Source organism: Nocardioides albidus, from assembly GCF_006335005.1.
In the GTDB taxonomy this organism is placed as follows: domain Bacteria; phylum Actinomycetota; class Actinomycetes; order Propionibacteriales; family Nocardioidaceae; genus Nocardioides; species Nocardioides albidus.
In genome coordinates, this window is the sequence record NZ_VDMP01000013.1 from 1 (window position 1) to 44,013 (window position 44,013).

Below are 44,013 nucleotides of genomic sequence, written 5' to 3' on the forward strand. Positions count from 1 at the left end.
CCCGACCTGCTCACCGAGGTCTTCGAGTCCCGCCCCGAGGTGCTGGCCCACAACGTCGAGACCGTGCCGCGGATCTTCAAACGCATCCGCCCCGCGTTCCGCTACGACCGCTCACTCGACGTCCTGACCCAGGCCCGGACCTTCGGCCTGGTCCCCAAGTCCAACCTCATCCTCGGCATGGGCGAGACCCGCGACGAGGTCTCCCAAGCCCTGCGCGACCTCCACGACGCCGGCTGCGAGCTCATCACCATCACCCAGTACCTCCGCCCCTCACCACGCCACCACCCCGTCGAGCGCTGGGTCAAGCCCGAGGAGTTCGTCGACCTCGCCACCGAGGCCGAGGAGATCGGCTTCGCAGGCGTCATGTCCGGCCCACTCGTACGCTCCTCCTATCGGGCCGGACGGCTGTACCGTCAAGCTATGGAACTCAGGAGTCGGTGATCCCATGGCGCTGAGCGTCTTCGACCTCTACTCGATCGGCATCGGGCCGTCGTCATCGCACACGGTCGGGCCGATGCGCGCGGCCCGCACCTTCGCCGACGGCCTCGCGGCCGACGGCGAGCTGCCCCGCGTCGCCCGGATCCGCGCCGAGCTGTTCGGCTCGCTCGGCGCGACCGGGCACGGCCACGGCTCGGTCAAGGCCGTCATCCTCGGACTCGAGGGTGACGACCCCGCGACGACCGACACCTCGACGTACGACGAGCGGGTGGCCTCGATCCTCGAGCGTCAGGAGCTGCGCCTGGCCGGGCAGCAGCCGATCCGCTTCGAGGCCGACGACGTCGTGATGCATCGCCGCCAGTCGCTGCCGGCCCACCCCAACGGCATGGTGTTCACCGCCTACGACGCCGACGACGCCGAGCTGCGGGCACGCACCTACTACTCGGTGGGCGGCGGCTTCGTCCTCGACGACACCCAGGTCGGCGCCGACCGGGTCGTGGTCGACGAGACCCCGCTCCCCCACCCGTTCAGCACGGGTGACGAGCTGCTCGCCGCCTGTGAGCGGGAGGGCATGAGCATCTCCGATCTCATGCTCGCCAACGAGCTCACCTGGCGCAGCGAGGCCGAGATCCGCGCGGGCCTGCTCGAGATCTGGCGGGTGATGGTCGAGTGCGTCGAGGAGGGCTGCCACCGGGAGGGCACCCTGCCCGGCGGGCTCAAGGTCCCGCGGCGCGCCCCCGAGCTCTACGCGAAGCTGAGCCGGGCCGGCAGCCTCGACCCGCTCGACGTGATCGACTGGGTCAACCTGTACGCGCTGGCCGTCAACGAGCAGAACGCCTCGGGCGGGCGGATCGTCACCGCACCCACGAACGGCGCCGCCGGGATCGTTCCCGCCGTGCTGCACTACTGGGTGCGCTTCGTCGCGACGGACCGCCCGGCAGAGGAGGTCGACGACGGCATCGTCCGCTTCCTCCTCACCGGCGCGGCCATCGGGATGCTGGCCAAGATGAACGCCTCCATCTCGGGGGCCGAGGTGGGCTGTCAGGGTGAGGTCGGCTCGGCCTGCGCCATGGCGGCCGGGGCGCTGTGCGAGGTCATCGGAGGCTCCCCCGAGCAGGTCGAGAACGCCGCCGAGATCGGCATCGAGCACAACCTCGGACTGACCTGCGACCCGGTCGGCGGGCTGGTGCAGATCCCGTGCATCGAGCGCAACGCGATCGCCTCGGTCAAGGCGATCAACGCCGCCCGACTCGCCCTGCACGGCACCGGCTCGCACAAGGTCAGCCTCGACAAGGCGCTCAAGACCATGCGCGAGACCGGCCGCGACATGAAGACGAAGTACAAGGAGACCTCACGTGGCGGCCTGGCCGTCAACGTGATCGAGTGCTGAGCCGCCGGGGGGCCGGGCCGGGCCGGGGGGCGGGCCGGCGTCAGTCGCGTGAGATGGCGCGGGCGACCATGTCCAGCGAGCCGGCCGGGACGCCGGGGCTGTAGAGGTAGCCCTGCACCTCGTCGCAGCCGCGCTCGCGGAGGTAGCGCTCCTGCGCCTCGGTCTCCACGCCCTCGGCCACCACGGTCATCCCGAGCGCGTGCGCCATCACGATGATGGCGTCCACGATGGCGGCGTTCTCCGCGACGCTGATCTCCTGCACGAACGAGCGGTCGATCTTGAGCTTGTCGATCGGGAAGCGGGTCAGGTAGGCGAGGCTGCTGTAGCCGCGGCCGAAGTCGTCGACCACGATCGAGACGCCGAGCGAGCGCAGGGACTCCAGCATCGCGACGACGTCGCCGTGGTCCTCGATCAACAGGCCCTCGGTGATCTCGACCTCGAGCTGCGAGGGCTCGATGCCCGCGGTCTCGATCGCACTCGCGATCTCCTCGAGCCAGGCCCGCCCGCGGAGCTGGCGGGGCGAGACGTTGACGGCGAGCCGCAGCGGCCGGCCGAGCTGCTCCTGCATCCGGGCGAGCGCCGTGCACGCCGTGGTCAGCACCCAGCCGCCGAGCTGCGTGATCATGCCGCCGTCCTCGGCGACCGGGATGAACCGGTCGGGTGGCACCGCTCCGAGCGTGGGGCTGATCCAGCGGGCGAGGGCCTCGACGCCGACCACCTCGCCGGACGCGAGGTCGACCTGGGGCTGGTAGACCAGCGAGAGCTCGTCGAGCTCGAGGGCCTGGCGCAGCGCGGCGGACAGCGAGAGGCGGTCGTTGTTGTCGACGAGCATCTGCGGCTCGAACCAGCAGATCCCGTTGCGGCCGGCTGCCTTGGCCTGATACATCGCGATGTCGACGTACTTGAGCAGGGTGGCGGCGTCGCGGCCGTCGGCCGGGAAGCATGCTCCGCCGAGACTGCCGGTGACGGCCAGCTCGTAGCCGTGCACGACCACGGGCGCGAGGACGTCGGTCATCAGCTCCTCGAGCCGACGCTCGAGGTCGGTGCCGGGCACCAGGTCCTCGAGGACGATCACGAACTCGTCGCCGCCCAACCGGGCGACCATGTCGTCGGCGCGGGTCCAGGCGAGGAGGCGCTCGGCGACGACGATGAGCAGCTCGTCGCCGATGTGGTGGCCCAACGAGTCGTTGATCCGCTTGAACTGGTCGAGGTCGATGAGCACCAGCGCGAGCTCGACGCCGTCGCGCTCGGCCCTCTCCAAGGCGTGGTCGAGATGGCGTACGAGCAGCGAGCGGTTGGGCAGGTTGGTCAGGCTGTCGTGGGTGACGATGTGCTCGATGCGCTCGCGGGCCTCGATGCGCTGGGTGATGTCGTAGGCCACGACGAGGAATCCGCCGGGTCCGCCGTCCTCGGGCGCGAGGGGAACGATCCACTCGTGCACCGGCACCAGGCTCCCGTCCTTGCGCCGGTAGGTCCATTCCGCCTCGTCCCCGGCGGCGTGCGCGAGGACCGGGGTCCCGTCGGGATAGCGCTGGCGCTGGGCGCCGTCGATCTCGACGAGCGAGCAGCCGATCAGCTCGGCCTGGGACCGGTCGACGAGCTCGGCCGCCGCGGGGTTCGCGGTCCGGATCAGCCCGGCGGCGTCGGTGGAGATGATGGCGAAGGGCATCGTGTCGAGGATGGAGCGCCACAGCGCGTCCTCACGGGCGAGCGCCACCGCCTCCTGGTCGCGCAGACGCTCGGTGATGTCGATGATCGAGGCGAGCACGAAGCGCTCCTCGCCCAACGTGATCGGGTTGAGCCCGATCTCGATCGGCATCTCGGTCCCGTCGCGGCGCAGGCCGAACAGCTCGCGGCCCACGCCCATGGCCCGGCGGTCGGGCTTCGCGGTGTACGCCGCCCGCTCGCGGCCGTGACGGGCGCGGAAGCGCTCGGGCATGAGGTCCTCGACGCCCATCGTGAGCAGGTCCGCGCACGGGTAGCCGAAGGAGCGCTCCGCCTCGGAGTTGACCAGCACGATGCGACCCGAGGCGTCGACGAGCACCATCGCACTCGGCACCGCCTCGATGATGAGCCGGAGCCGCTCGTCGTCGATCGCGTCGCGGAGCATGATTCTCCCTTCGGCCCGGGACCGCGGCATCGGAGCGGATTGGGACGATGGTCCCGGGTCGACCGCCCACGGTCGGGACCGAGCCGTCCGCCGACCTGGTGCTGGGCGCGTGGCACGTACTCTACGGCACCGGGGCCGCGACGGTCCTGGCTCTGGCCGAGGACGCGAACAGCCAGCCGTAGAAGGCGAGCAGGACCAGCCAGGAGGCGATGACCACGCCGTACATCGTGGTCCACAGCCACACCGGAACGTCCGGCTTGCGCTCGCGCTGGAGCATGAACGGCTCGTGCACGAACGCGACCTCGGTGCCGTCGTCGACCTGGACGAGACCGGCACTCGGCCCGGTGATCGCGGTGTCGGCCGGCATGTGCACGGGGATCGAGACCAGGGTGCGCAGCGGGAGGTGCAGCCGGACCAGGACCTTCCAGTCGCCGTAGAGCGGGAGCGGCTCTGCACTGCGGTACTCGCCGGCCCGGCCGGTCGACTCCATCGCGACGCTGAGCACGCCGTCGCCGAGCTCCTGGGACTCCTCCTCCCGCTTGCCCTGGTAGGCCAGCGCGGAGAACCAGATCGCGTCGTCGACCTCGTCGGGGTCGGCACGCACGGTGACCACAGCGGTGCAGCCCTGGCTGCCGATGCAGTCGTCGCTGTAGGAGACGTGACCCATGATCACGCCGGTCCCCTCGATCGGCTGGTACGTCGTGCGGCACTCGTCGCCGACGCACTGCTTGACCACATCAACCTCGCCGGCGCCGGCGGGGGCGGCGAGGAGCGCCATCAGCGCGATGAAGGTGACGGTGCCCGCCGTACCGACCCAGCGGCCGCGGGCCGAACCGGCGACACTGCCCGGCTCGGGGCTCGGGCCGAAGTCCCCGATCCGCTCCACGTGCCGCGCGAACGACCACCCGAGCAGACCGCCGCCGGCACCGGCGACACCCCCGACGGCCAGCATGAGCGGCATCTGCGACGTCTCGGGCGGCAGCGGGTAGGGCAGGAACAGATCCATCCACCACCACTCCGTCGCCAGTCCGACGGTCCCGGCCAGCAGTCCTGCGGCGCCGGCGAAGATCGGACCCCGCTCGCGCCACGCCAGGGCGAGCAGCTCGATGCAGACGGCGGCGCCGAGGAAGAGCAGCCAGTGGGCGCGGTGGATGTCGGGGATCGGCAGCGTGATCAGGAAGATCCCGACCCGGATGCCGGTGTAGGTCGCCCACGCGAGCAGAGCGCCCCCACGGCCGAGGAAGATCCTCCCGGCGGTGAAGATCCAGCCGGTCAGGAAGCCGGAGATGACGAAGAGGGTGGTGGCCGGGAACTGCGGCACGCCGAGGTCGAACTCCATGAGGAAGGCCATCGGGATGATGCACAGGCCCATCACGACGGTCATCACGACCCGCGTCGAGCGGCCGTGCGCCGGCGGACGGCCGACCTGCGCCGCCTCGGCGTAGAGCAGCGGCAGCGCGAGCACGCAGGTCACCGCGCCGCCGATCATCATCACGTGGGTCGGTCCCCACTCGGTGACGTCCTGACCGAACAGCCGGTGCCACACGTCGTCGGCAGGGAAGCCGGCGGCCGCGATCAGGCCGGCCCCGAGCAGCACCAGGGTGCCCATCGGGACCCGCCACCGCGGCGTGAGCCGGACGGTACGACGCGGCAGCGGGTCCTTCGCGAGGCCGGCCGAGACGACGCCGGCGGCGAGGAAGCCGAAGATGCCGAACATGATCGGGAAGTGCGAGGGGTTGGCCAGCGGGCCCTCGTCGCGGCCGTTCTGCATGTGGATCGGGACGTCCCAGTACACCCCGAAGGCGCAGGCGATCAGCGAGATCAGGGCGAGATAGCCGGGCAGTCCGGCCCACCGGGGCAGCCCGTCCACCGCCGCGACGCGGTCGGCCAACCGGCCGAGCGTCGTCGCCTTCCCGTCCCGCTCGCGCAGCAGGAAGATCGCCAGCGGGACGTAGATCGCGGCGAAGGCGCCGGCGGCGATGAGCACCTGGTCGAGAGCGGCCCCGCCGGCGGGCGGCGGGGTGGGTTCAACAGCGAGGAGCATGGCGTACCTCCGGGGGTCCTGTTCGGATGACGTTACTCGTCGTCACAGGTACCCGCATGGTGATCTGCGCAACGCCGGCGGGCCCCCTCCGCTCCGCCCCGCGGCAAAATGTGGACGCGTGTCAGGTCAACCTCACCCAACTCGCCCCAACAGATCATCGATGTGTCTATGATGTTGGCGTCGGGCCGCGACCGACCCCCCCAGAGGTCGCGGCCCGATGCCCGTTCCGTGGCCTCTTCCCCTCAGCCGCGCCGGTCTCACTCCCAGAAGACGCGGTCGACGACCGCGTGGGCGTGGCGGGTGATCCGCAGGTAGTCGTCGAGGAGCCGGTCGGTCTCGGTGGGCTGGTAGCCGAGGATGCTGGCGACCGCGCGGCGCTCGAGGACCGCGCGCGGGAACTCGTCGCCCGCCCGGCCGCGGGCGAGCAGGACGGCGTTGCGCACGCGGGTGGCGAGCCGCCAGGAGGCGGCGAGCGTCGCCGCGTCGTCGGAGGTCATCAGCCCGGCGTCCGCCGCCGCGCTCAGCGCGGCCAGCGTCTGCGTGGTGCGCAGGCCGGCGACCTCGGCGCCGTGGCGCAGCTGCAGCAGCTGGACGGTCCACTCGATGTCGGCCAGTCCGCCGCGGCCGAGCTTGAGGTGCAGGGCGGGGTCCGCACCGCGCGGGAGGCGCTCCTTGTCGACGCGGCCCTTGATCCGGCGGACCTCGATCACGTCGTCGGTCGTCAGTCCGCCGGCCGGATAGCGCAGCGGGTCGATCAGCGCGGTGAACCGGTCGCGCAGGCCCGCGTCGCCGACGACGGCGTCGGCTCGAAGGAGGGCCTGGGCCTCCCAGACGTGCGACCACTTGGCGTAGTAGGCGGCGTACGCGTCGAGCGTGCGCACCAGCGGTCCCTGCCGGCCCTCCGGGCGCAGGTCGGCGTCGACGACGAGCGCCGGGTCGGGGCCTGGGACGGCGAGCACACGACGCACCTCCTCGGCGACGAGCCGCGCGAAGGTGGCGGCCTCGTGGGCGTCGGCGCCCTCGGCCGGCTCGTGGACGAAGAGCACGTCGGCGTCGCTGCCGTAGGAGAGCTCGAAGCCGCCGTAGCGGCCCATGGCGACGATCGCCATCCGGGTGGGCGCGGCGTCGAGACCCCGGGCGCGGGCGGTGGACTCGACGGCGCCCTGCAGGGTGGCCTCGAGGGTCGCGTCGGTGAGCCGGGCGAGGGCGAACCCGACGTCGTCGACGTCGATGAGCCCCAGCACGTCGCCGGCCGCGATCCGCAGCAGCTCGCGGCGGCGTACGGCGCGCACGGCGCGCACGCCCTTCTCGAAGCCCTCCTGGCGACCGCCCGTGGCGAGCATCTCGTCGGTGAGCGCCGCCGAGCCGAGCGGATGGAGATCGCCGCCGAGCAGGCGGACACCGGCCGGCTCGCGCTCGAGCAGGTCGGTGCAGTAGCGGGAGGTCCCGAGCAGGTGGGCCAGCCGCTCGGCGGCCTCGCCCTCGTCGCGCAGCGTGGAGAGGTACCACGGGGTGCGGCCGAGCGCCTCGCTGATCCGGCGGAAGCCGAAGAGCCCGCCGTCGGGGTCCGGGCACTCGGCGAACCACTGCAGCATCGCGGGAAGGAGGGTGCGCTGGATCGCCGCCGTGCGACTCACCCCGGAGGTGAGCGCCTCCAGGTTGCGCAGGGCCGCCTGCGGGTCGGCGTACCCCAGGGCGGCGAGACGGGCCCCCGCGGCCTCCGAGGAGAGCCGCACCTCGTCGGCGCCGATCCGCGCCACGGCCGAGAGCAGCGGGCGGTAGAAGATCTTCTGGTGCAGCCGGCTGACCTCGCGCCGGTGGTCCTCCCAGGTCTCCTCGAGCCTGCGCTCGGACTCCTTGAAGAAGCCGAGGCTGCGCCCCAGGCGGCGCAAGGACGGCTCGTCCGCGGGCACGACGTGGGTCCGCTGCAGGCGGTGCAGCTGGATGCGGTGCTCGAGCTGGCGCAGGAAGGAGTACGCGCGATGGAGCGCCTCGCCGTCCTCGCGCCCGACGTAGCCGCCCTCGGTCAGGCGGGAGAGCGCGCTGAGCGTGGTCGGCGGGCGGATCGACTCGTCGGCGCGCCCGTGGACGAGCTGGAGCAGCTGGACGGCGAACTCCACGTCGCGCAGACCGCCGGCGCCGAGCTTGAGCTGGCGGCCGGCCTCGCGGGCCGGGATGTGCTCGAGGACGCGACGGCGCATCGCCCGGGCGGCGTCGACGAAGCCCTCGCGGTCCGCTGCCGACCACACCATCGGCGCCACCATCGCGACGAACTCGCCGCCGAGGGCGAGATCGCCCGCGACCGGGCGTGCCTTGAGCAGGGCCTGGAACTCCCAGGCCTCGGCCCAGCGCTCGTAGTAGCCCTGATGGCTGGCCAGGGTCCGGCTCAGCGGGCCCGCCTTGCCCTCGGGCCGCAGGGCCGCGTCGACCGGCCAGATCGTCCCCTCGGCCGTGTGGTCACCGCAGACCTGCATCATCTGGGCGGCCAGGCGCGCGGCGGCCCGCTCGTCGCCCTCGTGCACGAAGAGGACGTCGACGTCGGAGACGTAGTTGAGCTCGTGACCGCCGCACTTGCCCATCGCGACCACCGCGAGCCGTACGCCGTCCGCGGCCTCCCCCACCCGGAGCCGGGCGATCGCCAGGGCGGCGTCCAGGGTGCCGGCGGCCAGGTCGGACAGCTCGGCCGCGGCGTCGTCGACGCCGAGGTGGTGGGTGAGATCGCGCGCGGCGAGTCGCAGCAGGAGACGGCGGTACTCCACGCGCAGGGCGTCGAGCGCCTCGTGGTCGGGCCGGTCCGCGACCGCGGCGAGCAGCGAGGCCCGGATCGCCCAGGCCGCCGGCCGGGTCGAGCCGAGCGCGGGATCCGCCAGCTCACGCCAGTGCGCCGGGTGACGGGCCAGGTGGTCGGCCAGCGCGGCGCTCGCGCCGAGGACGCCGAGCAGGCGCATCGCCGTACCCTCGTCGTCGAGGACGGCGGCGAGGAGCGCGTCCCGCTCACCGATCTGCTCCGCGGCGTCCGCCAGGCGGCACAGTGCGCGCAGGGCGGCGTCCGGGTCGGCGGTGCGGCCCAGCAGCGCGAGCAGGTCGCCGGACCGGGGACCGAGCCGGTCGAGGTCCTCCACCGCGCCGTCCAGGTCGACGAAGCCGAGCCGGAGCAGCTCGGTGCGCTGCGACGCCCGGTTCATCTCACAGCACGGGCAGCATGCGGTCGCGCTCGAAGGCCGAGACCTGGCCGCGGTACTCGTCCCACTCGGCCCGCTTGTTGCGCAGGAAGTAGTCGAAGACCTGCTCCCCCAGGGTCTCGGCGAGCAGCTCGGAGTGCTCGGCGATCGCGATCGCGTCGTGCAGGCTCTTCGGCAGCGGCTCGATGCCGAGGCTGCGGCGCTCGCGCTCGGTGAGCGCCCACACGTCGTCCTCGGCCTCGCGGGGCAGCTCGTAGTCGTTCTCGATGCCCTTCAGCCCGGCGGCCAGCACCGCGGCGTACGCGAGATAGGGGTTGCAGGCTGAGTCGATGGTGCGCAGCTCCACGCGGGTGGACTGGCCCTTCATCGGCTTGTACATCGGCACCCGCACCATCGCGGAGCGGTTGTTGTGGCCCCAGCAGATGTACGACGGCGCCTCGCCGCCGAACATCATCCGCTTGTAGGAGTTGACCCACTGGTTGGTCACGACGCTGATCTCGCTGGCGTGGCGCAGGATGCCGGCGATGAACTGACGGCCGGTGCGGGAGAGCTGGTATTCGGCGCCCGCCTCGTAGAAGGCGTTCTGGTCGCCCTCGAAGAGCGAGAGGTGGGTGTGCATGCCCGAGCCGGGATGCGTGGTGAAGGGCTTGGGCATGAAGGTCGCCCAGATCCCCTGGCTCAGCGCGACCTCCCGGATCACGGTGCGGAAGGTCATGATGTTGTCGGCGGTGGTCAGCGCGTCGGCGTAGCGCAGGTCGATCTCCTGCTGGCCGGGGCCGCCCTCGTGGTGGCTGAACTCGACGGAGATGCCCATCGCCTCGAGCATGGTGATCGCCTCGCGGCGGAAGTCCGAGCCGTGCGAGTGCGCGGCGTGGTCGAAGTAGCCGCTGCGGTCGATCGGGACCGGCTCGTCACCCGAGCGGGGCTCGTCCTTGAACAGGTAGAACTCGATCTCGGGGTGGGTGTAGAAGGTGAACCCCTGCTCGGCCGCCTTGCCGAGGGTCCGCTTGAGCACGTTGCGCGGGTCGGCGTACGACGCGGAGCCGTCCGGCATCACGATGTCGCAGAACATCCGGGCCGTCGCCGGGCCCTCGGCGCTGCGCCACGGCAGGATCTGGAAGGTCGTCGGATCGGGCAGGGCGAGCATGTCGGCCTCGTAGACGCGCGCGAAGCCCTCGATCGCCGAGCCGTCGAACCCGATGCCCTCGGAGAACGCTCCCTCCAGCTCGGCCGGCGCCACCGCGACGGACTTGAGGAAGCCCAGCACGTCGGTGAACCACAGCCGCACGAACCGGACGTCGCGCTCCTCGAGCGCACGAAGGACGAAGTCCTCTTGCTTACCCATGGGCGCAGCCTAGTGACGTGCCATGACGTGCGTGTTGCAGCAGCGACCTTTGGTGAAACATCTCCGATCTCTGCCGGGGGGTCCCGGGACCATGGTCCCGGCCGGGAGGACCCGACCCTCGCAGTGAGAAACAGTGGGAGAACGCATGTCTGTCTGGAAGAGCCGCACCGCCGCCGTCGCCGTCGGCGCCACCATCGCCGTGGGCCTGGGGGCGAGCGGCTCCGTCGCCGCCGACCTGATCACGTCGAAGGACATCAAGAACGAGACGATCAGGTCCAAGGACGTCAAGGACGGCACGCTCAAGGGCAAGGACGTCAAGGACGGCGCCCTCACCGGCGCGGACCTCACGGACGGCTCGATCGGCCTCGCCGACCTCGCGCCCGCCGCCCGCAGCGGAGCCGCGCCGGGCATCGGCATCAACGGCACCGAGGTCGCCACACTGGCCGACGACGTCGTCATCGCCAAGATCGGCGGGCCGATCAACGACAACAACACCGACCTCCACACGGCGCTGACCCTGCCGGCGGGCCAGTACCTCGTCACGGTGGACGGCGCCGTCGAGAGCTCCGCCGACGCTGTCGCGCCCATGATCGACGTCTTCCCGCAGCTCTCGCTGTGGCTCGACAAGAACGGCGACGGCGAGTTCCGGTGGCAGGACGGCGAGGGCGACATCAGCCCCAACACGCTGATGCCGGCGGTCAAGAACCGGCACCGCTCGATCAGCGGCACCACGGTGATCACCCTGACCGCGACGACCAAGGTGGGCCTGCTCGCGTTCGGCTACGCCAGCGACCAGAGCGCCGCCCGCAGCGGCGACCAGCCCGACGCCATCAAGGTCACCTCGGCCACCCTGACCGCGACCCCGCTGAGCTGACCACAGGGCCGGTCCGGGTCACCTGCAGCGCGAACCACAGGTCGAAGCGGGTCTCGACGTCCTCGAGATCCCGGCCGAGCAGCTGCGCGGCGCGGTTGATCCGCTGGCGCAGCGTGTGGCGGTGCAGGCCGAGCTCGTGCGCGGCGGGGTCGAAGTGGCCGTGGTGGTCGAGCCAGGTCTTCAGGGAGCCGCGCAGGTCGACCCCCGACTCCGCGGTGTAGGCGTCGAGCGGCGCGAGGAACTCCTCGGCGAAGGATCGCGCGGCGCGGGGGTCGGCCACGGAGAGCGCGCCCCGGGTCAGGTCGGCGTAGCGGACGACGCGCACACCGCGGCCCGCGGCGATGTCGCAGGCGCGCTCGGCGTCGTCGAAGGCGGCGCGCAGGTGGCGCGGCTCGACCGGCCGGGAGGCGCCGAGCGCGAGCGACTCGCGGCCGGCGAGGGCCGCCTCGATGTCGACGCCCGCGGCCACGAGCGCGTAGGCGAGGTCGCCGATGAGCCCGGCGAGCGCGCGCTCCTCCCCCAGGTCCTGCAGCTCCTCGCACCACGCGACGAGCTGCTCCCGCGGACCGCGGGCGGCGACGACGACCAGCGGTCCCGCCGCGAGCAGACCCTCGCTGAGGACCGCGAGCTCGTCGGGCGCGGGCGCCGCGCCGGTGCGGACCAGCCGGATGAGCGCCGCCTGCCGCAGGCGGCGCTGGGCGGTCGGGGACTCCTGGTCGAGCCCGAAGGACAAGATGGCCGCGGCCCCGGCCACGAGCTCGCGCTGCAGCGTGCTCATCGCGGCGTCGGTGCTGACGACGAGCACCCCGCGGGCCGCGCGCCCGTTGCCCAGCGCCTGCAGCGCGATGTGCCGGCCGTCCTCGACGATCGACGTGGCGGCCTGGTTCGCGGCGCGGATCCGACTGATCTCGGATCCGAGCGCGGGGAGCAGGTCGGTGGCCTCCTCGCTGCTCCACTCCCGCACCCGGCCGGTCCCGTCGACCAGGAGCACGTCGCCGGCGACCTGCGTCGCGAGCGTCTGCACCACGCCGCGCGGCCCGGTGACCCGCGCGGCACGGGAGAGGTCCTGGTGGGCGCGGTGCACATGGAGGTGCTCGGCGCGCTCCTCGGCGACGAGGATCTCGGCCAGCGCCCGGATGACGGCGACGAACGGGGTCGCCTCGGCGACCTCGAGCAGCGTCAGCCCCGCCCTCGCGGCCGCATCGACGAGCGGCTCGGGCGTGGAGTCGGCGACCACGCCGGCCCCGAAGCCGAGGGCCACGACGCCCGCGGCGACCAGCCGGTCGACGTACTCGTCGAGCGAGGCGAGGTCGCTGGGCAGCCACATGCCGGTGGTGAGGACGAGCTCGCCGCCCATGAGGTACTTCGTCGGGTCGACCAGCTCGCTGACCGCGACGGAGTGCACCGGACGCTCGGAGGCCTCGTCACCGGTGAGGACCTTGAGCTGGAGCCCGGGATGGCCGACGAGGGTTGCGAGGGCGACCACCATGTCCGGACCGTACAGCGGCCCACCGTCCAGCGGAAGTGATCCGCGGGCCATGGTGGCGCGAGCACCCCGACCACCCGCCACAGTGGCAGGCCGTCGCCGTCTCACCGTGCCGGTCTGGCGATAGCGCGCGGGGTGACCTGGCTCACAGAATGCTCGGACGGCTCCGAACGACCCGGGAGGGTGAAGATGAGTGAGCAGCCCGTCGGACCGATCGACGCCTCGCAGGTGCCCCGCTATTGCGGGCCGTCGACCTTCGCCCGCCTCCCCGAGATCCGCGACGTCGACCGCGCGGACGTCGCGGTGGTCGGCATCCCCTTCGACTCCGGAGTCTCGTACCGGCCGGGAGCCCGCTTCGGTCCCAGCCACATCAGGGCCTCGTCCAAGCTGCTGCGCCCGTTCCACCCGCCGCTGGGCGTCTCGCCGTTCGCGACCCTCCAGGTGGCCGACGCCGGCGACATCGCGGTCAACCCCTTCGACCTCGAGGATGCGATCGCCGGCATCGAGCGCGGCGCGGACGCGCTGAAGGAGCGGGCCGACCGGGTGCTGACCCTCGGCGGCGACCACACCATCGCGCTGCCCCTGCTGCGCTCGCTGCACCGCACCCACGGACCCATCTCGGTGCTGCACTTCGACGCGCATCTCGACACCTGGGACACCTACTTCGGCGCGCCGTACACCCACGGCACGCCGTTCCGCCGCGCCAGCGAGGAGGGACTGCTGGACCCGGAGGGCTGCCTGCACATGGGCATCCGCGGCCCGCTCTACGACGCCGCGGACCTCACCGACGACGCGGCCCTGGGCTTCGCCATCGTCCGCGCCGACGACTACGAGACCGACGGGCTGGCGACCGCGATCGAGCGGATGGTGGCCCGCCTGGGCGACCGTCCGGTCTACGTGTCCATCGACATCGACGTCCTCGACCCGGCGCACGCCCCGGGCACGGGCACCCCGGAGGCCGGCGGGCTCACCAGCCGCGAGCTGCTGCACACCCTGCGCGCCCTGGTCGGCCGCAACGTGGTCGGAGCCGACATCGTCGAGGTCGCGCCCGCCTACGACCATGCCGAGATCACCGGGATCGCGGCCAGCCACGTCGCCTACGAGCTGCTCTCCGTGGTGGCGCGCAACGCCGCGATCTGATCCCTCTCCCCCATCCGCAGGACCGACGCGAAAGGACGGCGTCATGGACAAGGCGATCGTCATCGTCTACATCATCAGCATGATCGGCTTCGGCTTCGTCGGGAAGGCGAAGGCGACGACCGAGTCAGACTTCCTGGTGGCCGGGCGTCGCCTCGGCCCGGCGCTGTACGGCGGGACGATGGCCGCGATCGTGCTCGGCGGCGCGTCGACGATCGGCGGCGTGGGTCTCGGCTACGAGTACGGCCTGTCGGGCATGTGGCTGGTGGTCAGCATCGGCATGGGCATCCTGCTGCTGAGCCTGCTCTTCGCCCACCGGATCCAGCGACTGCGCATCTACACCGTCAGCCAGATGCTGACCCTGCGCTACGGGCCGGGCTCGCACGTGCTGTCCGGGGTGGTGATGTGCGCCTACACCCTGATGTTGGCGACGACCTCGACGATCGCCTACGCGACGATCTTCTCGGTGCTCTTCGACATGGGCAAGGTGCCGGCCATCATGATCGGCGGCGGCACGGTCATCCTCTACTCCGCGCTGGGCGGCATGTGGTCGATCACGCTGACCGACTTCGTCCAGTTCTTCATCAAGACGATCGGCATCTTCTTCATCCTGGTCCCGGTCGCCCTCGTCAAGGCGGACGGCTGGGGCGGCGTCACCGAAGGCTTCGAGAAGGTCACCGGGCACTCCGGCACGGACCTCACCGCCATCGGCGGGCAGACGATCATCACCTACTTCGTCATCTACACCTTCGGGCTCCTCATCGGCCAGGACATCTGGCAGCGCGTCTTCACCGCCAAGACCCCCGGGGTGGCGCGCTGGGCCGGCACCGCGGCCGGCGTCTACTGCCTCGCCTACGCCTTCGCCGGCTCCGTGATCGGCATGTCCGCCCGCGTCCTGCTGCCGGCCGGGGACGCCGCGGTGAAGGACGACGCCTTCGCGGCCTTCGTCGAGTTCGCGCTGAACCCGGTGCTCGCCGGGCTCGTCCTGGCCGCGGCGCTGGCCGCGGTGATGTCGACCTCCAGCGGGGCCCTGATCGCAAGCGCGACGGTCGCCCGGCAGGACATCGTCCAGCTGATCCGCGGCGCCGCCGGCCACGAGGACACCGGCGACGAGCACGACCACGTGACCGGCAACCGGCTCTACCTGATCGCCTTCGGCATCGTGATGATCGCCCTCGCCTGCGTCCTGCAGGACGTCGTGGCCGCTCTGACCGTGGCCTACGACATCCTCGTCGGCGGCCTCCTCGTCGCGATCCTCGGCGGCCTGGTCTGGCGGCGTGGCAACAACCGGGGCGCCCTGGTCTCGATCGGGGTCGGCGTGGCGGTCACCCTCGCCACGATGCTGATCGTCGGCGACATCTACGCCAACGAGCCGATCTACTACGGCCTGGCCGCCTCGGCGCTCTCCTACATCGTCACCAGCCTCCTCACCCCGCCCACCGACCCGGTGGTCATGGCGGAGTGGGACGCTCGCAACGCCGGCACGAGCACCGAGGTGCCCGCCGCCGAGCCGGCCTGACGGATCCCGGTCACCGTTCGTCACCGTTCTCTCCCAACCGGCAAGAAGGAGTCCCCCATGAGCACCCCACCGTCTCGTCGTCCCGCCGCCAAGGCCACCGCGAAGAAGGCCACCGCGAAGAAGACGACCGCGAAGAAGACGTCGGCCAAGAAGGCACCTGCCCCGAGGACGACCAAGAAGGCGGCACCGGAGCCGGTGACCCCCGAGCCCGTCGAGGAGTACCACGAGCCGCCGGGCACCGAGCCGGTCCCGACCCTGGGCACCGACGCGGCGTTCGCTCCCGCGGCGCCGCCCGTCCCCCGTCGTCGTACCCTGCGCAACATGTCGGAGGTGCGGCACTTCTTCCGCACCAACGACGTTCCCGTCTACTTCATCGGCGCCACGCCGTTCAACCTGCTCGGCCTGGACCGGTGGGTGCGCAACTTCACCTATGTCACCTACTACGACGCGTGGGACGGCGCGCACCCGCGGGTGTTCACGCCCACCAACAAGCCCTACGTCGAGTTCGAGTCGGGCGAGGACATCAACAACTGGCTGCTGTGCAACGCCGAGGTGCGGGCGTTCATCGCGGCCCGCCAGGCGCAGACGGGCACGGGCGAGCGGCCGAAGATCGCGATGGTGTTCTTCGACGAGGAGACCGAGCGGATCTGCGACGAGCTCGGCTACGACCTGATCCTGCCCTCGGCCGAGCTCCGCACCCGGCTGGACTCCAAGCTGGTCACCACCCGCCTCGGCAACGAGGTCGGCGTGCCGAGCGTGCCCAACGTGATGGCGAGCGTCGACTCGTGGGACCAGCTCGTGGCGGCCGCCGAGGACGCCGGCCTGGGAACCGACCTCGTCGTGCAGACGGCGTACGGCGACTCGGGCAAGACGACCTTCTTCATCGCGTCCGAGGCCGACTGGACCGCCCACGCCGACGACATCGTCGGCGAGGAGGTCAAGGTGATGAAGCGCATCGACAACCGTCCGGTCGCCGTCGAGGCGGTGCTGACGTCGTGCGGCACGGTGGTCGGTCCGTTCATGTCCGAGCTGACCGGGCACCGCAAGCTGACCCCCTACCGCGGCGGCTGGTGCGGCAACGAGATGTACCCCGAGGTGCTGACCGGCGAGCTGCGGGCGCGCGCCGCCGACCTGGTCCGCCGCCTCGGCGACCGCCTCGGCCAGGAGGGCTACCGCGGCTTCTTCGAGGTCGACGTGCTCGTCGACGTCGACACCGACGAGGTCTACCTCGGCGAGCTGAACCCGCGGATCAGCGGCGCGTCGGCCATCACCAACGTCACCGCCGGCGCGTACGCCGACGTACCGCTCTTCCTCTTCCACCTGCTCGAATACCTCGACGTCGAGATCGACCTCGACGTCGACGAGATCAACGAGCGCTGGCAGGAGCTCGCCGCCGTCGACCTCTGGTCGCAGATGATCATCAAGGAGACCTCGCCGGTGGTCGAGCTGATCGGGACGGCGGCGCCGACCGGGCAGTACACGCTCGACGCGTCCGGCGCGCTCGTCTTCCGGCGGGCGGCGCTCGACTGGCACCAGCTGCAGAACGAGAGCGAGGCCTTCTTCCTGCGCATCTACGGGCCCGGGGACTACCGCTGGAAGGGTGCCGACCTCGGCGTCCTGGTCACGAAGGGACGGCTGCAGACCGGCCGTCCCGGCGAACCGGCGGGGCTGACCATCCGGGCCCGGCACCTCATCGACTCGATCCGCGCGCAGTACTCCGGGACGCCGATGATGCCGCCGGCGGGGTCGGCGGGTCCCGGCGAGACCGATCTCACCTCGGTCGGCTCCGTTGGCAAGGGGTAGTTCGGCGGAGCAGGCGACTAGCATCCATGAGGTGTTAGGCGAGCAGACGGACCGACCCGTCACGGACGGCGTGACCCTCGAGAACTGGCAGACCGCGGGCTTCCTCGACTGGTCCTTCCAGCACATCGAGGATCTCTTCCCCACGGCGCGCATCGAGCGCGGTGTGGGTCCGGTCGCCGATCTCGGCCTGCTCTCCGGCACGCCGACGGAGGCGCCGCCGGCCCTCTCGGCGGTCGAGGTCCTGCTCGCCGACGGCCGGGTGCTCACCGCCGGGCAGATCATGGACGCGACCGAGACCGACGGCTGGGTCGTCGCGCAGCACGGACGCGTGCTCACCGAGCACTACCCGCGCGCCATGGCGCCCGGCACTCGTCACCTGCTGATGTCGGTGAGCAAGTCGCTCGTCGGGGCCGTCGCCGGGGCACTGGCCGGGCAGGGCGTCCTCGACCCGGCGCAGCCGGTCACGGCGTACGTCCCGGCCCTCGATGCCAGCGGGTACTCCGGCGCGACGGTGCGCCACCTGCTCGACATGCGCTCCGGGATCCACTTCTCGGAGGACTACCTCGACCCGGCGGCCGAGGTCCGCGTCCTCGAGCAGGCGATCGGCTGGGCTCCGCGCACGCGCCCCGGCGTCCCGTCGACGATGTACGACTTCCTGGTCACCCTGCAGCAGAAGAGCCCCCACGGCGGGCCGTTCGAGTACCGCTCCGGCGAGACCGACGTCCTGGGATGGGTCTGCGAGGCCGCCGCGGGCCAGCGGATGCCGGAGCTGATGTCGGCCCTGCTGTGGTCGCGGATCGGCGCCGAGGAGGACGCCGTGATCGGCGTCGACTCGGTCGGGTCCGGCATGTTCGACGGCGGGATCTGCGCGACGCTGCGCGATCTCGTCCGGTTCGGCCACCTGCTCGGTCACGGCGGGGCGTCGCTGACCGGCGAGCAGGTGCTCCCGGCCTGGTGGGTCGAGGACACCTTGACCGGTGACGTCGACTCACGGGAGGCGTTCGCGAGCAGCCCGACCGCCACGCTCATGCCGGGCGGCATGTACCGCAACCAGGTCTGGCTGCCGTACGCCGGCTCCGACGTGCTGCTCTGCCTGGGCATCCACGGGCAGATGATCTACGTCAACCGTCCGGCCGGCGTCGTCGCTGCGAAGCTGTCGAGCTGGCCCGAGCCGCAGCACCCGTGGAAGCTGTTCAGCACCCTGGCCGCGTTCGACGCGATCACGGCCGCGCTGGCCTGATCCGCGCGCAGCAGCCCGGCCCCGGCGCGACCGGCTCCATGGTGGCGTCCGAGCGCCGGGCGAGGGCGGTGAGGAAGGTGCGGTTGACCCCGCAGATCAGGTCGCGGTGGTCCTGCGCGAGCCGGTCGAAGGGACAGTTGGCCAGGCAGATCGCACCCTCCTCGGTCCGCGGCTCGTAGCCGAGCGGGGCGAGCGTCTCCAGGACCGCTCGCTGCGCACCGGTCACCGCGTCGGCGGCGTCGTCCGCGGCGGCGGCGAGGGCGTCGGTCATCGGCGTGCCGGACAGGGTCCGCTCCACGGCGTCGGCGAGCACCTGTCCGGCCAGGTCGTAGCGCCGGCTCGGGACGCTGACGGTCAGCTCCCGTCGTGAGCGGCGGTAGAGCTTGGCGGGCCGACCGGCGCCCGGCCCGGTGCGCCCGGTCAGCCGGCGGAACTCGGTGACGAGCAGGCCCTCCTCGACCAGCCGCTCGAGGTGGAACTTGGCGGTGTGGCGCGGGACGTCGACCCCGCTCGCGGCCTGGTCACGGCTCACCGCGCCCGGCTGCTCGGCGACGAACCGGTAGAGCGCGCGTCGTACCGGATCGGCCAGGGCGCCCACGCGTGCCACCCGCTGCCCGAACGCCTCGTCCATGACCTGCTCCCTCCCCCGCGCCTCTACCGGACACGAGTCTTGTCGAAAGATCGTCGCAGGTCTACCGTCAATCGTGATGTCCCTTACAAACAAGGGACCGCTCGAGAAAGGGGCCAACCATGGCCAGCACCCACGCGTGGGACCACCTCACCCACGACATGCGCGAGGAGATGCACGACCTCACGCACTTCGCCACCGTCGACGCCGTCCACCAGAGCCGCGTGGCTCTCTGGGCGACCTTCGTCGCGCTCCCCGTCCTGTGGGGGCTCGACATGATGACCAACCTCGTCACCGACAGCACCACGTGGGAGGGCTCGATCTCGACGTGGGCCGACAACCTCCTGCCCGGCAACGCAGCCGACGCGGTGATGTGGTTCGGCGCGATCACGCTCCTGATCGGGCTGCTCGTCGCCGCCGTGCCGCAGTTCGGCGGGGACGTACTCGGGATCTGGTTCGTCCTGCTGGCTGTCAACCTGTTCAGCGTGGACCAGATGGCCTACCTCGGCCTGGGCATGGTCGCGCTGGCCGCGTGCTGCTTCTGCATGGCACGGATGATGCGCGGGGACCACCGCCGGGAGGCGTAGCGGTCGATGCGCCCGGTGCGCTCGGGGTCTCAGTCGGCGGGGACGTTGGCCGCCAGCTCGGCCAGCCACGCGGCCGGGCTGGCGTCCGACGGCATCCGCCAGTCGCCGCGGGGCGACATGGTGCCGCCGGGGCTGACCTTCGGCCCGTTCGGCAGCGCCGACCGCTTGAACTGGCTGCTGAAGAAGCGCCGTACGAAGACCTCCAGCCACTGCCGGATCGTGGCCAGGTCGTAGGACGTACGCCGTTCCTCCGGGAATCCCGGCGGCCACTCGCCGACGGCCTGGTCATGCCAGGCATGCCAGGCGAGGAAGGCGATCTTGCTGGGCCGGTAGCCGCGCCGGATCACGTGGAAGAGCGTGAAGTCCTGCAGGGCGTAGGGACCGACCGAGTCCTCGGTGGCCTGCGGCTTCTTGCCCTCCTCGGTGGGGATCAGCTCCGGGGTGATCTCCTGCTCCAGGATCTCGCGCAGCAGCAGGTCCGCCTCATCGTCGTAGTCCCCGCCGTGCAGCTGGCTGCTGTCGATCACCCACCGGATCAGGTGCTGGATGAGCGTCTTGGGCACGCCCGCGTTGACGTTGTAGTGCGACATCTGGTCGCCCACGCCGTAGGTGCACCAGCCCAGGGCCAGCTCGGAGAGGTCGCCGGTGCCGAGCACGATCCCGCCGCGGTGGTTGGCCAGCCGGAACAGGTAGTCGGTACGCAGACCGGCCTGGACGTTCTCGAAGGTGATGTCGTAGACCGGCTCCCCCTGCGCGAACGGGTGCTTGAGCCCCTCCAGCATGGTGCGCGCGGCGGGCTTGATGTCCAGCTCCTCGAACGTGCAGCCCAGCGCCTGCGAGAGCCGGGTGGCGTAGGACTTCGTGGTGTCGCCCGTGGCGAAGCCCGGCATCGTGAACGCGTGGATGTCGCTGCGGGGGCGTCCCAGCCGGTCCATCGCCTTGGCCGCGACGATCAGCGCGTGGGTCGAGTCGAGACCCCCGCTGACACCGATCACGACCTTGGGCTGACCGATCGACGCGAGCCGCTGCTCGAGGCCGGAGACCTGGATGTTGTAGGCCTCGTAGCAGTCCAGGGCCAGGCGCGCCGGGTCGTCGGGAACGAACGGGTAGCGGTCGACCTTGCGGCGCAGCCCGATGTCACCGGCCGGGGGATCCAGCTCGAAGGCGATCCTCCGCAGCTCCTCGACACCGGCACCGACCCGGTTGTCGTCGAAGGTGCCCTGCCGCATCCGCTCCTGGCGGATCCGGTCGAGGTCGACGTCGACGACGGTACGACGCGGCCCGTCCGGGAAGCGCTCGGACTCCCCCAGCAGCTCGCCCAGCTCGTAGACCATGGTCTGCCCGTCCCAGGACAGGTCGGTCGTCGACTCGCCCTGGCCGGCGGCGGCGTACAGGTAGGCGGCCGAGCACCGGCTGCTCGCGCTCCGGGCCAGCAGGTGCCGGTCCTCGGCCCGCGCGATCGTGATCGGGCTGCCCGAGATGTTGGCCAGCACGGTCGCCCCGGCCAGCGCGGCCTCCGCGCTCGGCGGGATCGGCACCCACATGTCCTCGCACACCTCGACGTGCAGCACCAGGCCCGGCACGTCCGTGGCCTCGAACAGCAGGTCGTTGCCGAACGGGACCTCGGCGCCGTCGAGCTCGATCCGGCCACCCCGCACAGCCGCGCCCGGCGCGAACCACCGCGCCTCGTAGAACTCGCGGTAGGTCGGCAGGTAGGACTTCGGAGCCACGCCGAGCACCCGACCGCCCTGGATGACCACCGCGCAGTTGTAGACCCGGTTGCCCACGCGCAGCGGCGCGCCGACCACCAGGACCGGTCGCAGCTCGGCCGAGGCCACGGTGAGGTCGAGGATCGCCTCGCCGACCGCCTCGAGCAGGGTGTCCTGCAGGAAGAGGTCGTCCACGGCGTACCCGGTCAGACCGAGCTCCGGGAACACCGCGACCGTCACCCCCTCCTCGTGGCACTCGCGCGCCTGCTCGAGGGTGCGGGCGGCGTTGGTCGCGGGGTCAGCGACGGCGACCGGCAGGGTCACCGTCGCGACGCGTGCGAACCCGTGGGCATAGGCCGAGTAGAAGTCCACGGACCCGAGTGTAGGGAGCACGATGAATCGACGTCCGGACGCCGGTCTGCACGCCATGACCATCGCGAGCGGCCACATCCAGCCCTGCCTGTGGTTCGACGACCGCTTGGAGGAGGCAGCCCGCTTCTACACCGCGATCTTCCCGAACTCCTCGATCGCCCATCTCGGACCGCTGGCCGGGGAGTTCATCCTCGACGGGCTCACCTTCCGCGGCGTCAACGGCGGACCGGACCTGCCCTTCCACGGGTCGGCGTTCGCCATCAACTGCCGTGACCAGTCGGAGGTCGACTACTACTGGGACTCGCTGGCCGACGGCGGCGAGGAGTCCGTGTGCGGCTGGCTCACCGACCGGTTCGGACTGTCGTGGCAGGTGGTGCCGGCCCGGCTGCACGAGCTCCTCACCGACCCCTCTCCCGCCCGCGCCACGGCGGCGAGCCGGGCGTTGCTGGGCATGCGCCGGATCGTCGTCGCCGACCTCGAGGCGGCCGCGGACGCCGCCGGGCCCGGCGTCGCGTCGAGGTGAGCGAGCACACAGCGCGCGCTGCGGTCGTGCGGGACTAGCCTCGTGGTTGCCCGTCAACGAACGTGGACCCGCCAGGGCCGCGAGTCACCCAGAACGGAGCTCGACGATGAGCAGCACCACCCCCGAAGAGACCGCGCCGTACGGCGACGGCACCGCCCCTGGACCCGCGCCGATCAAGCGCGTCCGCACCCACCACCTGCGCGAGCTCAAGCAGCGCGGGGAGCGCTTCTCGATGCTCACCAGCTATGACCAGCTGACCGCCCAGATCTTCGACGAGGCCGGCATCGAGGTCCTCCTCGTCGGCGACAGCGCGTCCAACAACGTCCTCGGCAACGCGACCTCCCTGCCGGTCACCGTGGACGAGCTGATCCCGCTGACGCGCGCCGTCAGCCGCTCGGTCACCCGTGCGCTGGTCGTCGGCGACCTGCCGTTCGGCAGCTACCAGGCCTCGCCCGAGCAGGGCTACCTGACCGCCGCGCGGTTCATGAAGGAGGGCGGCGCGCACTGCGTGAAGCTCGAGGGCGGGGTCGAGATGGTCCCCCAGATCGAGAGGATGACCCGCGGCGGCATCCCCGTCATGGCCCACATCGGCTTCACCCCGCAGTCCGAGCACGCGCTCGGCGGCTACCGCGTGCAGGGCCGCGGCGAGGCCGCCGAGCGGGTCCTGCGCGACGCCCTCGCCGTCCAGGAGGCCGGAGCGTTCGCGGTCGTCATGGAGATGGTGCCCGGCGACGTCGCCGCCGAGGTCACCGCCAAGCTCGAGATCCCCACGATCGGCATCGGCGCAGGCAACCAGTGCGACGGGCAGGTCCTCGTCTGGCAGGACGCCTTCGGACTGCGGACCGGCAGGATGCCGCGCTTCGTCAAGCAGTACGCCGACCTCCGCTCGGTTCTCCTCGACGCGGCCCGCGCCTACGACACCGAGGTCAAGGACGGCAGCTTCCCGGCGGCGGAGCACACCTTCTGATCCGCCCGACCGGTTGAGGACGGCGGGACGGCGTACCGTCGCCTCATGCGTGCGCGTCCCGCCGTCCTGATCGCCCTCGCCCTCGCCGTCAGCCTCCTCGGATCGACGCTGACGGCGGCGCCCGCCCGCGCGGCGGCCTTCGGGGTCGAGGTGCTGGCCAGCGGTCTCGACCACCCGTGGGAGGTGGCCGTGCTCCCGTCCGGCGAGCTGCTCGTCACCCAGCGCGACCGGAGGGTCCTCACCCTGGTGGACCCCGCCTCGGGGATCCAGCGCGACCTGGCCTTCCCTTCCGACCGCGTGTGGAGCCGCGGGGAGACCGGTCTGCTCGGGCTCGCCGTCGACCCGGCGTTCACGTCGAACCGCCGCATCTACACGTGCTCGGGATGGCGCTCGGACGACGGCGGCCACGACATCCGGGTGAACGCGTGGACCCTCGACACCGGGCTGAGCGCCGCCACCCTCGCCGGCCCTCTCGTCGCCGGCCTGCCCACGAGCCGCACCGGCCAGCACGGCGGCTGCCGGCTGCTGATCGCCCAGGACGGCTCCCTGCTGGTCGGCACCGGCGACGCCAAGCGCTCCCGACTCCCCCAGAGCCGCCGCTCGCTCGCCGGCAAGGTCCTGCGCCTCGACCGGTTCACCGGCGCCCCGGATCCGCGCAACCCGTGGGCCGACCGCCAGGGCAAGCGGCGCTACCTCCTCACCTACGGGCACCGCAACGTGCAGGGCCTCGCCCAGCGCCCCGACGGCACCCTGTGGTCGGTCGAGCACGGCACCGACCGCGACGACGAGGTCAATCTGCTGCGGCCGGGCCGCAACTACGGCTGGAAGCCCGGCCCCGGGTACGACGAGTCCCGGCCGATGACCGACCACGGCCTGCCAGGACGTCAGCAGTCGGCGCGCTGGCGCTCCGGCTACCCGACGATCGCGCCCTCCGGCGCCGACTTCGTGACCGGCGCGGGCTGGGGCCGGCTGACCGGCTGCCTCGCCGTCGCCGTGCTCAAGGGTCACCGCCTGATGTTCGTCAAGCTCGACGACCACGGTCGCGTCCGCTGGACCCGGGCCCCGCGCTCGCTGCGCGGCTACGGGCGGCTGCGCGACGTCACCGCGGCCCCCGACGGGTCGCTGCTCGTCACCACGGACAACGGCGACGGGCGGGACAAGGTGCTGCGCGTGCGGCCGGCCTGATCAGCCCAGGCCGCGCCGCGCCAGCAGCGGCTCGATCGGGGCGGGACGCCCGCGCCACTCCTCGTAGGACTCCAGCGGGTCGCGAGTGCCGCCGATGCCGATGACGTGGCGCAGATACTGCTCGCCGTTCTCGCGGGTCAGTCCGCCGTTGGCGCGGAACCAGGCGACCGTGTCGGCGTCGAGGACCTCGCTCCAGATGTAGGAGTAGTAGGCCGACGCGTAGCCCGAGCTGAAGGAGTGGGCGAAGTACGGCGTGGAGTAGCGCGGCGGCACGGCGGGATTGTCCAGCCCGGCGGCGGCGAGGGTGCGCTGCTCGAAGGCGGCGACCTCGTCGACGTCGGTGGGCACCTCGTCCGGGCCGAGCTCGTGCCAGGCGAGGTCGATGAGCGCGGCGCCGAGGTACTCGCTCGTCGCGAAGCCCTCGTTGAACGTCTCCGCCGCGCGGAGCCGGTCGATGACCTCGGTGGGGACCGGCTCGCCCGTCTCGTGGTGCACGGCGTAGTGGGCGAGCACCTCGGGCCACACCATCCACATCTCGTTGACCTGGGAGGGGTATTCGACGAAGTCGCGGAAGACGGCCGTCCCGCCGAACTTCGGGTACGTCGCCCGCGCGAGCAGGCCGTGCAGGGCGTGTCCGAACTCGTGGAACAGGGTCCGGGTCTCGTCCCAGGTCAGCAGGGTCGCCTCGCCGTCGGCAGGCTTGGGGACGTTGAGGTTGTTGACCACGACCGACGAGTCGATCCCGAGCAGTCCCGACCGGGTGACGAAGCTGCTCATCCAGGCGCCGCCGCGCTTGCTGTCGCGGGTGTAGAGGTCGAGCAGGTAGAGGCCGATCGGGACGCCGTCGCGGCTGACCTCGAACACCCGCACGTCCGGGTGATAGCCGGGCAGGTCCGGGCGCTCCGCGAACGTGAGGCCGTAGAGCCGCCCGGCGGCGAAGAAGACGCCGTCGCGCAGGACCCGCTCGGCCTCGAGCCAGGGGCGCAGCCCGGCCAGGTCGACGTCGTACCGAGCGCTGCGCACGCGCTCGGCGTAGAACGGCCAGTCCCAGGGCTCCACGGGGAAGCCGGCGAGCTCGGACATGGCGTCCTGCTCGGCGCGGGCGTTGCGGGCGGCCGGGATCGCGAGCCGCTCGAGCAGCGAGCGCACCGCCTTCGGTGTCCCCGCCGTGTTGTCGGCCGTGACCAGGGCGGCGTGGTTCTCGAAGCCGAGCAGCCGCGCCCGCTCGGCGCGCAGGCGCAGGATGTCCAGGGCGATGGCGCGGGTGTCGTGCTCGCCGCCACGCCCGCCCCGGCTGCGCTGGGCCTCGGAGAGGCGGCGCCGCAGCGCGCGGTCGGTGAGGGACGCCAGATGCGGATGGGCCGTCGGCAGGACCAGGGTCAGCAGGTGGCGGTCCCCGAGACCCCGCGCCTGCGCGGCCGCAGCGGCGGCGGACACCTCCCCCGGGGTCAGGCCGTCGAGCTCGGTCGGCTCGTCGACCACGACCGCGAGGTCGTTGCTGTCGGCCTGCAGCGCCAGCTCGAAGGCGGTCTCCAGGCTGGAGATCTCCTCGTTGAGCTGCCGCAGCCGCGCCTTGTCCTCGTCGCCGAGGGCAGCTCCCGCGAGGCGGAACTCGGTGACGGTGCGCTCGACGAGGTACGCCGCCTCCGGGTCCAGCCCCGTCCGGTCGGCGTCGACGGCCTGGAGCCGCTGCCACAGCGCGGGGTCGAGGAGCACCGCGTCGCCGTGTGCCGCGAGCCGGGGCGCGAAGGCGGCCCGGATCTCGTCGATCTCGGGGTTGGCGTCGGAGCTCGCCTTGTTCCAGAACACCCGCAGCACCCGCGCCAAGGTGACCCCGCTGAGCTCGAGCGGAACCAGCGTGTTGGCGAAGGTGGGCGCCGCCGGGTCGGCGGTGATCGCAGCGACCGCGGCCAGCTGCTCGGCCATGGCGGCCTCGATCGCCGGCGCGTAGTCGCGGTCGTCGATGGCGTCGAACCGCGGCAGCTGGTGCGGCAGGTCGCTGATCCCGAGAAGTGCGTCCGTCACGGACTCACCCTAGGAGACGGGCCCAGGAGATCTGGCCTAGGAGGTCGGGACGTCCTCGGGAGCGGGCTCGCCCGTCGGCTCCGTCGCCGGAGGCTGGTCGGCGGGCAGTTGGTCGACCTGCGGCTCGGGCTGGGGCTCGGGGTCGGGCTCCTGCTGGGGCTCGGGCTGCGGCTCGGGCTGCAACTCGGGCTGCGGCTCGGGCTGGGGCTCCGGGGCGGGCTCGGGCTGCGGCTCCGGGGCGGGCTCGGGCTGGGGGTCGGGCTCGGGCTGGGGGTCGGGCTCGGGCTCGGGCTGGGGCTCGGGCTGGGGCTCGGGTTGCGGAGGCGTGGCCGCCGGCACCCCGGTCGCCGGGACCTCGGCCGTCGGGACCGGAGCCGCCGCGACGAAGTCGAACGCCGCCCCGGCCCGGACCAGCGCCTCCTCCACACCGGTGCACCCGCACGCCGGCGGCGGGGAGACGGGCAGGCCGAGGGTTCCGACGAGCGCGGACATCGTGACGGTCTCGGCGTGGTAGTCCTCCACCAGGCGCCGTACCGTCCGCGCGAAGTGCGGCGTCGCGTCGTAGGAGCGCAACACCTTGCGCAGTGCCTTGGGGCGCGCGAGGTCCTTGCCGCTGGCGCAGAGCAGGACCGCCGCGCCGAGTGTGGCGTCGTCGAGGTCCTGGACGTCGCGCACGCCGTCCGCGTCGGCGTCGACCGCGACGCGGGACCAGGTCTCGGGCAGTAGTGCCATCGGGCCCACCGGAGCGTCCCAGCGCGGGTTGCCGTCGATCGCACCGCCGTCGGTGTCCGAGAACTCACTGCGTCCGGCGCGGCCGTTGAGGGGACGGCTGACGAGCGCGGGCTGCACCCGGCCCTCGATCGTGACCTCGTGCCGGAGATCTGCGCCCTGGCCGTGGTTGGTCGCGAGTCGGCCGATCGCCGCGAGGACCATCCAGTCGAGGTTGCAGGGCGCGGCGGTGTTGATCACCGTCGCCGCCCGCTGGTACGCCGCCACGGCCGCGACCGGCGCGTCGGCCAGCCGCTCCACCTCCACGCCCGTGGTCGCGACATTGCGCACCACCACGGCCGGGGCCGCCGCGAAGCCCTGCTCGGCGGCGACCGGCGGCGCGGCCACGGCCGGCGGTGCCGGGCTCTCCGGAGCCGTCACGGCCGTCGTGCGACCGGTCTCCGGGGAGGATGTCGGGCGCCGACCGACGACGCCGGTCGTGGTCAGGACGACGGCGATGGCCGCAAGCACCGAGATGATGGTGACGACCCGCCGGACACGACGCCCGGCAGGTCCGGCGGCGACCCCCATGGTCCACCTGCTTCCTGGTCTGGGACGTCCAGTGTTGAACCGAATCGGCCGTCGCGCAGGGGAATCCAGAAGTCTTTTCCAACGCGCCGCCCGAAGGCCGCCGAGGATGGGGTGAGAGGATGCCCCGGTGGCCGAGTTGATCTTCCGCACCGGGACGATGGACGCCGGGAAGTCGACGCTGGCACTGCAGACCAACCACAACCACGCTACCCGGGGGCGCCGCGGCCGGCTGTTCACCAGCCACGACCGTGCGGGTACCGCGATGGTGTCCTCGCGCCTGGGCCTGGTCGCCGAGGCCGAGGAGGTCGCCCCCGACTTCGACTTCTGGCGCTACACCGTCGACGCGCTCACCCGCGGCGCCCGGATCGACTACCTGATCTGCGACGAGGCACAGTTCTACACCTCCGAGCAGATCGACCAGCTGGCCAAGGTCGTCGACGAGCTCCAGATCGACGTGTTCTGCTTCGGCATCCTCACCGACTTCCGCACGCGCCTGTTCCCTGGCTCGGCCCGGCTGGTCGAGCTCGCCGACCGCACCGAGGTGCTCCAGGTCGAGGCCCTGTGCTGGTGCGGCAAGCGCGCCACCCACAACGCCCGCACCGAGGACGGCGTGATGGTGACCGAGGGCGAGGTGATCGTCGTCGGCGACGTCGACCCCGCCGACCACCCGCCCGCCCGGATCGACGAGATGGCCGAGGTCGACGTCGCCTACGAGGTGCTGTGCCGCCAGCACCACCGCCGCGGCATGACGGCGGCCCGGGCGCGGGCCGTCAGCCTGTCACCCGAGCCGCTGCCGTTCGTCTGATCAGCAGGGGCTGTACGAGCGCGAGAGCGTCTTCTTCTTGCCGCTCTCGAACTTGATCTGCACCATCAGCTGCGTGGTCGCGGAGGGGATCCCGGTCACGACGTAGGGCTGACCCTTCTTCGCCTTCTTCGCGACCTTGGCCAGCTTGTTGCCCTTGAGCTTCTTCAGCGTGGCGCCGTTGGCCTTGATCTTGACCCACTTCACGTCATCGACCCTTTTGGCGAGCTTCTTCGTGAAGGTGACCGGACTCGCGTGCATGGCGCAGTCGATCTGAGGGCTGAGACCGGTGTACTTGCTGCCGTTGCCGACCGCAGGCGCCGCCGACGACGCGGTTCCAGGCTGAAGGACCGAGACCTTCCAGGCGACAGGGACCTCGAACGACATGATCTCGATCCGGACCTTGTCACCGGCAGCGAAGACGACGTTGTCGAGGTCGAGGACTCCGGCATCGACCTCGGCGACCTCGGCCGTGTCGGCGTCGGTCGGGTAGTCGGCGGCTACGCAGGTGCCGTTGCGGTAGGCGTAGATCGCGAAAGGCTCCACCGTGGACATGCCTTCGGCGGAGCCCGTGAGGACGATCCGGCGTGGCCCAGTGGTCTGCGAGGTGTACTCCACCACGTCGAACGGCACCGGAGTCAGAGTGGGGTCGCCGGCCGGGTCGCACTGGTCAGAAGCGACGATCGGCTCGGTGAAGATCTTGGCGGGCTCGGAGCCGTCGATCGTGCCCGAGAAGGACTCGTCGGCGTGGGCAGCCGGGACGCCGACGGTGAGCGGGAGCAGGACGGCAGCGCCGAGGGCTGCCACGAAGTGGAGGGTCTTCATGGCAGCGACGCTAAGGCCTGGGGCGCACCCTGTCAGTTGTTTCGCCGAACGGTCTCATCAGCCCTGTTGGGCGGGTGCCCGAGCCTTTCACCAGCAATGACGCACCCACGGTTGCGGTAGGTCCGGTCAGTCCACGAGCACCGGGATCAGCATCTCGTCCGGCGTGAGCGAGCCGTGCATGCCGATCAGCTTGTTCTCGTAGGGGAAGCCGTCGGTGGACAGCACCGCGAAGTCGCCCCGGCAGGCGACGACGATGTCGCCGATGCGCGGCAGCACGGACGGGTCCACGGCGCCGAACCAGCCGCGGCCGATCGCCTCGGAGCGGGTCAGCACCTCGGCCCGCTCGCCCAGGCGCTCGCGCCAGGTGGCGACGACGTCCGGCACCGCGCCGCCCCGGCAGTAGAGGTGGCGGAAGCGCGCCTCGCCGCCGACGAGGGCCACGCCGGCGCGCAGGTCGTCGTCGGCGGACACGTCGAGCCGGGTCTCGGCCGGCACGTCGACCATGCCGTGGTCGGCGACCACGACGAGCCGGCGGTCGGGCGGCAGCGCCTCGCGCAGCTGCTCGGCCTCGTGGTCGATCATGGCGAGCTGCTGGAGCCACTGGCTCGACGCGACGCCCCAGCGGTGGCCGGTCCAGTCGAGGTCGCCGTCGTAGACGTAGGTCAGCGTGGGCTGCCGCGGCGCCGGCGCGGACGCGGCGACCACGGCGGCGATCCGCTCACCGACGCGGTCGACGCCGATGTAGTCCGCGCCGCGATGGGCGGCGACCGTGAGCCCGCTGCCGTCGAACTCCCTCTTGTTGACCACCGAGACCCGGACGCCCGCGGCCTGCAACGACGAGAACGCCGTCTGGTGCGGCTGCCACTGGACGGGGTCGACGTCGCGGTCCCAGATCAGCGCGTTGAGCAGGTCGCCGGTGCCGGGGACGCGGGTGGTGAACCCGATCAGCCCGTGGGCGCCCGGCGTGAGTCCGGTCCCGAGCGAGGTGAGCGAGGTCGAGGTCGTCGACGGCACGCCGGCCGTGGCGTGCTCGGAGGCCACCAGGAGGGAGGAGAGGTACGGCGCCGCGTGGGCGTACCTCTCCAGCAGCCGGGCGCCGAGACCGTCGATGAGGAAGACGACGTACGCCGACGCGCCGGGCAGGACCAGCCCTGTCGGAGCCGGACCGAGCGGGCTGCCGAGAGCGTGGGCGGCGGCGGGGACGATGTCGCCGAGCGAGCGGACGCCGTACGCCGGCTCGCAGAACGCGGCGATCCCCTCCGCAGCCACCTCTGGGGCCACCCGCGAGGTCACGGCCTCAGCCCCGGGTGAGCGAGGACAGCGAGGCGGCGAAGGACAGCAGCCCGCCGACCGCGTCGCCGCCGTCGGCCGCGGCCGAGACGCGCAGCGAGAAGTCGTCGGAGGACAGGGTCCCGGTGTAGCCGTGGTCGGCCTCGCACTGCGGGTCGGCGCAGTCGGCCGGCTCGAGGTCGACCCGGTTGACGGCACCCCAGCCGATGGTGAGGACGGCCTCGGCGGGCGGGCGGGGGCCGGCCGTCGGGTTGGTCGTCATCCGGGTCACGACCACGGAGGCGACCGAGCGCAGGCTGACCGCCTCCGTCGAGGTGGAGGTGTAGGGCTCCGGAAGCAGGTCGTCGCCCGCGTGCTCGTCGGTGTGGGCGAGGATCAGCCGCGACGGCGTCAGCACGATCACCGTCTGGTGGCGGCGCACCTCGTCGCGCTCGAACGTCGGCTCGTGGTGGACGTAGTACGACACGACGGCCTCCCCCGCGAGCGCGTCGGCGACCGCGTCGGCGACGACCTCCGGGTAGTAGCCGGTGCGGTTGATCGCAGCGCTCAGCTCGACGCTCCGGTCCCGGTCAGTCATGGTCGCATCCTCGCACGACGGCACCGCCGGCCCGCGCGCCACCTGCCCCCGGAGCTACTCCGGGATCGTGGCGGCGAGGTCGGGCATCCGGCGCACCAGGGAGTCCGGTCGCGGGTCCTTGACCGCCGCGACCCGGGCCGACGCGGTGAGGACCGACGCCGCGTCCACGCCGGCGAGGACCAGCGACAGCTCGAGGGAGCTGACCTGGGGCAGATCGTTCTGGAGCGCCGCCACCCGGGTGATCAGGTCCTCGATCGCGCCGACGTCGACCGGGTCGGCGCCGCGATAGCCGAACAGGAGCGGGGAGCTCTTCACCTCGCGCACCATCGCGGACACGTCGTTCGCGCTCAGCGGCGGGATCCGGTAGGCCCAGTCCCCCAGCAGCTCGATGACGGGCCCGGAGATCCCGAAGGACACGACCGGCCCGAACAGCGGGTCCTCGAAGGAGCGCACCGCGATGGGTACGCCGGTCGGCGCGTTGCGTTGCACGACGAACCGCCCGACACCGGGGTCGATCAGGCCGGCCAGGTAGTCCCAGGCCTCCCTCATCTCCTGGGCGTCGGCGATGTTGCGCCACACGTGGATCTGGTCGGGCCGTTCGCGCACCGACGACAGGGTCGACTTGAGCACCACGTCCCAGCCGAGCAGCTCGCCCGCCGCCACCGCCTCCTCGACGCCGGTGACCTGCTCCGCGGGCCACAGCTCGATGCCGTAGGCACGCAGCAGCGCGGTCACCTGGTCCCGGTCGAGCTCGACCTCACGGTCGTTCGCGACCACCTCGGGATCGGCGAGGACCCGGTCGGCCAGGCGCCGGGCGCTGCGCGTGTCGACCTCGCCCGGGTCGGCGGCCGGACCCTCGGGCGCGTGCAGCCACACGGCGTACTCCACGACCCGGGCCAGGGCGCGCACCGCCGCCTCCACGGCCGGGTACGACGGCACCGAGCCGCGTCCCGCCGAGGAGCCCGCGACGTCGGGGACGCGCAGCAGCTCGGGGATGCCCTCCGCGCCGAGGAACGAGGAGACCAGCGGCTTGTCGGACTGCTCCCCGACCGCGGCGAGGACGTTGGCGACCTCCTCGCCGGACACGTCGAGCGGCGGGATGTAGACCGCGATCACCGAGTCGATGTCGGGATCGTCGATCGCGTCGTCGAGGGCGTCTTCGAAGTCCTCGGCCGTGGCGTCGGCGCCGAGCGCGACCGAGCGGTTGACGACGAGACCGACGGCGGACGCCGCGTCGGCGGCGAGCAGGCCGAGGGCGTCGGAGTTGCCCACGATGGCGACCCGGCGCCCGCGCGGGAGCGGCTGGTGGGCGAGCAGCTGGGCGACGTCGAACATGTCGTCGAGGGTGTCGACCTGGATCACGCCGGCCTGGCGGAACATCGCGTCCACCGCGGCCTGCGGGGCGCCGATCCGGCGGACCGTGTGCCCCATCGGCACGCCCTGGGTGGTGCGCCCGGACCGGACGGCGACGATGGGCTTGCGCTGGGAGACCCGGCGCGCGATGCGGGAGAACTTGCGCGGGTTTCCGATCGACTCGAGGTACATCATCACGACCTCGGTGGCGTCGTCCTCCTCCCAGTACTGCAGCAGGTCGTTGCCGGACACGTCGGCGCGGTTGCCGGCGCTGACGAAGGTCGAGATGCCCAGGCCGCGGTTCTTGACCTTCTCGAGGATGGCCGAGCCGAGGGCGCCGGACTGGCAGAAGAAGCCCGCACGACCGCGGGCCGGCATCACCGAGGACAGCGACGCGTTGACCTGGACCGCCGGCTCGGTGTTGATCACGCCGAGGCAGTTGGGGCCGATCAGCCGCAGGCCGTAGGACCGGCACAGCCCGGCCAGGTGGCGTTGCCGCCGGCGGCCCTCCTCGCCGGTCTCGGCGAAGCCCGAGGAGATGACGATCAGGCCGTGCACGCCCTTGTTGGCGCAGTCGAGGACCACCTCGGTGACCGCGTCGGCCGGGACGGCGACGATCGCGACGTCGACGTCGTCGGGGACCTCGTTGACGTTCTTGTACGCCGGGAAGCCCGACACCGCCGGCGCGCTCGGGTTGACGACATGGACCCGGCCGGTGAAGCCGCCGTTGACCAGGTTGCGCACCAGCACCTGGCCGATGGTGTCCTGGCGGCGGCTGGCGCCGATGATCGCGACCGAGCGCGGGTGGAAGAAGCGGTCGATCGACTCGGCCTCCGCGGCGTGCTCGCGGTCGCGCATCACGCCGATCGCCGTGTCGGTCGGGTCGATCGGGAACTCCAGGGTGATCACGCCGTCGTGGTAGCCGCTGACCACCTTGTAGCCCGCGTCGCGGAAGGTCTGGATCATCCGGGTGTTGTCCGGCAGCACCTCGGCGGTGAAGCGCTCGACGCCCCGCTCGCGACCGGCCTGCGCGAGGTGCTCGAGGAGGAGCTGCGCGATGCCGCGGCCCTGGTGCTCGTCCTCCACGAGGAAGGCGACCTCGGCCTCGTGCCTCTCCACGACGTCGTAGCGCCCCACGGCGATCATCCGCTCCTGGAGGATGAGCACGAGCGCCACGCGGTCGCGGTTGTCGACATGGGTGAAGCGGCGCACGTCGCGCTCGGAGAGCACCGGCATCGGGGAGAAGAAGCGGTAGTACTTCGACTCGTCGGAGACCCGCGCGTAGAACTCGACGAGCAGCTCGTCGTCCTCGGGGCGGATCGGCCGGATGTGCGCCGTACGACCGTCCCGCAGCAGGACGTCGCCCTCCCAGTGCGCCGGAGGCGCCTCGATCTCTTCGGTGGGGGTCGGGTCGCCGGGGCTCACGAGAGAAATCTATCTGGTCGCCCGCGAGCCCCCGGTGGGCTTGTCGGACGCAACCGAGCGAATGGGCCCCATGGCACGGCGTAGCAAGCAGGAACCCCTCCCGGAGGACTTCGAGGAGCACATCCTCGACACCGACATCCGCGACGAGATGCAGTCGTCGTTCCTCGAGTACGCCTACTCCGTCATCTACTCCCGGGCGCTGCCCGACGCTCGTGACGGGCTCAAGCCGGTGCAGCGCCGGATCCTCTACACGATGAACGACATGGGCCTGCGGCCCGACCGCGGCCACTCCAAGTGCGCGCGCATCGTCGGTGAGGTCATGGGTCGTCTCCACCCGCACGGCGACGGAGCGATCTACGACGCCCTGGTCCGCACCGCGCAGCCGTGGGCGCTGCGGCTGCCGATGGTCGACGGGCACGGCAACTTCGGCTCCCCCGGCGGCGAGGACCCGCCGGCGGCCATGCGCTACACCGAGGCGCGGATGGCGCCGCCCGCGGTCGCGATGACCGAGTCGATCGACGAGGACACCGTCGACTTCAAGCCCAACTACGACAGCCGCGAGTACGAGCCCACCGTGCTGCCCTCGGCGATCCCCAACCTGGTCGTCAACGGTACGACGGGCATCGCGGTCGGCATGGCCACCAACATGGCGCCGCACAACCTGGTCGAGGTGGTGCAGGCGCTGCGCCACCTGATCCAGCACCCCAACACCGACATCGACGGCCTGATGAGGTTCATCCCGGGCCCGGACCTGCCCACCGGGGGCAAGATCGTCGGGCTCGACGGCATCCGCGACGCCTACGAGACCGGGCGCGGGGTCTTCAAGATGCGCGCCACGGCGCGGGTGGAGACCATCGGGCGGCGCAAGGGCATCGTGGTCACCGAGCTGCCCTACAACATCGGCACCGAGAAGGTCGTCGAGCGGATCAAGGTGCTCGTCCAGTCGAAGAAGCTCCAGGGCATCTCCGACATCAAGGACCTCACCGACCGCCAGAACGGCCTGCGCCTGGTCATCGAGGTCAAGAACGGCTTCGTCCCCGAGGCGCTCCTCGAGCAGCTCTACAAGCTGACCCCCCTCGAGGACTCGTTCGGCATCAACAACGTCGCGCTCGTCGACGGCCAGCCCCGCACGATGGGCCTCAAGGAGATGCTCGAGGTCTTCTTGAAGCACCGCTACGAGGTCGTGCGCCGGCGCTCGGCGTTCCGCCGCGGCAAGAAGGCCGACCGGCTGCACCTCGTCGACGGCCTGCTCCTCGCGCTGCTCGACATCGACGAGGTCATCCAGGTGATCCGCACCAGCGACGACTCGGCGGCCGCCAAGGAGCGGCTGATGACGGTCTTCGAGCTCTCGCAGGTCCAGGCGGAGTACATCCTCGAGATGCAGCTGCGCCGGCTCACCCGGTTCTCCCGCATCGAGCTGGAGAAGGAGCAGGAGCAGCTGCGGCGCGAGATCGAGGAGCTCGACGCGATCCTCGGCGACGAGGCGCTGCTCAAGAAGGTCGTCTCCACCGAGCTCGCCGAGATCGCCAAGACGTTCGGCACCCCGCGCCGTACCGTCCTGCTCGAGTCGGCCGGCACCACCGCGGTCGCCGCGACCACACCGCTCGAGGTCGCCGACGACCCCTGCTTCGCGCTGCTGTCGTCGACCGGCCTGCTCGCGAGGACCAGCAACGCCGACGAGATCGGCACCGGCGGCGACCGGGCCAACCACGACGTCGTCGTCTCGGCGGTGCGGACGACCGCGCGGGCCGACATCGGCGTGCTGACCTCCGCGGGCCGGCTCATCCGGCTCGCCGTCCTCGACCTGCCGGCCATCCCGCCGTCGGCCAACGAGCCCAACCTCCAGGGCGGCCTGCCGCTGACCGAGGTGCTCGACCTGGCCCCCGGCGAGCGCGCGCTCGCGCTGACCACGCTCTCCACGGAGGGGCCCGGCCTGGCGCTCGGCACGAGGCAGGGTGTGGTGAAGCGGGTCAACCCGGAGGTGCTCGGCAGGGACGAGTGGGAGGTCATCGGCCTCAAGGAGGGTGACGAGGTCGTGGGGGCCGTCGAGCTGCGCACCGGCCAGGAGGAGCTCTGCTTCGTCACCTCCGACGCCCAGCTGCTCCACTACCCCGCTGACGGGGTGCGCCCCCAGGGACGCTCGGGCGGCGGCATGGCCGGGGTCCGGCTGGCCGACGGCGAGCGGGTGGTCTGGTTCGGCGTCCTCGACCTCAACTCCCCCGGCGGCGTGGTCCTCGTGACGTCGTCGGGATCCTCGACAGCGCTGCCCGGCACCGAGCCCGGCTCGGTCAAGGTCACCGACTTCTGGGAGTACCCCGCCAAGGGGCGGGCCACCGGCGGCGTCCGCTGCCACCGCTTCCTCAAGGGCGAGGACACCCTCGTGTTCGCCTGGGCCGGCCCGGCCCCGGCGCGCGCGGCCGCCGCGAGCGGAGCCCCCGTCGACCTGCCGGAGGCCAACGGCCGCCGCGACGGATCCGGTACGCCCGGCAGCCAGCCGCTCGCCGCGGCGGCGGGCCCGCTGCTGGTCACCCTCGGTGTGTCAGGGTGAGCGCATGACGACCTCGAAGCGCCTGGCCGCCGGCCTGCTCTCCGCCCTCGTCGCCGTCGGTGGCCTGAGCGCCTGCTCGGGTGACGACGGCGGCGGATCCGCCGAGGCCGCCTCGTGGTCCGACGCCGGAGCGAAGGCGAAGGGGCTGCTCGACGACACCAGCGGCATCGAGGTCTCGCTCTCGACCGGCGACGACCCCGGGACCGACTACCTCGCCGCGGCGAGCGGCACCATCGTCGCCGACCCGCCGGCCTTCGAGGGCCAGGTCAACGGGCGGGTCAGCGGCTTCGAGGCGAGCTCGATCAACGTCGTCTCCGTCGACGGCAGGCTGTGGATCGAAGCCCCGGTGATCGGGTGGACCGACCGCTACCAGCCCGCCGATCTCTGTGCGCCCGACCCGGCCCTCCTGCTCGACCCGTCCACGGGCGTCTCGTCGGTGCTCACCAGCAGCACGGACGTGAAGGCCGGCAAGTCCGAGCGCGGCGGCAAGGACAACAAGGAGATCTTCCACACCTACGCCGGCACCGCCACGGGCGACTCGATCCGCGCGATCCTGCCCTGCGCCGAGGGCGACGACTTCGCGGCGACGTACCGTCTCGACGACGAGGGCCGCCTGCGCACCGCACGCCTCACCGGCACCTTCTTCCCCGACTCCGAGCCGGTGACCTACACGATCGACATCACCGCGTACGACGTCACGAAGGACATCTCGGCCCCCGAATGAGCCCGATGAGCGCGGCGAACCGCCTGCTGCTGACCTTCTGCGCGGTCGCCGTGGCGTTCGCCGCGGTCGACACCTATGTCGTCGTTCTCGCGCTGCCCGACATGATGGCCGGCGCGGGCATCCCGGTGGAGGAGCTGCAGCGGGCCGCTCCGATCGTCTCCGGCTTCCTGCTGGGGTACGTCGCGATCCTGCCGCTCGTCGGCCGCATCGCCGACCTGCGCGGCCAGGTCCCGGTGCTGGCGATGTCGCTGGTGGTCTTCTCCGCCGGCTCGCTGGTGACCGCGATCTCCTACGACCTGCCGAGCATGGTCGCGGGCCGCTTCCTCCAGGGCGTCGGCGGCGGTGGCCTCGTCCCCGCGACCATGTCGCTGGTGGCCGCCCTCTACCCGGTCGAGCGGCGCGGGCTGCCGCTCGGCATCGTCTCCGCGGTCCAGGAGTTCGGCAGCGTCCTCGGCCCCCTCTTCGGCGCGCTGGTCCTGTCCTTCACCTCCTGGCGCGGGATCTTCGCGATCAACCTGGCCGTGGGCGCCCTGCTCGTCCTGGCCGTCGGCCTCGTCGCCGGCCCCGGCAGGTCGTCGGGACGCCGCCGCCTCCCCGACCTGGTCGGCCTCCTCCTCGTCGTCGTGACCCTCGCCGCCGGCCTCCTCACCTTCCTCCAGCCCGGACCCCTGCAGCGCGACCTGACCTGGGGCCGGCTGTTCATCCCGTACGTCGACGGCGGCAGCCGCTGGGTCACCCCGGTCGGCCTCGCCACCGTCGCCGCCTTCGTCCTGCTGGTGGCGTGGTGCTGGCTCCGGCCGCGGGCCGTGGTGGACCTGCGCGGCTGGCTCGCCCACCTGCTGGCGGCCGACCTCCCCGGCGCGGGCCTCCTGGCCGTCGTACTCGGCGGCATCGTGCTCGCCTTCGCCACCGCCGACCCGGAAGTGGCCGTGTTCTCCCCGCAGGGCCCCTGGTTCCTGGCCGGCTCCGCGGTGGCGCTCGTCCTGCTGGTCGTGCATCTGCGCCGCGCCGAGGCGCCGATCGTGCCGCGCGGCGTCCTGCGCCCGGTGCCTGCCTGGGGCTCGCTCGCGGTCAGCTTCCTCGTCGGCTGGGCGCTCATCGCCGCCCTCGTCGACATCCCGCTCTTCGCCCGCACCACCACCGAGCAGGACTCGCAGCTGGGCGCGGCGCTCGTGCTGCTCCGCTTCCTCGCCGCCCTGCCGGTCGGCGCGGTGATCGGCGGCTGGCTGCTCCGGCGGGCCAACGCCGGCGTCCTCACCGCGGTCGGGATGGTCGCCGCCGGCGGCGCCTTCCTCGTGATGGGCCAATGGGACGCCCACAGCCTCGACTCCGTCGCCTCGAACGTCCCGCTCGTGGTCGGCGGTCTCGGCTTCGGACTCGCCCTGGCGCCGGTGAACGCCGCCATCCTCGCCACGACCCCCGACGACACCCACGGCCTGGCCAGTGCTCTGGTGGTGGTGGCGCGGATGATCGGCATGCTCGTCGGCATCTCCGCGCTGACGACCATCGGGCTGCGCCGCCTCTACGCCGCACAGGAGGCCGACCCGAGCCTCGGCATCACCGCGCTCGGCATCCTCCAGGAGCAGGCCGTGTTCCGCGGAGCGGGCGTCGCGGCGCTCGTCGCCGCCGTCCTCGCCGTGATCGTGCTCTCCCCCGCACGTACCCGCGACGTGGACACCGCGGTGGCTCTGCGCGTGGCTGGATAACCTAGTCGTATGGGTGACTTCGACGATCTGCTGAAGGCGAACCGCGACTACGCCGACACCTTCGACCAGGGCGGCTTCGACGGCAAGGCCCACGCCGGTGTGGCCATCGTGACCTGCATGGACTCCCGGATCGACCCGCTGCGGATGCTCGGCCTCCACTACGGCGACGCCAAGATCTTCCGCAACCCGGGCGGACGCGTCACCGAGGCGGCCCTCGAGGCACTGGTCCTGGGAGCCCACCTCCTCAACGTCGACCGGATCCTGGTGATCCCGCACACCCGCTGTGCGATGGCGTCGAGCACCGAGGCCGAGATCCACGACAAGATCGGCGCCGCGGTCGGCCAGGACGTCACCTGGCACCCCTTCCACGTCATCGCCGACCAGAAGGCCGCACTGGCCGAGGACGTCCGTAAGGTCACCTCGCACCCGCTCATCCCCGACTCGGTCAAGGTCGGCGGGTTCATCTACGACGTCGACACGGGCCTGCTCAGCCAGGAGGTCTGACACCCACGGCAGGTTCTGGGGCGCCGGAGCCTGCCGTGGGTGTCATCCGCCGGTCACCGCGGTCGTCCACAGGCTCCGGAGCGCGCGTTTCCCGGCCTTGTCGCCGGGGGCAGGCCAGCCAGCATGACGGACGAGTGGCAGCCCCGGCTGACGCGCACACCACCGGTCACCTGGCCGGCCCCGGTCGACCCCACCGGACGAGCCGGCCCGACGCGCGGCCAAGCCGCCGGACCGCGGTGGCGCCGCACCGGCGTGAATCTCTACGTGCCCACGGCGGTAGAGGCGGTTCCCGAGCAACGCATCGTCGAGGCGTTCGCACGCTCACACGGCCGCGGCGTCGTCACGGGATGGGCGGCCCTGCGCCTGCACCGGGCCGCCTACTTCGACGGCCTCGGGCCCGACGGCACGACACCGGTCCCCGTTCCGCTGATCGAGGGCGACACCCGGCTCCGGTCCACGCCTGACGTGCTGGTGCTCCGCGGTCGCGTCCCAGCGGACGACATCGTGTGTGTACGCGGCGTGCGATGCACGACTCCCGAGCGCGCTCTACTCGACCATGTCGCCAGACTGGCCGACCTGCGAGAGACCGTCGTGGCTCTCGACATGGCCATGGCTGCGCGACTGACGTCGATCCGCAGGATCGCCGCCGACCTCGACCGGCGCCCGGGCGCCCGCGGCAGCAGCCTCGCTCGGGACGCACTCGCTCTGGCCGACGAGCACAGTGCCTCCCCGCAGGAGACCCGGTTCCGACTGATCTGGCAGATGGACGCTCGGTGGCCGCGTCCGCTGGTCAACCGCGACGTCCTCGATCCCGATGGCCGCTTCATCGGCCGCCCCGACCTGATCGATCCCGAGCGCGGCATCGTCGGCGAGTTCGCGGGGGCCATCCACCGACACCGCTCGCGCCATCGCAACGACGTACGCCGGGAGGACCTGTTCCGCCGGGCAGGACTGGAGTACGTCGAGGTCGTCGGCGCCGACGTCCGCGAGCCGCGGGTGGTGGTCGAACGGATGGAGGCCGCGGCAGCACGAGCCGGCAGCCACCCGCAGCGCTGGCAGCTCGGTCCGCCTCCACCACCGCTCGACGAGATCCTCGACCACCGCGACCTCATGATCGCGCTCGCCGAGGACGGCAGGTGACACGCACGGCAGGATTTCGCCGGCCGGAACCTGCCGTACGCGTCTTTCGCGGTACGCCGACTGCTACAGCAGGTCCCGCAGCCGCTGGTCCACCAGCGCGCCCGGCAGGTCGGTGAGGGTGCGCCCGAGGGTGGCGAGGTCGCCGATCGCGGTGACCCGGTCGAGGAGGGCGTCGGTGGCGCCGGTCGGGTCGCCGCCGAGGGGGACGTCCATCAGCAGCGGGCAGTCGACGGCGCCGCCGTCGGGCTCGGGCGGCAGCGCAGCGGTCCAGCAGCCGACCTCGAGCCGCAGCGGAGCCGCCGGGCCGACGCCGTCGGCCAGCACGTCGACGTACCAGAAGAGGTCGCCGACGGGGATGCGCAGGTGACCTCGCCGGGCCTTCGCGCCGCGGGACTTGAGCAGCTTGACGACAGCGGTGCGATCGGCGCTCATGCGCTCAGCCTCACGCGTCGAGGGTCTCCATGTCGACCTCGTAGGCGCCCTGGATGATGAACTCCTTGCGTGGCGCCACGTCGCTGCCCATGAGCAGCTCGAAGACGTCGGCGGCCATCTCCAACTCGTCGACGGTCAGCCGGCGCAGGGTGCGGCGGCGCGGGTCCATCGTGGTCTCGGCCAGCTGGTCGGCGTCCATCTCACCGAGGCCCTTGTAGCGCTGGACCGGGTCCTTCCAGCGCACGTTCTTCTTCTTCAGCTCCGCCAGCTTCCGCTGGAGCTCGTCGTCGGAGTAGGTGTAGACGTACTTCTCCTGGCCCTTGCGGGGGTTCGAGATCTCGATGCGGTGCAGGGGCGGGACGGCGGTGTAGACCCGGCCGGCCTTGACCAGGTCGGGCATGTACTTGAAGAAGAGCGTCGCCAGCAGGGTGCGGATGTGGGCGCCGTCGGAGTCGGCGTCGGCCATGAAGATGATCCGGCCGTAGCGCCGGGCGTCGAGGTCGAAGGTGCGCCCCGAGCCGGCGCCGACGACCTGGATGATCGAGGCGCACTCGGCGTTCTTGAGCATGTCGCCCACCGACGCCTTCTGGACGTTGAGGATCTTGCCGCGGATCGGCAGCAGCGCCTGGAACTCGGCGTTGCGGGCCAGCTTGGCGGTGCCGAGGGCCGAGTCGCCCTCGACGATGAACAGCTCGGTGCGCTCGTTGTCGCCCGAGCGGCAGTCGGCGAGCTTGGCGGGCAGCGTCGAGGACTCCAGCGCGTTCTTCCGGCGCTGGGTCTCCTTGTGCTGTCGGGCCGCGATCCGGGTCTTGGACGCCGAGACGACCTTCTCCATCAGCAGCTTGGCCTGCGCCTTCTCGGCGCGCTTGGTCGAGGTCAGGAAGTCCTTGAGCTCCTTGGCGACGACCTTGCGTACGACGGTGCGCGCGGCCGGCGTACCGAGGATCTCCTTGGTCTGGCCCTCGAACTGCGGCTCCGCCAAGCGGACGGTGACCACCGCGGTCATGCCCTCGAGGATGTCGTCCTTGATGACGTCGTCGTCGTTGACCTTGAGCGCCTTCGAGGCCCGCATCGCGTCGTTGAAGGTCTTGGTGAGCGCCGCCTCGAAGCCCGAGACGTGGGTGCCGCCCTTCGGGGTCGCGATCACGTTGACGAACGAGCGCAGCTCCGTGTCGTAGCCGCTGCCCCAGCGCACGGCGACGTCGACGGTCAGCTCGCGCTCGACGTCCTGGGGGGTCATGTGGCCCTTGTCGTCGAGCAGCGGGACGGTCTCGGTGAACACGTCGCTGCCCTGGAGACGGAGCACCTCGGTGACCGGCTCGCCGGTCGCGAGGTAGTCGCAGAACTCGGCGATGCCGCCGTCGTGGCGGAACTTCTCCTCGGTCCACTCGGCCTTGTCGGCGGCCCGCTGGTCGCTGATCACCAGCTCGAGGCCGGGGACGATGAACGACGTCTGGCGGGCGCGCCCGATCAGCCCGTCGAGGACGAACTCGGCGTCCTTGGTGAAGATCTGCCGATCCGGCCAGAACCGGATCCGGGTGCCGGACCTGCCCTTCGCGACCCGGCCGCCCTTGCGGGTCAGCCCGGATCGCGGGGTGAACGTCGCGCTCGGGCCCTCACCGTCGAAGACACCGGGCACGCCCCGCTGGAAGCTGATGCCCTGGCTGGCCGGGGAGCGGTCGACGTCGATGTCCATCCGGCTCGACAGCGCGTTGACCACCGACAGGCCGACGCCGTGCAGACCGCCCGTGGCGACGTACGAGCCGCCGCCGAACTTGCCGCCGGCATGCAGCTTGGTCGCCACGACCTCGACGCCGGGGAGCCCGGTCTTGGGCTCCTTGTCGGTCGGGATGCCGCGCCCGTCGTCGTACACCTCGACGGAGTCGTCGGCGTGCAGGATCACCTCGACCCGGTGGGCGAAGCCGCCGAGCGCCTCGTCCACGCCGTTGTCGATGATCTCCCAGAGGCAGTGCATGAGCCCCCGGGTGTCGGTGGAGCCGATGTACATCCCGGGACGCTTCCGCACGGCTTCGAGGCCCTCGAGGACCAGGAGGTGTGCTGCGTTGTAGGTGTTGTCGGCGATGACCGGCTCCTAACCGTGACGAACGGGTACTTCCAAGGACATGAATCTACCCGCGACACGCCGGGCGCCGGTGCAGGCACACGGACGGGCCATCCGGTCTGGTCGATCGGATGGTCACAACCTTGTTTCGGGCAGTGGAAAATCACCGAAGAAGACCCGCGCGGATGCTTGGATGGTGGAAGTGATCGACGTGGGTTGGACCACACGAAGACGGGAATCTTTGATCCAGTCGCTACGTTGATCCGGACGACGCCCGATGAGGGTGTTGATCGTACGAAAGAGAGGCCCGAGATGACGACAGCTATTGCTCCCAGCGCGCCGCTCACCGCGGAGGACCGCTGCGACCGTTGCGGCGCCCAGGCCTACCTGCGCGTCGAGCTCGCGTCGGGCGGAGAGCTTCTCTTCTGCGCCCACCACGCCCGCGAGCACGGAGATGCCCTCAAGGACGTCGCCATCGCCGTCCACGACGAGACCCACAAGCTCACCATCAAGCCGGCACCGGCTGCCGACTGACAGCGACGGTCGCCAGCGACGGCGATCCTGACCGCGGCCCCGAGATCCCTCGGGGCCGCGGCGCTTTTCCGCCCTCACCCCACAGGCGCAACGACCACCGCGGCCTCGGTGAGACGCAGGTCGTCCCTGTCGGCGCTGCCCGCGCGGACGGCGTCCTCCACCCGCGCCACCCACGGCTCCCCACCGCCGGCACACGCCATTGCGCCCTCGAGACCGGACACCAGTCGG

The 44,013-nt window shown here is 71.8% G+C and carries 33 protein-coding genes; 18 read left to right on the forward strand and 15 right to left on the reverse strand.

Features of this window, described 5'->3' with window-relative positions:
* A partial coding sequence (locus FHP29_RS01675) for a lipoyl synthase (protein ID WP_476703657.1) occupies window positions 1–441 on the forward strand: 441 nt, incomplete at its 5' end.
* A gap of 4 nt (window positions 442–445) precedes the next feature.
* On the forward strand, window positions 446–1,828 hold the full coding sequence (locus FHP29_RS01680; RefSeq protein WP_139621146.1) for an L-serine ammonia-lyase: 1,383 nt from the start codon (window positions 446–448) through the stop codon (window positions 1,826–1,828).
* Window positions 1,829–1,868: 40 nt separating this feature from the next.
* Here the strand turns inward: FHP29_RS01680 and FHP29_RS01685 are convergent, their stop codons facing one another.
* The 4 genes from FHP29_RS01685 to FHP29_RS01700 form a co-directional block, all read right to left on the reverse strand.
* On the reverse strand, window positions 1,869–3,938 hold the full coding sequence (locus FHP29_RS01685) for a putative bifunctional diguanylate cyclase/phosphodiesterase (RefSeq protein ID WP_158296442.1): 2,070 nt from the start codon (window positions 3,936–3,938) through the stop codon (window positions 1,869–1,871).
* A 121-nt stretch (window positions 3,939–4,059) separates the two neighbouring features.
* Window positions 4,060–5,982, reverse strand: coding sequence for an ABC transporter permease (locus FHP29_RS01690; protein WP_139621148.1), 1,923 nt, complete (start codon window positions 5,980–5,982; stop codon window positions 4,060–4,062).
* A gap of 257 nt (window positions 5,983–6,239) precedes the next feature.
* Window positions 6,240–9,167: a bifunctional [glutamine synthetase] adenylyltransferase/[glutamine synthetase]-adenylyl-L-tyrosine phosphorylase gene (locus tag FHP29_RS01695; protein ID WP_139621149.1), complete on the reverse strand. Its 2,928-nt coding sequence runs from the start codon at window positions 9,165–9,167 to the stop codon at window positions 6,240–6,242.
* 1 nt (window position 9,168) lies between these two features.
* Entirely contained in the window at window positions 9,169–10,509 is a 1,341-nt protein-coding gene (locus FHP29_RS01700) for a glutamine synthetase family protein (RefSeq protein WP_139621150.1), read from the reverse strand.
* Window positions 10,510–10,654: 145 nt separating this feature from the next.
* Here FHP29_RS01700 and FHP29_RS01705 point away from each other — a divergent pair, with 145 nt between their 5' ends.
* Entirely contained in the window at window positions 10,655–11,383 is a 729-nt protein-coding gene (locus tag FHP29_RS01705; protein WP_139621151.1) for a hypothetical protein, read from the forward strand.
* Here FHP29_RS01705 and FHP29_RS01710 read toward each other — a convergent pair.
* Window positions 11,346–12,872 carry a PucR family transcriptional regulator gene (locus FHP29_RS01710; RefSeq protein ID WP_158296443.1) on the reverse strand — a complete coding sequence of 509 codons (1,527 nt, stop codon included), beginning with the start codon at window positions 12,870–12,872 and terminating at the stop codon, window positions 11,346–11,348. The two genes, FHP29_RS01705 and FHP29_RS01710, sit on opposite strands and share 38 nt — an antisense overlap.
* Before the next feature lie 186 nt (window positions 12,873–13,058).
* Between FHP29_RS01710 and speB the strand changes: the two genes are divergently transcribed.
* Genes speB through FHP29_RS01730 form a run of 4 tightly spaced genes read left to right on the forward strand, consistent with a single transcriptional unit; the run spans window position 13,059 to window position 18,568 of the window.
* Window positions 13,059–14,009 carry an agmatinase gene (gene speB, locus FHP29_RS01715; protein ID WP_139621153.1) on the forward strand — a complete coding sequence of 317 codons (951 nt, stop codon included), beginning with the start codon at window positions 13,059–13,061 and terminating at the stop codon, window positions 14,007–14,009.
* 43 nt (window positions 14,010–14,052) lie between these two features.
* Window positions 14,053–15,525 (forward strand): sodium:solute symporter family protein, encoded by a 1,473-nt coding sequence (locus tag FHP29_RS01720; protein WP_139621154.1) that lies wholly within the window; start codon window positions 14,053–14,055, stop codon window positions 15,523–15,525.
* A gap of 57 nt (window positions 15,526–15,582) precedes the next feature.
* Window positions 15,583–17,328 (forward strand): biotin carboxylase, encoded by a 1,746-nt coding sequence (locus FHP29_RS01725; protein WP_139621155.1) that lies wholly within the window; start codon window positions 15,583–15,585, stop codon window positions 17,326–17,328.
* A gap of 31 nt (window positions 17,329–17,359) precedes the next feature.
* Window positions 17,360–18,568 (forward strand): serine hydrolase domain-containing protein, encoded by a 1,209-nt coding sequence (locus FHP29_RS01730; protein ID WP_240044238.1) that lies wholly within the window; start codon window positions 17,360–17,362, stop codon window positions 18,566–18,568.
* Here FHP29_RS01730 and FHP29_RS01735 read toward each other — a convergent pair.
* The gene (locus FHP29_RS01735) at window positions 18,549–19,199 is read right to left on the reverse strand and encodes a helix-turn-helix transcriptional regulator (protein ID WP_139621156.1); all 651 of its coding nucleotides are present in this window, start codon (window positions 19,197–19,199) and stop codon (window positions 18,549–18,551) included. The two genes, FHP29_RS01730 and FHP29_RS01735, sit on opposite strands and share 20 nt — an antisense overlap.
* 119 nt (window positions 19,200–19,318) lie before the next feature.
* On the opposite strand from FHP29_RS01735, the gene FHP29_RS01740 reads away from it, so the two are divergent.
* Window positions 19,319–19,783 carry a hypothetical protein gene (locus FHP29_RS01740; RefSeq protein ID WP_139621157.1) on the forward strand — a complete coding sequence of 155 codons (465 nt, stop codon included), beginning with the start codon at window positions 19,319–19,321 and terminating at the stop codon, window positions 19,781–19,783.
* A 29-nt stretch (window positions 19,784–19,812) separates the two neighbouring features.
* On the opposite strand, the gene FHP29_RS01745 is transcribed toward FHP29_RS01740, so the two are convergent.
* Window positions 19,813–21,921: an NAD(+) synthase gene (locus tag FHP29_RS01745; RefSeq protein ID WP_205013795.1), complete on the reverse strand. Its 2,109-nt coding sequence runs from the start codon at window positions 21,919–21,921 to the stop codon at window positions 19,813–19,815.
* On the opposite strand from FHP29_RS01745, the gene FHP29_RS01750 reads away from it, so the two are divergent.
* The 3 genes from FHP29_RS01750 (at window position 21,887) to FHP29_RS01760 (ending at window position 24,539) form a co-directional block, all read left to right on the forward strand.
* A complete protein-coding gene (locus FHP29_RS01750; RefSeq protein WP_240044239.1) occupies window positions 21,887–22,387 on the forward strand; it encodes a VOC family protein in 501 nt (166 codons plus the stop codon). The genes FHP29_RS01745 and FHP29_RS01750 overlap by 35 nt on opposite strands.
* A gap of 106 nt (window positions 22,388–22,493) precedes the next feature.
* Window positions 22,494–23,354, forward strand: coding sequence for a 3-methyl-2-oxobutanoate hydroxymethyltransferase (gene panB / locus FHP29_RS01755; protein WP_139621159.1), 861 nt, complete (start codon window positions 22,494–22,496; stop codon window positions 23,352–23,354).
* Between the two features lie 45 nt (window positions 23,355–23,399).
* Window positions 23,400–24,539 carry a PQQ-dependent sugar dehydrogenase gene (locus tag FHP29_RS01760; RefSeq protein WP_139621160.1) on the forward strand — a complete coding sequence of 380 codons (1,140 nt, stop codon included), beginning with the start codon at window positions 23,400–23,402 and terminating at the stop codon, window positions 24,537–24,539.
* On the opposite strand, the gene FHP29_RS01765 is transcribed toward FHP29_RS01760, so the two are convergent.
* Together FHP29_RS01765 and FHP29_RS21955 are read right to left on the reverse strand one after the other, a co-directional pair.
* Window positions 24,540–26,564 carry a M3 family metallopeptidase gene (locus FHP29_RS01765; protein ID WP_139621161.1) on the reverse strand — a complete coding sequence of 675 codons (2,025 nt, stop codon included), beginning with the start codon at window positions 26,562–26,564 and terminating at the stop codon, window positions 24,540–24,542.
* Window positions 26,565–26,600: 36 nt separating this feature from the next.
* Entirely contained in the window at window positions 26,601–27,863 is a 1,263-nt protein-coding gene (locus tag FHP29_RS21955) for a lysozyme family protein (protein ID WP_192903941.1), read from the reverse strand.
* Between the two features lie 127 nt (window positions 27,864–27,990).
* Here FHP29_RS21955 and FHP29_RS01775 point away from each other — a divergent pair, with 127 nt between their 5' ends.
* Complete coding sequence (locus tag FHP29_RS01775) at window positions 27,991–28,668, forward strand: thymidine kinase (RefSeq protein WP_139621162.1); 678 nt, start codon at window positions 27,991–27,993, stop codon at window positions 28,666–28,668.
* Here the strand turns inward: FHP29_RS01775 and FHP29_RS01780 are convergent, their stop codons facing one another.
* From FHP29_RS01780 to FHP29_RS01795, 4 genes are all read right to left on the reverse strand, one after another.
* Window positions 28,669–29,490 carry a hypothetical protein gene (locus tag FHP29_RS01780; RefSeq protein ID WP_139621163.1) on the reverse strand — a complete coding sequence of 274 codons (822 nt, stop codon included), beginning with the start codon at window positions 29,488–29,490 and terminating at the stop codon, window positions 28,669–28,671.
* Window positions 29,491–29,616: 126 nt separating this feature from the next.
* Entirely contained in the window at window positions 29,617–30,783 is a 1,167-nt protein-coding gene (locus FHP29_RS01785) for an alkaline phosphatase family protein (RefSeq protein WP_240044240.1), read from the reverse strand.
* A 4-nt stretch (window positions 30,784–30,787) separates the two neighbouring features.
* Window positions 30,788–31,357, reverse strand: coding sequence for a DUF5998 family protein (locus FHP29_RS01790; RefSeq protein ID WP_139621164.1), 570 nt, complete (start codon window positions 31,355–31,357; stop codon window positions 30,788–30,790).
* Between the two features lie 54 nt (window positions 31,358–31,411).
* Window positions 31,412–34,135, reverse strand: coding sequence for a bifunctional acetate--CoA ligase family protein/GNAT family N-acetyltransferase (locus tag FHP29_RS01795; protein ID WP_240044241.1), 2,724 nt, complete (start codon window positions 34,133–34,135; stop codon window positions 31,412–31,414).
* 70 nt (window positions 34,136–34,205) lie between these two features.
* Between FHP29_RS01795 and FHP29_RS01800 the strand changes: the two genes are divergently transcribed.
* From FHP29_RS01800 to FHP29_RS01820, 5 genes are all read left to right on the forward strand, one after another.
* Window positions 34,206–36,683: a DNA gyrase/topoisomerase IV subunit A gene (locus FHP29_RS01800; protein ID WP_139621165.1), complete on the forward strand. Its 2,478-nt coding sequence runs from the start codon at window positions 34,206–34,208 to the stop codon at window positions 36,681–36,683.
* A gap of 4 nt (window positions 36,684–36,687) precedes the next feature.
* Window positions 36,688–37,407, forward strand: coding sequence for an LppX_LprAFG lipoprotein (locus FHP29_RS01805; RefSeq protein WP_139621166.1), 720 nt, complete (start codon window positions 36,688–36,690; stop codon window positions 37,405–37,407).
* 5 nt (window positions 37,408–37,412) lie between these two features.
* Window positions 37,413–39,113, forward strand: coding sequence for an MFS transporter (locus FHP29_RS01810; RefSeq protein ID WP_139621167.1), 1,701 nt, complete (start codon window positions 37,413–37,415; stop codon window positions 39,111–39,113).
* 9 nt (window positions 39,114–39,122) lie between these two features.
* On the forward strand, window positions 39,123–39,617 hold the full coding sequence (locus FHP29_RS01815) for a beta-class carbonic anhydrase (protein ID WP_139621168.1): 495 nt from the start codon (window positions 39,123–39,125) through the stop codon (window positions 39,615–39,617).
* Window positions 39,618–39,881: 264 nt separating this feature from the next.
* A complete protein-coding gene (locus FHP29_RS01820) occupies window positions 39,882–40,757 on the forward strand; it encodes a hypothetical protein (RefSeq protein WP_139621169.1) in 876 nt (291 codons plus the stop codon).
* Window positions 40,758–40,820: 63 nt separating this feature from the next.
* Here the strand turns inward: FHP29_RS01820 and FHP29_RS01825 are convergent, their stop codons facing one another.
* A complete protein-coding gene (locus tag FHP29_RS01825; RefSeq protein ID WP_139621170.1) occupies window positions 40,821–41,189 on the reverse strand; it encodes a hypothetical protein in 369 nt (122 codons plus the stop codon).
* A gap of 10 nt (window positions 41,190–41,199) precedes the next feature.
* Window positions 41,200–43,272: a DNA gyrase/topoisomerase IV subunit B gene (locus FHP29_RS01830; protein ID WP_139621171.1), complete on the reverse strand. Its 2,073-nt coding sequence runs from the start codon at window positions 43,270–43,272 to the stop codon at window positions 41,200–41,202.
* A 291-nt stretch (window positions 43,273–43,563) separates the two neighbouring features.
* Between FHP29_RS01830 and FHP29_RS01835 the strand changes: the two genes are divergently transcribed.
* On the forward strand, window positions 43,564–43,785 hold the full coding sequence (locus FHP29_RS01835; RefSeq protein WP_139621172.1) for a DUF7455 domain-containing protein: 222 nt from the start codon (window positions 43,564–43,566) through the stop codon (window positions 43,783–43,785).
* The last annotated feature ends 228 nt before the right edge of the window (window positions 43,786–44,013 follow it).

Bases quoted from the DNA above. Each gene is read 5' to 3' on its own strand.
- FHP29_RS01680 (WP_139621146.1), top strand. From the start codon at position 446: ATGGCGCTGAGCGTCTTCGACCTCTACTCGATCGGCATCGGGCCGTCG.
- FHP29_RS01685 (WP_158296442.1), bottom strand. From the start codon at position 3,938: ATGCTCCGCGACGCGATCGACGACGAGCGGCTCCGGCTCATCATCGAG.
- FHP29_RS01690 (WP_139621148.1), bottom strand. From the start codon at position 5,982: ATGCTCCTCGCTGTTGAACCCACCCCGCCGCCCGCCGGCGGGGCCGCT.
- FHP29_RS01695 (WP_139621149.1), bottom strand. From the start codon at position 9,167: ATGAACCGGGCGTCGCAGCGCACCGAGCTGCTCCGGCTCGGCTTCGTC.
- FHP29_RS01700 (WP_139621150.1), bottom strand. From the start codon at position 10,509: ATGGGTAAGCAAGAGGACTTCGTCCTTCGTGCGCTCGAGGAGCGCGAC.
- FHP29_RS01705 (WP_139621151.1), top strand. From the start codon at position 10,655: ATGTCTGTCTGGAAGAGCCGCACCGCCGCCGTCGCCGTCGGCGCCACC.
- FHP29_RS01710 (WP_158296443.1), bottom strand. From the start codon at position 12,872: ATGGTGGTCGCCCTCGCAACCCTCGTCGGCCATCCCGGGCTCCAGCTC.
- speB (WP_139621153.1), top strand. From the start codon at position 13,059: ATGAGTGAGCAGCCCGTCGGACCGATCGACGCCTCGCAGGTGCCCCGC.
- FHP29_RS01720 (WP_139621154.1), top strand. From the start codon at position 14,053: ATGGACAAGGCGATCGTCATCGTCTACATCATCAGCATGATCGGCTTC.
- FHP29_RS01725 (WP_139621155.1), top strand. From the start codon at position 15,583: ATGAGCACCCCACCGTCTCGTCGTCCCGCCGCCAAGGCCACCGCGAAG.
- FHP29_RS01735 (WP_139621156.1), bottom strand. From the start codon at position 19,199: ATGGACGAGGCGTTCGGGCAGCGGGTGGCACGCGTGGGCGCCCTGGCC.
- FHP29_RS01740 (WP_139621157.1), top strand. From the start codon at position 19,319: ATGGCCAGCACCCACGCGTGGGACCACCTCACCCACGACATGCGCGAG.
- FHP29_RS01750 (WP_240044239.1), top strand. From the start codon at position 21,887: ATGAATCGACGTCCGGACGCCGGTCTGCACGCCATGACCATCGCGAGC.
- FHP29_RS01745 (WP_205013795.1), bottom strand. From the start codon at position 21,921: ATGGCGTGCAGACCGGCGTCCGGACGTCGATTCATCGTGCTCCCTACA.
- panB (WP_139621159.1), top strand. From the start codon at position 22,494: ATGAGCAGCACCACCCCCGAAGAGACCGCGCCGTACGGCGACGGCACC.
- FHP29_RS01760 (WP_139621160.1), top strand. From the start codon at position 23,400: ATGCGTGCGCGTCCCGCCGTCCTGATCGCCCTCGCCCTCGCCGTCAGC.
- FHP29_RS21955 (WP_192903941.1), bottom strand. From the start codon at position 27,863: ATGGGGGTCGCCGCCGGACCTGCCGGGCGTCGTGTCCGGCGGGTCGTC.
- FHP29_RS01780 (WP_139621163.1), bottom strand. From the start codon at position 29,490: ATGAAGACCCTCCACTTCGTGGCAGCCCTCGGCGCTGCCGTCCTGCTC.
- FHP29_RS01790 (WP_139621164.1), bottom strand. From the start codon at position 31,357: ATGACTGACCGGGACCGGAGCGTCGAGCTGAGCGCTGCGATCAACCGC.
- FHP29_RS01800 (WP_139621165.1), top strand. From the start codon at position 34,206: ATGGCACGGCGTAGCAAGCAGGAACCCCTCCCGGAGGACTTCGAGGAG.
- FHP29_RS01805 (WP_139621166.1), top strand. From the start codon at position 36,688: ATGACGACCTCGAAGCGCCTGGCCGCCGGCCTGCTCTCCGCCCTCGTC.
- FHP29_RS01810 (WP_139621167.1), top strand. From the start codon at position 37,413: ATGAGCGCGGCGAACCGCCTGCTGCTGACCTTCTGCGCGGTCGCCGTG.
- FHP29_RS01815 (WP_139621168.1), top strand. From the start codon at position 39,123: ATGGGTGACTTCGACGATCTGCTGAAGGCGAACCGCGACTACGCCGAC.
- FHP29_RS01825 (WP_139621170.1), bottom strand. From the start codon at position 41,189: ATGAGCGCCGATCGCACCGCTGTCGTCAAGCTGCTCAAGTCCCGCGGC.
- FHP29_RS01835 (WP_139621172.1), top strand. From the start codon at position 43,564: ATGACGACAGCTATTGCTCCCAGCGCGCCGCTCACCGCGGAGGACCGC.